This is a genomic window from Streptomyces sp. KR80 (genome assembly GCF_052245555.1).
GTDB lineage: Bacteria > Actinomycetota > Actinomycetes > Streptomycetales > Streptomycetaceae > Streptomyces.
In genome coordinates, this window is record NZ_JBQQCD010000016.1 from 1 (window position 1) to 57,671 (window position 57,671).

Consider the following 57,671-nt stretch of genomic DNA (forward strand, 5'->3'; position numbering starts at 1 on the left):
GCTGTCGGCCGGACTCGACCAGCACGCCGGTCCCGGCGGCACGGTGGTGATCTCGACGATCGGCGGCACCGGCGGTATCGGGAAGACCTACTTGGCCCTGCGCTGGGCCCACGAGAACCTGGAGCGCTTTCCCGACGGGCAGCTCTACGTCAACCTGCGCGGCTTCGACTCCTCCCGCGAGGCGGTGCCGCCTGCCGTGGCCATGCGGGGCTTCCTCGGCGCCCTAGGCGTGCAGCCCTTAGCCGTCCCGGTGGATCCCGACGCCCAGGCCGCGCTGTACCGCAGTCTGGTCGCCGACCAGCGGATGCTGATCGTGCTGGACAACGCCCGTGAGACCGCCCAGGTCACCCCGCTGCTGCCGGGCAGCGGAAGCTGCACCGTCCTGGTCACCAGCCGCCGCCAGCTAACTGGCCTGCGCACCACCCACGCAGCCTGGCCGCTGACCTTGGGCACGCTGCCCGAGACCGAGGCCCGCCCAGCTTCTCATCCGCCACCTCGGCCAGGCCCCCGGATCGCCGCCGAACCCGACGCCGTCGCCGCGATCCTTCAGCACTGCGCCGGACTTCCTCTTGCACTGAGCATCATCGCCGCACGCGCCGCCGCCCACCCCACCTTCCCCCTGGCCCACCTCACCGCGGAACTTACCCAGTCCGCAACCCGGCTCGACGCACTCGACGCCGGGGACCTCGCCGCCGACCTACGCGCCGTGTTCTCCACCTCCTACCAGGCCCTGGAACCCGAAGCAGCACGCGTCTTCGCCCTACTCGGCCTGGCCCCCGATCCGGACATCGCCCTGCCCGCCACGGCCAGCCTGACCAGCTGCACCCCCGCCCACACCCGCACCCTGCTGCGCACCCTGGAGACCGCCCACCTGCTGCGGCAGCACACCCCGGGCCGCTACCAACTGCACGACCTGGTCCGCCTCTACGCCGCCGAACGCGGCCAGCACGACCTGGACGAACCCGACCGCACCACCGCACTGCGCCGCGTACTCGCCTTCTACCTGCACACCACCCACCGAGCCGACCGCCTGGTCGAACCCCACCCCGCCATGCCGGTCGAACTGGACCCGCCCGCCCCTGACTGCCTCCCGAAGCACCTGGCCGACCACAAGGCGGCGCTGGCCTGGTTCACCGCCGAATCCCCCTGCCTGCTGGCCGCCCAGCAACTGGCCGCCGACCACCACTGGCACACCCCCGCCTGGCAACTGCCCTGCACCCTCGACACCTTCCAGCTCTACCACGGTCATCACCGCGACCGGATTCCGATGTGGCGGGCCGCCCTCGCCGCCACCGGGCACCTCACCGACCCCACCCGGCAAGCCCGGGCCCACGCCGGCCTGGGACGGGCCTACGGCAGGGACGGGCCTACGGCAGGGAGGGGCAACAGGCCAAGGGCCACGGCCATGGCCACCTCAGCCAAGCGCTCGCCGTGTTCGAGCAGACCGGCCACCTCCGCGGCCAGGCCCTGGCCCACTGGGGGCTGGTCTGCTCCCGGTTACAGCAGGGCGACGCCGAAAGGGCCCTGCCCCACGCCGAGCACTCCCTGCAGCTCTACCGCCGCCTCGGCGACCCCGCGCTAGAGGCCACGATGCTCAACAACGCGGGCTGGATCCACCCCCAACCCGGCCACTACACCCAGGCCCGCGCCCACTGCACCCAGTCCCGGGACCTGGCCCGGCGACTCAACGACGACCGCTGCGAGGCCGGCGCCCTGGACAGCCTGGGCTACATCGCCCACCACACCGGCCAGCACACCCAGGCCCTGGACCACTACCACCAAGCCCTCACCCTGTTCCGCAAGGCCAACACCCCCCATCACGAAGCCGCCAGCCTCGAAGACCTCGGCGAGACCCACCACGCCCTGGGCCAACCCACCCAGGCCCGCCACGCCTGGCAGCAGACCCTGAAGCTGCACCGCACCCAGCACCGCACCACAGACGCCACACGCATGAAAGAACACCTCGACGCCCCCGCACCAGCGAGGCCTTGACCGAGATCCAGCACGCCACCGACGCCACGACTAAACGACGGATACGCAGAACCAACACCAAGCCCACGGCCACCGCGCACTCCCCCACACCCTCGCAGCCCAACCTGCCCCCAGAACGGCCAAACACCAACCAACAGCCCAGCGACACCAGACACTCCCTTCACCACCGGGCCCCCTTACCCATCGCAACCAACACCCGGCTGATCCTTCCGCTCAGCCCGCTGACCCCGGCAAGGGCAGCCATGCAGCGCCCCGTCACACCAGCGCTGAACCAGCTGCACGCGCCCTGGCTCGCGGCACCGCCCACGTGAGTGGTTCAACCGACAGCGGCGAAAGCGTGCCGTGCCAGTGCGTGGGGAGAGGCATGGACGGTATCGACGAACACCTGTCGACGAGCCAGGCCTGATGGTCCTGGACATCAGCGCCGCCGATGAGGCGACCGCGCTCGCGCGCTCAACCGGTCCGGCGGAGCGACCGGGCGGCTGGGCGGGTCCGGGTGGCGCCACACCACGCAGGGCCGCGGGGTGGGGTGTACCCACGAAGTCACCACCCACGCAGGGACGTTCCGCGTAGACTTCCTGGTCAAGAAGCTCCCCAAGCGCGCCTGGCAGAAGCTGTCCGCCGGGACCGGCGCAAAGGGGCAACGCTTCTACGACTGGGCCCACATCGCACTGCACGACCCCAGGGCTGGCCACCGCTACCTGCTGGTCCGCCGCAGCCGCACCACCCGCGAACTCGCCTACTACCGCTGCTACTCGCCCCAGCCGGTGCCGCTGACGACGCTGGTGCGGGTCGCGGGATCAAGATCGCGCATCGAGGAGACGTTCCAGGCCGGCAAGGGCCTGGCCGGCCTCGACGAACACCAGGTCCGCCGCTACACCTCCTGGACCCGCTGGGTCACCCTGGCCATGCTCGCCCACGCCTTCCTGGCCGTCGTCCGCGCCGACGAACACACCCGCCGCCCCGCCCCGGACACGTTGATCCCATTCACCTGCAACGAGATCGCCCGCCTGTTCATCGCCCTCGTTGACCAACGCATCCACACACGGCCCACCGGCTCGGATGGTCCCACTGACGTCGCCGCCACCAAGCCCGATCCCGAGCCAGCCACCACGCCGTCAAGCCGCCTACTCTGCCTGAGCGCACGCGATCACGTGAGCATGAAGTCCCGGGGCGCGACCCCGCGTCACGGCAACGAGCGTGTGAGCCATACCACTTCACCGCTGTCGTCCGTGGAAACGTGATCCCGCTCGAACCCGAGCTTCTCAAGGACACGGAACGACGGTGTGTTCCATGTGCCGACGGTCGACCAGAGCCGTTTCCGCCCGGTCGCTATAGCGGCATCGAGCACCGCGCTGGCCGCCTCCGTGGCGTAGCCACGCCCATGCGCGCGCTGGAACAACTCATAGGCGATTTCAGGCTCCTCTACGGTGGAGCGGCCGATGATCAACCCGCAATAGCCGATGAAGTCGCCTTCGTCACGGCGCTGGATGGGCAGCAGGGCGATCCCCGTTGTCGCCGTTACAGTGAGCTGCTTCGCGATGAGCGTCCGGGTGTGCTCAACCGTGGGCGTCCCGTTGCCGCGTTGGGAGTGGAGGGCGCGGAGCTCAGCGGCGTCCGACTCGACCCACGGCCGCAGTATCAGCCGCTCGGTCTCAAGGTGGAACGACATCGTCTCGTACATAGACATGCCCCTACTCTGCCCCACGGATCATCACGAACTACAGCTGGAGTATTAGGCCAACGCGCTCTTGCTGCCGACTGTAGGCTGCGGCCTCATGGCTGGACGAGCTCTCGACGCCGGGTTGGCACATGCGAGTCACCTACTCGCCAAGTGTGAGTTCTTGCTCAGGCATTTTGACGGCGAGCGGGAGAATGCCGAGCTGCTGGCCGATGCACGGCGCTGCTGCGATGAGGCCGAGGAAGAGGCGGTTCGCGGCGACGTGGAGACCGCTGCCACAATTGCTATCCTGCGCTCGATGGCCGCGACGCTCTCCCTGCGGCATACCGTGTTGTTCAACGTGAATTGCGACTTCGATGACGACGACGGCACGTTGCTTAACGGGATGGAAGAGCATGACGAGGAATGTGTGAGCCGTCCGCCTGCGGAGCAGGCCGTCCAGGCGGCCCGAGCGGCTCTGAACGCCGACCCCGAAGACCCCCTCGTGCCGTTGTACCTGGGGCATGCGCTCACCTGGTCGGGTGATCGCGACGGTGCCGTCGCGGCATACGAGGAGGCGATGCGCAGGGATCCTCGGGACGGTTGTGCCCAGTCCAGTCTGCAGTACCTTGAGGCGGAGCCCAACAGCCGACCGACGCCGAACGAGATGAGTCGCGGACGTCATGGGTTCGCCCTGCTGCGTGGCTGTTTCTGGATTTCCAATAACGATTCGGACAGCGAGTCTCTGTTGTTTGGGTCTGTCGCTGATGCGCGGGCTCACGTCGACAGGAGGCTCAGCACGTATTTGACAGAGGACGACCTGGAGGATGAGGGTGCGGAGCTGGTCCTACAGGTCCATCGACCCGGGCGGCAGATCATCGAGTACGACCTGAACGCTCAAATGCAACAAGAGTCGGATGAGGAGCCATTGCGCATCGACTGGGCAGGCATTCCGGTACACGAGCCGCTGAAGTCGCCATATCCACCGGGACGCCCACTCCGGATCGGCGGCCATACCTGTTTCTACGGCGGCAGCGAGTAGCCGCGAGATGCAATCTTCCCATGCCGCGTCGGCGGTGTCCGCCGCGTTCGATGACGTGAATCTGTCTGCTTGCGCGTGCTCCCCCGAGGAGAGCGTACGTTCCGCCGATGTACTACTCCTGCTTGGCTTCGTCTGGAGTGTGTTGAGGGCGCTCAAGGCTGTCTCCCTGTCGCCGATGCGCGCAACGGCTCGGGCTTCGATGGCCGCAATCCGGATGCGGGAGTCACCGGCTGGGGCATAGTCCGTGGCTTCTTGTGTGTACGAACGGCCTATCGGGATGCCGGGCCGTGCAGCCGCCTCCAGTATCCGGCGAGGTCGCTCGCGGCGGTGGTGACCACGTCGAGGCTCATGGTGGTGCGGGAGTTCTGGTCGTACCGCTCCCACTTCGGCATGGGGCGGCGGTTGGGATCGCCGGTCCCGATGAAGGAGATCCAGGACGGGTGCATGGTCGCGGCGACCCCGTCGCGGACCCTGGGGTTGAGCCCGTTCAGGAAGGGCGCACCGGACCACTGGTCGAAGTTGTCGAAGACGAATGGCAGCTCCAGGCAGTGCGCGGCGGCGAGCCGGCCCTCGTGCGCAGGCGTCGGGAGGTCGAACTGATAGGCCCAGACCGGACGCCTTCGGGCCGCTCGTCTCTCGGCCAGCGTCAGACTGGGGATGCGGAAGAGCTCGTCGCCGATCAGGTCCATGAGAACGTCCACGGGGCGGGCGCCGGGCCGGGCCTCCTGGTAGGCGGTGTACGCCTCGCTGGCCCGGCCGCCGAAGGTGTCCCGCGCCCTGGCGAGCACCTGGTCCTTGGTCGCTGCGGCGTATTCCTCGCTGAGCCCGAAGGCGAAGTTGGCCTCTTCTCTGGTCCAGCCGATGAGGACCTCGATGTCCGCGCCGGGGCCGCGGAGCAGCAGGTCGGCGGGGTTGCGGTCGAGCGTCACCCCGTCGAGCACCGGCAGGAACGGGGTGGACCAGTATCCCCACCGTGACGTGCGCTCGAACATCTCCACGGTGGCACCAACGAGTTGCTGCCACGGCATGGTCCGCAGTTCCGTGACGTCCTCGGCCCCCAGGATGTCGAGGTACGTGGCCGTCCGCCGCAGAGATTCGGCGCGGGTGGGGACGGACAGTCCGAGCGGAGGGCTCTGCAGGATGGCGCGCCGGAAGAGCGGGCGGCCCTCGGAGGAACCTGCGCCGGCGAGTGCGGCCACCGACCAGGCACCGCCGGACTGACCTGCGACGGTGATGTTGTCCGGGTCTCCACCGAAGGCGGCGATATTGTCGCGCACCCAGCGCAGTGCGGTGAGCTGGTCGGTGAGCGCGAAGTTGCCCCCGGCGCCGTCCTCGTCGAAGTAGAGGTATCCCAGCGGCCCCAGACGGTAGTTGATGGTCACGACGACGAGGTCTCCGTTGCGCGCGAAGGTCTCGCCGGAGTAGTAGGGCAGCGAGCCGGACCCGGAGATGAAGCCGCCGCCGTGAATCCAGACCATCACCGACCGCTTGGACGTGTCGATGCGTGGTGTCCAGACGTTGAGCGTCAGGCAGTCCTCGTCGAACGGGGGTGAGCCGTGATGGCCGAGTACCTCGTCACCCTCCTCCCGGTAGAGCTGAGGCGCGCTCGAGCCGAAGGCGGTCGCATCCCGTGTTCCGGCCCACCCGGGATGCGGCTGCGCCGGCCGCCACCTCAGGGCGCCGACCGGTGGCACGGCGTACGGCACCGCCTTGAACACGGCAACACCGCCCTCCGCCACTCCGCGCAGCCGGCCCACCGCCGGCTCGGCGATGGGCGAGGAGGGGTCATCGCCTGGAGCAGCACTCGCCGCACCCGAGCTCGGGAGACCGGAGAGCAGTATGCCGCCCGCCAGCACTCCACCGGTCCTCAGGACATCCCGTCGTAGTGGATCTCGAGTCATGTCGCATCACTCCCTCGATGAGCACACACCGGCACCCGATATCGCGACTTCTTGACGACAGACAGAAGTACGGCATGCATGCATCCGAGAGTCAAGGGGTTGGTTACACCTGTAACTACTACATCGCGAACTATTGACGAGCGTCACGAAGGCGAGATAGGAACTGCCATCTCCCCTTCTCCCCAGGTCGGTCAGGAGCTCACATGAGACAGCGACTTCGCCCCGTCGGTCTGATTGCGGCAGGTGCGGGCCTACTACTGGCCACGGCATGTGGCGGGTCCAGCCTTCGCAGCGACAGTGACAGCAAGAACGACACATCGGCCAAGATCGGGCTCCTTGTCCCGCGGTCCGGCATCTACAAGGCGCTCGGCGACGACATCAAGAACGGCTTCGAGCTGTACGTCAAGGAGCGCGGCGGCAAGCTCGGGGGCCGCAACGTGGAGATCGTGGTCGCCGACGAGGGGGAGACGGCCGACTCCGGCAAGGCGGCCGCGGAGAAGCTGGTCAAGCAGGACCGGGTCCTGGCAGTGAGCGGCGTGGTGAGCTCAGCCACGATCAACGGAGCCAAGGACCTGTTCGAGACCAGCAAAGTCCCGTTGGTCGGCTCCAACGCCTCGCCGACGACGCTGACCAGGGCCCAGTACATCTGGCGCACCTCGTACGTCAACGATGAACCGGGCAAGGCGCTTGGCAAGCACATTGCGAAGAAGGTCGACGGCCCGGTCTTCCTGATAGCCGCCGGCTACCAGGCAGGCAAGGACGAGATCGAAGGGTTCAAGTCCACGTTCCTCCCTGCGGGCGGCAAGGTCGCAGGGGCGGAGGTCTACACGCCGTTCCCCCAGACCAAGAACTTCCAGCCGTACCTCGCGCAGATCGAGAAGTCCGGCGCGAGGGCGGTCTTCTGCTTCTATGCGGGCGGCGCGGCAGTCGACTTCGTCAAGCAGTACAAGGACTTCGGACTGGCCGGAAAGATTCCCCTCTACGCGCCCGGCTTCCTCACCGAAGGCGGCGTCCTGAAGGGACAGGGTGCCGCGGCCAACGGCATCCTCACCTCACTCAACTACAGCGCCGACCTGGACAACGCGGCCAACAAGGCGTTCGCGCCGGCCTATCGGTCGGCCTACGGATCCGCACCGACCACCTACGCGATGGCGTCGTGGGACGCGGCCCACGTGCTGGACAAGGCAATCAGCGCGGCCGGCGGCACCGTGACCCCGGCGACGGTCAACGCCGCCATCGGCAAGGTGGGCGTCATCGACAGCCCGCGAGGCTCCTGGCGGTTCAACAGCGACGGCACTCCCGTCCAGCCCTGGTATCTGCGTGAGGTGAAGCAGGGGGCCAACACCGTCACCGCGGATCTCGGCCGGCTCGGCGACTGAGATGACCGGATGGTTGTACGGCAACCTCGTCAGCGTCGTCGACGGGATTGCCTTCGGTCTGCTGATGTTCACGCTCGCCGTCGGTCTGTCCCTGGTCTTCGGCATGATGGACGTGCTCAACCTGGCGCACGGCACGCTCTACCTCGCGGGGGCCTACGTCGCCTACGCGCTGTCGGATGGAAGCCTCTGGGGGTTGGGGCTCGCGCTCCTGGCCGCCCTTCTGGTGGGAACGCTGGGCGGCGGGTTGCTGACACTGCTCACCCAGCCGCTGGCCGGGCGAGGCCACTTGGACCAGGCCATGCTGACACTCGGCGTCACGTTCGTCGTGGCCGATCTGCTCGCCGCCGCCTTCGGGAGCGAGGTCCTGCCCACGGACCCACCGGGCCTGCTCAGGGGGTCCGTTGACGTCCTGGGGCACACGTACCCGGTCTACCGGCTCACGTTCATCGGTATCGCCGGCATTCTCGCGATCATCGTGTACTTGATGTTCGAGCGCAGCTCCCTCGGAGCGCTGGTACGGGCCACGGTCGCCGACCGCGACATGGCCCGTGCACTGGGCGTCGACGCGCGCAAGGTGTTCTACGGAGTCTTCGCGTTCGGCGGTGCCCTGGCCACTCTCGGAGGTGTCCTCGGGGCCCCGATTCTCGGCCCGGGACCCGGCGTTGACGAGACCGTGCTCGTACTCTCACTCGTCGTCGTGGTCGTCGGCGGCCTGGGATCGGTGCGCGGCGTGCTCGCCGGGGCCCTTCTCATCGGCCAGGTCCAAACGCTCGGTGTGGCCCTGCTCCCCGAGTACGCCCCCTTCCTGCTGTTCGGCACGATGCTGGCCGTCCTCGTCGTACGGCCGCACGGCCTGGTCTCGTCGGAGGTGCGGACGTGACTCCCGCAGGACTGCCCGGATCCCTGGCCCGGCGGCTGCCCGCGGCAGCCGTTCTCACCGGGATCACGCTGGCCCCGTTCGTCCTCGGCCCCTACGTAGTCGGCACGCTGTCGCGGATTCTGGTACTCGCTCTGCTCGCCATGAGCGTGAACCTGCTCACCGGCCTGACCGGACTGCCGACGCTCGGGCAGTCCGCCTACTTCGGTGTCGGTGCCTATACGGCGGCGATCGTGGCGACGCGGCTCACCGACGTCGGGATCGTTCAGCTCGTCATCGCGGCGTGCCTGTCCGCACTGGTGGCCCTACCGACCGGCTGGCTGGCTGTCCGCGCCCGCGGAGTGGTGTTCCTGATGCTGACGCTGGCCATCGGGGAGATCGCGTACAGCGCCGCGGTCAACTGGAAGACGTTGACCAACGGCACCGACGGAATGTCCGGCATCCCGCCCGTCGTGCCGCTGCCCGGCATGCCCGCGCTGGAACTCGACGGACTGGTCCACTTCTATGTACTTGCAGTCTTCCTGGTGCTCTTTGCGATGGTCTCCCTCCTGATGGCGACACCGTTCGCTCTCGCGCTGCGCGGCATCCGCGACAACGAGAAGCGTATGCAGGCGATCGGTTACCCGACCCGCAAGTACACCCTGACCGTTTACTGCGGCGCCGGAGCGCTGGCCGGCGCCGCCGGGGCGCTGTGGACTTCCGTGCAGCGGTTCGTCTCGCCCGGGGACGCCGGATTCGAGCTCGCCGCGCTGGCGTTGCTGGCCGTCGTCATCGGCGGATCCGGTTCGATGTGGGGCGCCTATGCCGGTGCCGCGTTCGTCTGGCTCACTCGTGACTATCTCGGCAACCTCGACGTTCTCGCCGGCCGCGGACCCCTGCTGCTCGGGCTTCTCTTCGTGGTCGCCGTCTACACCCTGCCCGGGGGTTTGACCGGCACACGGCTGCCGAGGCCGACCAGAAGGAGGGCGGCATGACAGGTCGCGATCTGCTTGAACTGTGCTCGGTGTCACGGGACTTCGGATCATTCAGGGCGGTGGACGACGTCTCCTTCGCTGTCCGGACAGGCTCGAGGCACGCCGTCATCGGCCCGAACGGCGCCGGGAAATCGACCCTGTTCGGGCTGATCTCGGGAACCCTGGTGGCCACCACTGGAGCCGTACTCGTCGACGGACAGGACGTGACCCAGCTGCCGGTCCATCGCAGGGTCGGCCTCGATGTCACCACAACCTTCCAGCACTCCAGCCTGTTCCTGCGCGAGACCGTGCTGGAGAACGTACTGCTCGCCGCCCTGCGGCGAGGGAGGTCCGGGCTCGGCGGCCTGCGCCCCGTGCGCGCCCGGCGGGCCGTCATCGACCGGGCGCACGCCCTACTGGACCAGGTGGGTCTGCCCGCCCGGCACGACGTGCCGGCTGCTGCGCTCTCGCACGGCGAGCGGCGACAGCTCGAGGTCGCCGTCGCGCTGGCCACCGAACCGCGGCTGCTGCTGCTCGACGAGCCCGCCGCGGGTATGTCCCCGGCAGAGACGGCGCGCCTGACCGACCTGATCGCCGAGTTGCCCGGGGAGGTGACCGTGCTGCTCATCGAGCACGATCTCGACATGGTCTTCGAACTCGCGGACATGGTGACCGTCATGCACCTCGGCCGACATCTGACGACCGGCTCCCCGGACGAGATACGCGGCTCCGCCGCGGTTCAGACCGCCTATCTGGGCACCACGGAGGCGTCGTCGTGAAACCGTTCCTCAGCATTCGCGACCTGCGCTCCGGCTACGCCGGCGGTGTCGTCCTGGGCGGTGTCGATCTCGACCTCGACGCCGGCGGTGTCGTTGCCGTCCTCGGCCGCAACGGAGTCGGGAAGACGACCCTCGTCTCGACCGTCATGGGGTTCCTGCGGCCCTACGGAGGCAGCGTCGTGCTCGACGGCCGGGAGATCGCCGGAGCCCGGACCGACGTGATCGCCCGCGCCGGCGTCGGCATCGTTCCACAGGGGCGACGGGTGTTCGCACCGCTGACCGTGTCGGAACACCTGGTGGTCGCCTCCCGGCGCAAGGCGCGGGGACCCTGGACCCGCGCGCGTGTCCTCGACCTGTTGCCGCGGCTCGGGGAACGGCTCGGGCACCGCGGTGACCAGCTCTCGGGCGGGGAGCAGCAGATGCTCGCGATCGCCCGGGCCCTGCTCGGCAATCCGACACTCCTGCTCCTCGACGAGCCGTCCGACGGCCTTGCACCCGCCGTCGTCGCCCAAGTGGGTGAGGTGATCCGGCAGGTGAGCGCGGAGGGCATGTCGATCGTCGTCGTCGAGCAGAATCTGCAACTGGCCCTCTCCGTCGCCCGGGACGTCGCCGTCATGCAGAAGGGCCGCATCGTCCACAGGACGAGCTGCTCCGAGTTCCGGTCCCGCCCTCACGACCGGCGGCGGCTGCTGGGCATCGACTGAACCACCCGTCCCAGCGCCGCGCCCGGGACGCACCTCAGGCACGCTGTGCGGTTACACGTATCAACAGCCGTTCTGCGCAGTCTCTTCCTCGAGGCCGGTTACCTCCCGTACGTGCTGGAGGCTCGGCTCGGCGAGCACGGCATGCAGCCGCTGGAACACCTGGCGCGCCGCGACCGCGTTCCAGTCGTCGGGGAGCAGTTCCGCGGGAAGCCCCGGATCGAGATACGGAAGCCGACGCCACTGGGTGAGCATCGGCACGTAGTGGCGGAAGGCATCGGCGGCGATGTCCGCCTGCGCGTTGCGGTCCGCGATCGGGCGGTACGTGTCCGTGAACGCCGCGTACTGCGCCTGGATCGCCGGGAAGTCCCACCAGGAGCTGACGCAGGTGCGCAGATCACTGAATGCGGCGTAGTCCGAGGTGAACAGGTGCACGTACTCGCTCAGCCCGAGGCGGACCAGCGTGCTGCGGGCGTCGTCCAGGAGCCTGGCGGGCGCCAGCCATACGCCAGGGGCGATGTTGCCGAATCCCAACCAGGTCAAACGCGTTCGCAGCTGATAGCGGTGGGATCGCTCGGACTCGGGCACGGAGAACACGGCCATGACCCAGCCGTCGCTGAGGTCAGCCGGTTCCAGGCTGCCGAAGATGCGCCGGTCTCCCTCGTCGAAGACGGAGTGCATGGCCAGGCTGAGCCGGTATCCGGTGGCACCCCGGCGCTCGGGCTCCAGGACGCCCCGCTTCTTCAGCCGGGAGATCGCCGAGCGCACCGCCTGGCTCTCCACGTCCAGTTCGGACATCAGCACGATCAGGTCGGCGATGGAGATCCATCCGCCGAGGCGGCGCAGGAATGCTCCGTAGACCGTGTTGATCAGCGAGCTGGGTCTGATGGAGCTGTCCGACATGATCGCCTTCCGTTGGGTGCGGGTGGCGATCCTACCGACCCGGGCAACGCCGCCCTGGTGGGCAGGGCTGCGTTCTGGCGGTCAGCCGGCGGTTACCGCCCCTGTGCCACTGGAGTCTCGGCGTATGCACCGGACAGCAGGTGGCCCGCCCCGGGGGCTGTCGCGGGCAGGCCGAGGGCCCGCAGCATCTGGTGGGCGGTGCAGACCGCCGCGGAGACGACGGGCTTGGCGAGGACCTGTTCGGCCTCCTCGATGGCTCCCAGGGAAGGCATCTGGACACAGGCGGACAGCACGACGGCGTCGGCGTCGGCGTGGTCCAGGGCGCGGGCGAGTCCGGGCAGGCGGGCCGGGTCGTGCGCGGCGACGTCGAGGTTGTCGGAGATCTCCAGGGCTGCGTAGTCGAGCACGTCGATTCCTTCCTGGGTGAGGTACTCCACGACGGTCCTTGTGAGCGGGCGCATGTAGGGCGCGATCAGCGCGATCTTTCCAGCGCCGAGGGTGTGCAGTCCGTGGACCAGGGCTCCGGCGCTGGTGACGACCGGGGCGGGGGCGCCGTTCTCCGCCGTGCACGCGTGCAGGCGTTCCTCCGAGGTCCGGTGGTAGCCCGGGCCCATGCTCATGATGGCCACCAGGCACGCGTAGCCGAGCACATCGACGTGGGCGTCGGAGAGCTCGACGGCGCACCGGTCGGAGTCGGCGTCCATCGCCTTCAGCTGCTCGGGGGTGACATGCGTCATGCGCATCCGACTGGAGTGGAAGGTGAAGCGCTCCGGCGCGATGGCGTGCCGTGCGCGCAGGATGGCAGGTACTTCGGTTTCCATGGTGACGTTGGAACTCGGCACGATCTGGCCGATCCGGTAGGTGCGGTGGGACACGGGGCGCTCCTGATGGGGCTGCGACATGGGTGTTCGGCTCGCTGCCGGCCGACACTCGGGGTCAGCGGGCGTCGATGACGGGGTTGGTCAGAGTGCCGATGCCCTCGACGGTGGCTTCGACGGTGTCGCCGGGGGTGAGGAACTCCGGGGGGACCATGCCGGCGCCGACACCCGAGGGAGAGCCGGTGGCGATGACGTCGCCGGGCTCGAGGGTCACACCCGAAGTTATGTCCGCGATGAGGCGGGCGATGGGGAAGAGCATGTGCCGGGTGTTCGACTTCTGCTTGGTCACGCCGTTGACGCGCAGCGAGAGATCCAGGGCCATCGGGTTCGGCACATCGTCCGCTGTAACCACCGCCGGGCCGAAAGGGGCGTACGAGTCCTGGCCCTTGGAGAAGAACCACTGGCCGGAGCGGCGCTGGTCGCGGGCGCTGATGTCGTTGACGATGCTGTAGCCGAAGACGTGGTCGAAGGCTTCGTGCTCGCTGACGCGCCACGCGGTTCGGCCGATGACGACGGCGAGTTCGCACTCCCAGTCGAGCTGGGTCGTCAGATCAGCGTTGTGCAGGATCGGCTGTCCGGGCCCCGTCACCGCGGTCGCGGGCTTGCTGAAGAGCACCGGGCGCGGGGGAAGTTCCTTGTCGGTGTCCAGACTGCGGCTGGACTCCTCGACGTGTTCGACGTAGTTCAGGCCGACGCCGATGATCTTGCCCGGGCGCAGCGGGACGCGCAGCGAGACCTCGCCGGTCCGGTGGACGGCTTCCGCCGGCCATCCGGCGGGGCCGCCGGCCAGCAGGCGCCGTGCGGTGCCCAGGGCGGCGTCGCCCGCCTGGACAAAGGACAGGAGATCCTGCGGCAGTTCCACGTCGTGATGGTCGGCCAGGGCGGCCAGGTCGATGACGCGGTCGTCGAGCTGGGCGCCCAGGCGGGCGGAGGTGCCGTCGAGGGTGTAGGTCACCAGTCGCATCGGAGCTCCTTGCGGTACCGGACGAGGGCGGTCGGGACATGGAGGGGGCGGCGGTGAATCCCGGTTCACCGCCGGCCCTGCCGGGGACGGAGCGGCGCGGAGAGGCCCGTCCCCGATGGCGACGCCGGTCCACGTCCGGTGTCAGGGCCGGCGCGTGGCGACAGCGGCGCTGTCTACGCGGTGGGCTGGTGCCCGCCGTTGTCGGTGTAGGCCTCTTCCCGGTAGAAGCCGAGCGAGCGCATCACGGGGAAGTCGTTGAAGGAGAAGAGGCAGGCGTCCTCGGACTGATCGAGGTTGTGGTGCTCGTGCCACGCCCAGGACGGGACGCAGAAGATGTCGCCCTGCTGCCATGCGAAACGCTGTCCGGCGATCACCGAGACGCCGTGGCCCTTGGCTGCGGTGTAGATGACCGAGCCGGTGTGGCGGTGGGCCCGGGTGGCCTGTCCGGGGCGCAGGAGCTGCATGTGCGCGCCCATCGTGGGCATGACGGAGCCGCCGGTGACCGGGTTGGTGTATTCCGCGATCACGCCGTCGTACGGAGAGTCTTCCGCGGCCTTGGCCAGGCGGCGCAGGGACTCGTAGGTGGATGCCCAGGGGTAGGCGAGCAGCGGCGAGTAGGGCCTGGTCCACTTCTCCGCGCCGTACGGCAGCAGGTTCGCGCCGTAGGTGAGAACGGAGGAGTTGATGACCTCGCCCGGTGTCTGGTGCAGGTCGGGGTGAACCTCGTAGAACCCCGCATCGTGGGCGTTTACCAGGGGGATGTCCAGGCCGTCCTGCCAGATGACGGGGGCGTCCTCGGAGTCGTTGCCGTGTTCGTGCCAGGTGCCGTTGGGGGTGATGGCGAAGTCGCGGGGGCCGACCTCGAGTTTCTGTCCGTCGACGATGGTCCAGGCGCCGGTTCCCTCGTGGACGAAGCGCAGGGCGGCGGCCTGGTGACGGTGTGCGGTCATGGCTTCGCCGGGCCCCATGATCTGCAGGCCGGTGTAGAGGAGTCCGGCGGCGGCGCTGACGTCCTTGCGGCCGGGATTGACGAGCATGACCACGCGCCGTCCGGCATCGTCGGCCTTGACCAGGTCGAGCGCCTTGCGGACCAGCGGCCGCAGCTCGCTGTAGCGCCACAGGACCGGCACGGACGTCGGCTGCGGATACCAGGGTTCGATGTCATTGGCGACGGTCCACAGTGCACCGGCCTCGAGTTCGGCGAGTTCGCTGTAGTACGCGGCGAGTTCGGGGGTGTCGGACACCCGGGCCCGGCCCAGCATGGTGTCGTCGTACTCGGTCGTCATACGTCCTCCTTCGTGCTGCCGGTGCTGTCGGTCGAGAGGGGTGCAGTGGCGTGGGTCGGGGCGCCCGGCGCGGGGTCGGCCGTGAAGGTCACCGGGCTGAGCGGAGTGTTGTCGACATGGAGCCGGAAGACGTCGAAGCGGTTGTAGTGGCCGACGATGTCGTGCATCTGCTTGGGCTGGATGCACGCTGCCAGGTCGATCTCGGCGTAGACGATGCCCTCGTCGTCGACCAGCGGTTCGGTGAGGGGACGGCCGTCGGGTCCGAAGATCCCGGACAGTGCGCTGCGTGGGCGGGCGAGCATGCGGCGTACGTCCTCGTCGTCGCCGGCGACGGTGTCCACGATCTCCGGCGAGATCGTGGAACAGGCCACGACGGAGAAGACCTTTCCCTCGAAGCTGTGGGCGGCGGTGCGGACCGCGATGGCGTCCGCCATGTCGTAGTCCTCGGGGGCGACCGGCAGCGCGATGTAGCTGGAGGCATGGACGAGTTCGCCCTGTGCCAGCAGGGTGAAGCGGGCCAGGGTGTTGGTGTTCTCTCCGCAGGCCAGGGCGCCGAGCGGCCCGATCGGCGTGTGATGGACCTTCAGGGAACTGCCGTCGCCGCCGGTCCAGGTGAGCTTCTCGGCCCAGGTCGGCACCAGTTTGCGGTGGACTCCGAGGAGTTTCCCGTCCGGACCGATGGTGAGCAGGGTGTTGTAGAGGACGCCGAGGCTGTGCGGCGCGCGTTCGTTCACGCCGATGACGACGACGACGCCGTGTCGGCGGGCCGCGGCGCGCAGGGCGTCCACGTGCGGTCCGGGGATGTCGATGGACGACCGGTGCAGGCGCTCGAACCACGGCGAGCCCTGGACCGGGTTCATCGTCCAGTTCCAGTACGGGTATCCGGGGACGAACACCTCCGGAAGGACCACGAGTGACGCCCCGTTGCCGGCCGCCTCCTGGATGAGCGCGATGGCCTTCTCGACGGACGCCGCGGCGTCCAGGTAGACGGGTGCCGCTTGGACGGCGGCGGCGGTGAAACGCGGCAGATTCTCCATGAGGTTCCTCCTCGGGCCGGAGCAGGCAGGTCCTGTCAGCGGGCAGCCGTCACCGCGGGGACGGCCCCTTCGGTGGGCGGAAGCCAGCGCTGCTGCACGGGAGCGGGGGGCCGGCGCAGGAGGTGGAGGCGGGGCGGGACGCGGTCGGTGCGGGAGCCGGGCGGCCTGCCGCTGCCTGCCTTCCAAGAGGGAGGCCACGGCGCTCCGGGCCCGGTGTAGTTCTGCGCTGCCGCGGCGTGGAGGGTCCACAAGGGGTCGTGGAGCTGTGCTCGTCCGACGGCGCACAGATCGGCCCGGCCGGCCAGGATGATCGAGTTGACGTCGTCGTACGTAGAGATGGCGCCCACCGCGATGGTGGCAATGCCTGTGGCGTTGCGGACCAGGTCGGCATACGGGGTCTGGTAGCTGCGGCCGTGCCGGGGCCGCTCATGCGCGACGACCTCACCGGTGGAGACGTCGACAGCGTCGGCGCCGGCGTCCGCCAGTGTCCGGCAGATCTCGACGACATCGGCTTCGCTGGTGCCGCCCTCGGCCCAGTCGGCGGCCGAGATGCGAACGATGAGGGCCTTGCCGGCCGGCCAGACCTCCCGGACCGCCCGCAGCACTGCCAGCGGGAACCGCATCCGGTCCGCGAGGCTGCCGCCGTAGGAGTCGGTGCGCACATTGGTCAGCGGCGACAGGAAGCCGGACATCAAGTGGCCGTGGCCGTACTGCAGTTCCAGTGCGTCGAATCCGGCACGGTGGGCCCGGCAGGCTGCGGTGACGAAGTCCTTCGCGATGGCGTCCATGTCCTCCCGGGTGGCTTCCACCGGTGTCGCGCTCGCGGCGTCCCAGGCGAGGGCGGAGGCGGCGACCAGCGGCCATCCGCTCTCGCCGAGCGGGACGGATCGACCGTCCGCGCGCGGTGCGCTGGTGGCGGCGCGGCGCCCGGCGTGGGTGAGCTGGACGCCCAGGCAGGCGTCCGACTGCCGGTGCACGAAGTCGGTGATCCGCCGCCAGGCGGCCTCCTGCTCGTCGGTGTACAGGCCGGGGCACCCGGGAGTGGCGCGCGCATCGGGGCTGATGGCCGTCATACCGGTGAAGACCAGTCCGGAACCGCCGAGGGCCTGGGTGCTCAGGTGGACGAGTTCGAAGTCTCCGGGAACACCGTCGCATGCTGCGTACAGCGCGGTGGGCGGCACCACGACGCGGTTGCGCAGGTGCAGGCCGCCGAGCCGGAAGGGCCGGAACATCGGTGGTGCGGCGGCACCGCCGGGCCGGGCGGTGGACGTGTCCGCCGCGTGCCAGGCATCCACCGCGTCGGTGAACTCCTTGTCGCGCACCCGCAGGTTGTCGTACGTGACACGGCGGCTGCGGGTGAGCAGGTTGAACGCGAACTGGAGGGGTTCCTGTCCGGTGTAGCGCCCGACGTTCTCGAACCATTCAAGGCTGGCCTGGGCTGCCCGCTGGGTGGATTCGACGACCGGCTTGCGTTCGGCTTCGTACGCGGCGAGCGCGTCGGGGACGTCGGCGTGCTCGTGGAGGCACGCGGCCAGGGCGAGTGCGTCCTCCATGGCGAGCTTTGTGCCGGAGCCGATGGAGAAGTGGGCGGTATGGGCGGCGTCGCCGAGCAGCACCACGTTGTCGTGGCGCCAGGTCCGGTTGCGCACGGTGGTGAAACGGATCCATTTTGAGCTGTTGGGGATGAGGCGGTGGCCGTCGAGATGGTCGGCGAGTATCTCCTCGCACAGCCGGATGCTGTCCTCGTCGCTGGTCCCGGGCGGGTGGTCCCGGGCGGCGAACGCGTCGAAGCCCGCGCGCCGCCACGAACCCTCGTCGATCTCGACGATGAACGTGCTGCGCGTGTCGTCGAACGGGTAGGCGTGAACCTGGATTGTTCCGAAGTCCCGCTCGGCGACGATGAAGGTGAAGGCTTCGAAGACCTTGTCCGTGGCGAGCCACATGTAGCGGCTGTGCCGTTCGTCGAGGTCCGGCACGAACGTTTCGGCATACGCACTCCTGGTCACCGACCGCACCCCGTCGCCTGCCACCACCAGGTCATACTCGGAGGCGAGTTGCTCGACCGGCGGCGCTTGCGTGCGGTAGCGGACGTCCACGTCCAGCGCGGCGCAGCGCTCTTGCAGGATCTGCAGCAGACGCTTGCGCCCGAGGGCCGCGAAGCCGTGGCCGCCGGACGTGAGGACCTGGCCCTTGTAGCAGACGTCGATGTCGCTCCAGCGGGCGAACTCCGCCGACATGGCGCCGAAGATCTCCGGGTCGGCCTGGGCGATGCCGTCGAGCGTCTCGTCGGAGAACACCACGCCGAATCCGAAGGTGTCGTCGGCGGCGTTGCGCTCCCAGACGGTGACGTCCCATCGCGGGGAGAGCTGTTTGGCCAAGGCCGCGAAGTACAGCCCTCCAGGCCCTCCTCCGATGACTGCTACGCGCACGGCGTCCTCCTTCTCGGTTCCGACTCAGCTTATGCTGTATATCTAACGATCGTCAATGAAACGGCATACACATGCAGCGCGATCGCCGATGCGCGCGGTCAGGCGAAGAGTTCGGGTGACTGCGGGCCCGCCTTGGTCAGAACCTCCCGCACCTCGTCGGGCCAGGGCGTGGAGCCAATAGCCCGGGCTGCCGAGTGGGCGATCGTCATACGGCCGGTGGCCGCGGCCTCGTCACCCTGACCGCGGACGGTGAAGGCGTACTGGAGGGAGGAGGTCCCGACCCCGGTGACACACAGTTCGGTGCGGACGATCTCCCCGAACCACAGCCGCGCGCGATAGTCGGCCTCGAAGTGGACACGTGGGGTGCTCCCGAAGAGATGGGCCAGCCCCAGGCGCCGCAGCAGCACGGCCTCGGCCGCTTCGACCCAGCGCACCACTGTGGAGTGGTGGTAGTGCCCTGCGGCATCGGTGTCGGGCCACTCGACTCTCCGCTCGATGACGACACTGGGCAGGTTCGGTTCATAGAGCTCGGCGCGTCCGGCGGCGCAGCCGCCGTCCGTGGCGGCTGCCTGCTCCACCGCACTCCGGGCCAGTCTGCGCAGTTCGCTGCGCTGGAGCTTGCCGTTGGCGGTGCGCGGCAGTTCGGCGACGAACTCCACGGCGCGTGGGTACTTGTAGGGCGCGATGGTCTGCTTGACGTGGTCCTGGAGTTCCTTGACGGTCACCTCGTCGGCCGCGACGCCGGGGCGCAGCACGACATACGCCTTGACGAGCATCCCGCGCCCGGCGTCCGGTGCACCGACGACGCCGCACTCCTCGACGTAGGGGTGGGCGGCCAGCGCCTTCTCCACCTCGGGACCGGCGATGTTGTACCCGGATGAGACGATCATGTCGTCGCTCCGGGCCACATACCAGAAGTAGCCGTCCTGGTCGCGTATGTAGGTGTCGCCGGTGATGTTCCAGCCGTTCTTCACGTACGCCGTCTGGCGCGAATCCGCCAGATATCGGCAGCCTGTGGGGCCTGTGACGGCGAGCAGACCGGGCTCCCCGTCCGGTACGGGCTCGCCCGCCTCGTTCACGACGATCGCCCGGTAGCCGGGAACGGGCTTGCCCGTGGATCCGGGGCGTATGTCGTCGTCGGCGGCGGAGATGAACACATGGAGCATTTCCGTGGCGCCGATGCCGTCGATGATGCGCAGCCCGGTGGCGGCGTGGAACTCCTCCCACACGTTCGCGGGCAGCGCCTCACCGGCGGATACGCACCGCCGCAGGCCCGCCAGGCGGTCCACCACTCCCGCGGCCATGATCGCCCGGTAGGCGGTGGGGGCGGTGAACAGCACGGTGACGCCGTACTCCGCGACCAGATCGGCCAGTTGGTCCGGCCGGGCCTGCTCGATCAGCAGTGTCGAGGCCCCGGCGTGCAGGGGGAAGACCACCAGACCGCCGAGTCCGAACGTGAAGGCGAGCGGCGGCGTACCGGTGAACACATCGTCCCGGCGGGGCTTCAGGACGTGCCGGGAGAAGGTGTCGGCGTTGGCGAGCACGTCCCGGTGGAAGTGCATGGTCGCCTTCGGACGCCCCGTCGTACCGGATGTGAACGCGATCAGGGCGACATCGTCAGCGGCAGTGGCGACATTGGAGAACGTGCCGTCCTTTGACGCGCAGCGCCGCGTCAAGTCCTGTGCACCGGGGCCGCCGTAGGCGAGCACGGCAAGGCCGGGAGTCTCGGCGGCTGCGAGTTCGCCGAGATAGCGGTGGTCGCACACGGCGACGGCCGGGAGGCTGATGCCGTGAAGTTGCGTGAGTTCGGCGGCGCGCAGCAGCGGCATCGTGGTGACGGCCACACCTCCGGCCTTGAGCACCCCGAACCAGATGGCGACCAGCCAGGGGTTGTTGGGGCCCCGCAGGAGGACCCGGTTTCCGGGCTGGAGGCCGAAGTCCTCGGTGAGCACCTGAGCCACCTGATTGGCGCGGTGCAGCAGCTCGCCGTAGGACCACTGGTCGGTGGGGGTCAGCAGACAGGGGCGGTCCGGACCCCAGCGTTCGACGGCGTCGTCGAGCAGATGCTGGGCGCAGTTGAGCCAGTCCGGATAGTCCAACTCCGGTAGGTCGAAGTGGAGTTCGGGCCAGAGTGGGAAGGGCGGGAGCCCGTCACGGCAGAACGTGTCCACATGTGCGGACGGGGAGAGCTCCATGGGTGCACCTCAATCTCTTGGGCAGCGGGGAGAGCGAGGCAAGTATCTCGTTATAATGTCGGCCGTCAACATTCCGCCATAAAGACTTCTCTTGTGGGCGCCGCACGCAGGGACGACATGGAGACCGCTCAGACGGCGGGGATGCGGACCCTGACGGCCTTCCCCGGGTCGCACGGGAACGCGGTCAGCTCGCCACACAGCTCGGCAACCATCAGGCCGACGATCAGAAGCCCGCGACCGCTTTCCGCCTCCCGGTCGACCGCCGCACCGGCGCGGGGCAGGGAAGGATCACCGTCGGCGACCTCGAGCTGCAGCCACCCCCCACCGAGAGTGACAGTGGCGCGCAGCCGGCCGGTGACGGTGCCGGCATGCTGCACGGCATTGGCGACCAGTTCGGTGACGGCCAGCAGCAGCGCATCCATGAGGTCGGGAGCGACCCCCCAACCCCGCAGGACGGTGCGGACGCGCGCCCGGACCATCGGGACGGTGGCGAGAGTCGGCCTCAGCGCCCATTGAACAACGGAACGACCGCGAGCCGGGACGGACGGCGAGGACATCCGGGCGCGAGGGGAGGGAGCGGGCTGAACAGGGAAGCGGCTGGCGGTGAGCATGATGGGCTCCCGGCGGGGCAAGGCGACGACGCCGAGGCTCGCTCGTGTAACCAGTCAGGGAGACCAGCTGCGCGGGTGCCTGTTTCAGCGCAGATCGTGTCGCGCGATCGGTTGTTACACGTGTAACATCCTAGGCGCCTCCCCAGTCCAGCGCAAGGCATTTCGGACATACGTTGCGAGATTCCGGACCGCCCGGAGGCCGGGCCGGGCGCCCGTCAGTCGCCCTCCCCGCACCGCGGCCCATCACTGGATCCACGCCGAACTGAAAGAGGCGCACATGACGCAATCCCTTCCGACCGAACTCGACCTGGGGTGGCCTCCGCCGCCTTTCCTCGCTCCCCAGCCTCCTCTGGTCGGCGAGGACGGTGTGCGCCACTTCGAGGGGATCACGTACGCGACCACCCCCGGATACCGCCCTCGCCTGCTCGACGTCCACGTACCGGCCACCGATGAGCCGGTGCCGGCCGTCGTCTGGATCCATGGCGGGGGCTGGCTGGAAGGCGACCGGCGCTACCCGCCCCCGACCGTTCCCGTCGATCTGCTGCACGGCTCCGTCCTGCAGGCCGGACTCGCCCTGGTCTGCATCGACTACCGGCACAGCCTCGAGGCGCCGTTCCCCGCGCAGTTGCACGACGTGAAGGCTGCGCTCCGCTACCTGCGGCGCTTCGCCGACGGTCTCGGCATCGACGCCGACCGGATCGGCGTCTGGGGAGAGTCGGCCGGCGGCCATCTGGCCGCACTCGCGGGACTCGTCAGCCCCGACGGCCCGGATGGCACGGCTCTGGAGGGCGCCACGGGAGTACGCGACGAGGACAGCGCCGTCCGAGCGGTCGTCGACTGGTACGGGGTGTCCGAGCTGGTCTCACTGCTCTCACATCCTCTGCCCCCGTCCCCGGCCGACGTGGAGTACCCCAATCCGTTCACCGCCCTGCTGGGCGGCACCGCCGACCAGTTGCCGGAACTAGCCCGGGCCGCAAGCCCCGTCACCTACGCGGGCGCCGCTGCCCCGCCCTCCTTCCTGCTGGTTCACGGAACGGCGGACGAGCTGGTCCCGTACAGCCAGAGCGAGGTCCTCGCCGAGGCACTCGAGCGGGCCGGCGGCGACGTCACCTTGCAGCCCGTGGACGGGGCCGACCACATCTTCCTCGGCGCCGCGGACGTGACACCGATCGTGGCCGCGAGCGTAGCCTTCCTGGCGCGCCACCTGGGCGTCTGACCAGCGCTCCCGCTGATCCCCGGCACGGTGGCGCCGGTTCGCGGCGCCCCGTGCTCCCCACGGGACTCACGCGGCGAGTCCCCCCTGCTCATCACACCGGCCGGCAATACGCCACGGTCGGGAGAGGTCCTCATGACCGGCATTCCCGCTGCTGCCTCCGATACTCCGGCGTCTCCCCGGCACCGCCGTCCCACCTCCGCTCCCCCGCCACCGGGAACCCTCTCCCTCGGACTGGCCTTCATCCTGGTCACCGCTGCGCTGACCTTCGTCGTGCATGCCCGTCCCGAGCGCCCGCTCTTCCAGCAGCTGGACGAGCAGTGGCTGCGCTGGACGGGAGCCCCGCACGACGGACTCCAGGCAGCCGTGGCCGCCGCACTCGACTGGTTCGGCGGACCGCCGGGAGTGGTGGTCCCCATCACCCTGCTGATCTTCCTCATCGTGCGGAAGCGCTGGTGGTCACTGCTCTATCCTCACCGCCTACCTGATGGGGAGCATGCTCGTCGTCCAGACCCTCAAGCATCTGGTGGACCGGCCTCGCCCCGGCAATCCGCTGGTCCGGGTGGATCACGGCTCCTTCCCCTCCGGACACGTGGCCGGAACGGCGTTCCTGGTGGTCGTCGTCGGAGCTCTGATCGTTCCCGCGGTCGCCAGACGGGCGTGGTGGCTCGGCAGCACGCTGCTCACGCTGGCGATGATGTGGAGCCGTACCTGGCTCCATGCGCACTGGCTCAGCGACACCCTGGCCGGCGCCACGACCGGCGCCGGTGCCGCGCTCCTGCTGTGGTGGCTCTTCGCACCCCTGCTGGCCCGGGAAGGCATCCCGCCGGCGGCTCCGCTCGTCGAACCCACGCCGCCGGTGCGACACCAGGGGCACCCACAGGCAGTTGACCGGGCAGCCGCACGACACGCTCGGTTCCGGGAGAGTCGTCCCTCCCGGAACCGAGACACGTCCCGGCGACCGTGATCCGGCCCGGAACGACCGCTCAAGAGGACTGACGGTGGACGAGTACGGGTTCCATGCCGGGCACCGCGGGCGCTTCGCCGCGCTCGATCAACTCATGGAGGGTGTCGGCGATCCGCGCGGCCCCGGGCAGTTCCAGGCGGACCGTCGTGAGCGGGGGCCGCTGCAGCCCGGACAGCACGAGGTCGTCGGAGCCGACGATGGCCACGTCGTCCGGGACCGAAACACCCTCGTCCTGAAGCGCATGCAGCAGCAGCGCCGCGTATTCGTCGTTGTAGGCGAAGACCGCGTCCAGGCCCAGTTCCGGCCAGCGCCGGGCGAGGGCGACGGCGGACTCCCGGGTGTACGCCATCTCCACCTCGGTGACGGTCGCCATGCTGCGGGCCGCGACACCCTGTGCGCCGGCCAGGCGCGGCCGGGCGAAGGCATCGAGGCCACGCTCCTGCGGCATGACCACGCCGATGCGGCGGCGCCCACGGGAGACGAGGTGTTCTGTGGCGACCGCGCCGATACGCGAGTGGTCGAGTGCGATGGTGTGGACGCCCTCAACCGGACGGGCGGCGAAGGCGAGGATGCCGCGGACCCCCGCACGCCGCAGCACATCGCCCGCCGATGCGGTGAAGCGGTCACCGTCCAGGGCCAACACCGCCGCGGGCCGGAGCTCGGCCCAGGCCCGGGCGGCGGTGATGGAGTCGGGGAACCGGCCGGCGTGCAGCACGGTGGTGTATCCGTGGCGCTCGAGTTCGCTGTGCAGGTCGTCCAACCAGTCGCTGACCAGGCGGCCGATCGCCGAGACGGATGTGGGCATCAGCACCAGGTTGCTGCGGCCGGCGCGCAGGGACCGGGCGGCGGCGTGCGGGACGTACCCCAACTGCTTGGCCGCGGCCAGCACGCGCGCACGCGTGCTCTCACTGACCCGGTGCGCCTGGGTGTCGTTGAGCACGAAGGACACGGTCGCCCGGGAAACTCCTGCCAGGCGCGCCACGTCCGCGCTGGTGACCGACGCAGGGGCGGCTGATTCTTTGGCCATGGCGTACTTACTCGTTCCTCCGGTCGGGCGACTCCCTTCCCACGTTACACGCGTTACCGATGAGCAGCGCGAGTGATCCGTCCGCTCCGGGGCGGGAGACACCATCAGAAGGAGCACGATGCACCCGAGCAACCATGGCGACTCCGCGTCCGAGTGCCCCGCTTCCATGGGCCTGCCCCCGCTCCACGGTCACCGTGTCTCCACGGTCACCGTGTCTCCGCGTGCCCCACGACCGGACGCGGTGGCGCCGCCGAAGCCCTCAAGAGAGCACTGACCCGCAGACCGTTCCCTCAGCGGTGGGTGACCGATGTCAGTCGCAGGCCGTGACCGTAGGAGAAGAGGGCGTCGCCCGAGTCGTTGGGCACGTCCTCATGACCTGCGGCGATGCTCTCCATCGAGCGGGGCAGTTCGAAAGGCAGGCGCCCTTCGGCCTCCACCCGGCCGAAGAGCACGTCGAGCAGCGCGGTGTCGGAGGCACCGTAGTTGGCCACGAGGGCTGCCGCGTGCTCAGCGATCTCCGGTATCACCGCGGGACGGTCGAGGAAGATGTCCACCACGGTGGGGACGACCGCGGCGATCTCGAGCAGGGGGCGCAGTTCATCTTCGGTGAAGTCGAGCCTGCCGGCCCGGAAGAAGGTCTCGAAGCCCTCCGTCCGCTCGTCGTACGGCGTGGCGATGCGCACCACCGCGACGTCGGCCACCTCTGGAGAGGCCACCACCGTTGCGTACTGTGCGGCGACATCGGGATCGACGCCCTGGATGTAGATCCGGATGCCGGACGCGAGAGGCAGTACGGGTGCCGGCGCGCCGTGAGGGCGGTCCTTGAGAATGGTGATTGAGCGACTCTGGGCGGCGAGGCCGGCTGCGGTGAACTCGCGGTTGCCGCAGATCTGCGCCGCGGCAACCGGGTCCACGTAGGGGTTGTCGAACAGCCCGAGACGGAACTTCTCCCGCAGTAGGCGGGCGACCGAAGTGTCCAACCGCTCGGTCGTCACCCTGCCCGTGCGGACGAGTTCCACGATGAGCTCCGGGGCCGCCTCCCCGCCGAGCTGGTCGGCTCCCGCTGCGATGATGCATTCCACGCGGGTGAGCCGGTCCATATGCTCCACGCCCCAGGCGCGTGCGGGGAAGGGCGAGCCGAAGATCTGCGTGTCGGTGACCAGGCCCCAGTCGGTGCAGACGATGCCGTCGAAGCCGTACCTCTCCCGCAGCAGGCCGGTGACAATGCCCTTGTTGAATCCGAAGCCGACCTCTTCGTAGGGAGTGCCGACGGGGATGGCGTAGTAGGGCATGACTTGCGTTGTCCCCGCCGCGAAGGCGGCTTCGAAGGGGATCAGGTGGTAGTCGAAGTTGCCGCCGGGGTAGACCTGTTCGCGGCCGTAGGGGAAGTGGGCGTCCTCACCGTCCATCTGCGGGCCAGCGCCGGGAAAGTGCTTGGTCATCGTCGCGACGCTGTCGGCCCCGAGGGTCTCGCCCTGGAGACCGCGGACGTACGCGCCGACCATGCGGGCGGCCACCTCGGCGTCGGAGCCGAACGTGCCCAGCACGCGGGGCCAGCGGGGCTCGGTGGCCAGGTCGGCCATGGGATGAAGGGCCAGGCGGATACCGACGGCGAGGTACTCGCGGCGGACGATGTCGGCGTACCGGCGCACGAGTTCCTCCTCGCCGATGGCGGCCAGGCCCGGCGGTTCGGGCCAGAGCGAGAAGCCCTCGGTGTGGGCGCTCGCGGCCGGGTTGTCCACGAAGCCGTGACGGGGGTCGGTCGAGACGGTCACCGGAATGCCCAGGCGCGAGGTCGCGGCCAGGTCCTGCAGGCGGTTGTTCCACTCGGCCATGCGGCGCGGGGCCGCGACTCCGAAGAGGTTGAAGTGGTTCATGAGCTTACCCGTCACCATGGCGGAGGTGGAGGCCCGCATCGGGTCGTCGTCCGGGGCTCCCGGCTCCGGCTCCACCAGGGAACCGTCGGCGTTGATGGAGATCATGGTGTGGAAGAGCAGGCCGGCCTTCTCTTCCAGCGTCATGCGCCGCAGGAGATCGGCGACGCGCTCGTCCACCGGCAGGCGGGGGTTCTCGTAGGGCTCCATGACGCCGTTGCCGTTCAGGTCACGGAAGGCTGTGCCGTCGGGGGCGGTGAGCGTGCGCGGCCGGGCCGCCGGGGTCTGGGTCATGTGTTCGTTCCGTTTCGTGGCGCGGGCCGGCTCCCGCCAGCGGCGGGAGCCGGGAAGGTCCGTGTGACGGGCCGACCGTGAGGCCGGTCTACGGAGGGCCTGCTGCGTACCGGCCCCGGGCGCTGCGGCGTCCGGGACCGGCGCGACCGCTGCCCCCACAACAGCGGCCTCACCCCATAATTACACGTGTAACACTACCGAGGAGGGGCCGAATGGAGGAATCGCCGCGGGGCTATGCCTTCCGGGACACGCGGTGGTGCAGTCGGCGCGCGTGACCGGTGATGAACACGAACAGCCCGGACCTCCACCGCCCGTAGACACAGGGGCAGCCCGTCAGGGCGAGGGGGACGATCACCCCCAAGGGTCCTCCCAGTCTGTCGAGCACATGGGCCAGGCCGGTCACCGCGTCCTCGCGCGATCCGTCCATCCATCCCATCCAGCGGCGATCGAGCCCTGAAAGGACGGCTGTCCGCCACCTTGGATCGCGATGCCCATCGCCACGGCGGTCAGCAGGAGTAAGGATCCGGCAGCAAGCGCTCGCGCGGCGAAGCGGCCGGGACGGGGTGACGAGGGGGCGCGTAGGGCCGCGGCGGCAGGCCGGCGACGGGTCTTTCGTTGAACACGGTGGGCCTTTCAGTGAGTCCCGGAGCGGGAGGACTCAGAGAGCGAGGGCGAGAAAGGAGCGCCCGTCGAGGACCTGCGCATGCCGACACGGGCGCTGAGCTCCGGCGCTGCCCGGCCGCGCCGGCCGCAAGCCCGGGGCGCCGGTGTGGTCCCGCGGGGCGGCGTGCGGCGGGATGTGTCGCCGCAGGCGCAGCTTTCACGCCAAGCACGGCGCATTCTCAACCGTCGACACAAGAGCAACACACCCGGGGTCTGCAATTTGGTTACACGTGCCGCTAGCGGGCGCACCCGAGGCCATCCGGATCGACTCTCAGCATTCTTGCGTTCTCTCTAGCGCAGAGCCGCGATGGGTGCTACACAAGTGCCGCATCCGGCTTTAACACGTGTAACGAACTCAGCGGATGCACCTCTTGCCTCGCCGCATCGGGTCAATGCCGCGGCCCTTTCACCACCGCCCAGCCCGCTCCGTCCCGAGGAGTCGACATGCCCGTCCCCACCCACCGTCGTGCGGCCGGCGCGCACCACCACGGACTCCGGTGGTCGCCGTGACCACCGAGGAACTGACCGAGCCGAAGGTGCCTACGCCGGCGAACACACCCCGGCAGCGCGGACTCATGCTGCTGCTCCTGGTGGCCAACTCCTCCATGCTGGCCGTCTACATGGGTGTCGGCGCGGTTCTGCTGCCCACGCAGATCGCCTCGATCGACCCTGCGAACAAAGTCGCCGTTCTGGGCGTGGTGGGAGGCGTGAGCTCGGTCTTCGCTACCGCGTTCAATCCGATCGCCGGCGCCCTGTCGGACCGGACCGGGCGGCGTAACCCCTGGATCCTGGGCGGGGCACTCGCTTCATTCGCCGGGCTGGCGTTCCTCAGCAGCGTGCACACGGCACTGCTGGTCGGCATCGGATGGTGCCTGGTGCAGGCGACGATGAACGTCTACCAGGCGGCGGTCACCGCCGTCGTACCCGACCGGATCCCGGCGGCCCGCCGGGGTACGGCTTCCGCCCTGGTCGGGCTGGCGCTGCCCATCGGCGGCACGGCCGGAGTGGTGATCGCCTCGCAGACGGCGGGCCATCTGCGCACCGGCTACCTGGTGTTCGGAGCCATCGTGGCCTGTGCGGCCGTCCTCCTCACCACCTTCTTCCGCGATGCCCCCGGGCGCGAGCCCGCTCCGTCCGTGCCTCGGCGCGAGCGGCTCGCCGCTTTTCTGTCCGCCTTGGCCCACCACGATTTCCGGTGGGCTTTCATCGGCCGGGCCCTGATGGTGCTCGGTTACTTCGCCGTCGTGGGCTACCAGTTGTACATCCTGGGCGACCACATCGCACTGCCGGCCGGTCTGGCGCCGGCTGCGGCGATGGCGATCCTCACGCCGGTGCAGATGGCCACGATGGCCCTGTCGACCGTGGTCGGCGGCGTGCTCTCCGACCGCTGGAACCGGCGCAAGATCTTCGTCGGCCTCTCGGCTGCCCTCGCCGGCATCGTCATGGCGGTTCCCGTGGTCAGCCCGACCTGGGCCGGGATGCTCGTGTTCAGTGCGCTCAACGGCCTGGCCTTCGGCTGCTTCATGGCGGTCGACACCGCACTGGTCACCCTCGTCCTGCCCAAAGCGGAGGACGCCGCCCGCGACATGGGCGTACTCAACATCGCCAACGCCGGGCCGCAGATCATCGCCCCTTTTGTTGCCTCCGCCGTCGTGACCGCCCTCGGCGGCTACAGCCCACTGTTCCTCGTCGGCGGCGCCCTGTCGCTGCTGGGGGCGGTGGCGATCCTCCCGATCCGCAGCGTGCGCTGACCCAATTCCCGTGCCTGCGTCCTAGAGGCCGGGCCCGATCAGAGCTCCGGCGGGCGCGTGTCGAGGGTCATGTGCCCGCCGGTTCCTTCCCTTCCTCCCTCCTCACTCGAAGGAGCACATCGTGAGACGCACGCGAGTCCTGCCCTTGGCCGCCCTGCTGCTGTGCACTCCGGCCCTTGCCGGGGCGGTACCCGCAACCGCCTCTCCACAGGCCAGGCCCGCCGGCCCACTACGGATACTGCTGACCAACGACGACGGATACGACGCTCCCGGCATCCGCACCATGTTCCAGCGCCTGACCGCCGCCGGACACGACGTCACCATCGTCGCCCCGCTGACCAACCAGAGCGGCACGGGAACGAAGATGATGAGCGCCACCACGGTGACGGTCAAGCACCCCGAGCCCTTGGTATGGGCCGTTGGCGGCACTCCAGGCGACTCGGTGCTCTTCGGCCTCTCCGAGGTGTTCGCCGACAAGGCGCCCGACCTGGTGATCTCCGGCACCAACTTCGGACCGAACGCCGCCGTTCTGGCGACCCACTCCGGGACGGTCGGCGGCGCCGTGGCCGCGCTGGAGCAGGGCGTGCCTGCGATCGCGGTCAGTACGGGCGGACTCTCTGCGCCGGTGCTCGAACCCACTCTCAACGCCATGCGCTCCACCAGCGACTTCATGGTCAAGCTCATCGAACGACTGGAGTCCCGCGCGAAGTCCGGGCGGCTGCTGCCCGAGGGCGTCGGCCTGAATGTCAACCACCCGGTGGTCGGTACGGACGGTACCGGCACCCCCCGCGGCTCCTCGGTCACGACCCAGGACCCACAGCCAATCCTCCAGGCCGACTTCACCGATTCGGGCGACGGCACCTGGAAGGTGAACGTGAACGTCGCCTTGCAGCCCGCCGAGAAGGGCGGGGACGTGGAAGCGCTGAGCGCCGACAACGTCTCCATCACCCCGATCGCTCCCAACTGGAACGCCGGCCAAGCCGACTTCAGCAGGACCGCCGCCCTTCTCACCGGCCTGCGGCCCTAGCGGATCCGACACAGCTGCTGCCCGTCCTCGCAGCTCTGGCAGCGAGTTCGGAAGGCCCGAGGCCATCTGTCCTGCATATGGCAATGGACACCATCCGCGGGAGGAGAAGTGAAGAGAGTGCGCTTGGTACGGCCGTCAACAGGACTCACCCTCATGCTCTGTCTGGCAGCACTGTTCGCACAGATACTGCCTGCCACGGCGGCACCCGCCGCCTCCAGCTCCCCGCGCCCGATCGTCGCCATCGACGACGGCCGGCTGGCAGGAAGAATCCACGACGGGGCCGAGAGGTTCCTGGGCATTCCCTACGCAGCCCCGCCCGTGGGAAACCTGCGATTCCGCCCACCGCAACGGCCTCAACGGTGGAGCGGCGTGCGGGACGCGACCGAGCAAGCCCCTGCTTGCCTGCAGTTCTCGCCCCACGGTCTGCGTGATCCGGAGGCCGTCAGTGAAGACTGCCTTTACCTCGACGTCTACCGCCCGCGGAAAGCCCGGCCCGGCGACCGCCTGCCCGTGCTCTTCTGGATGCACGGTGGCGCCTACAGCCAAGGCACAGGAACCCAGTTCGGCGGCCGGACCATGGCCGACCTCACACATACCGTGGTAGTCAGCATCAACTACCGGCTCGGGCAGTTCGGATACCTCGCCCTGCCCGAGCTCACGCGGGAGAACGCTCTCGGTTCCGGTTCGTACGGGCTCATGGACCAGATCGCAGCACTGAAGTGGACCCGCGAGAACATCGCGGCGTTCGGCGGCAACCCCGGCAACATCACCATCTCGGGACAGTCGGCCGGAGCCGGCTCGGTCTGCGCGATGCTCGCCTCGCCGCAGGCAGCCGGACTCTTCACCCGCGCGATCCTGCAGAGCGGACCGTGCACCCTGATCGAGGCTCCCGGCCCCGATCGGGCCGCCGACCAAAGCCGGGCCTACGCGACCGCTGCCGGCTGCCCCGGCCCCGCGACGAGCGCCGCCTGTCTGCGCGCGGCTTCGGCAGCCGATCTCATTGCCGCCGCCCGGGCCCACCCGACTTCCGGACCCGCGTTCGGTGACCGGCTGGTGCCCGAACAGCCGTCGGAGGCCATCGCCGCCGGCACGTGGAACAAGGTGCCGGTCCTGATCGGCAGTACCCGTGCCGAGAGCCGGTTCTTCGTCGCGCTGACTCAGCCGTATCTGACTGCGCAGGAGTACACGGACCAGATCAGCGTGACGTACGGACCGGCGGCGCCCCAGGTGCTGGCCCGCTATCGCCTGTCCGACTACGCCTCCCCGTACCTCGCGATGTCCGCGGTCCTCACCGACTCCACCTTCGCCTGCCACACGTACGAGTCCGCGCAGTCCTTCGCCGCACAGGTGCCCACGTACGTGTACGAGTTCGACGATCCGAACTCACCGACTCTGTACGGAGCCCAGGTCCCGGGGCTCGACATGGCCAACGGCCACAGCGCCGAACTCGCCTACCTGCACGACTTCACCATGGGCGACCGGCCGCTCACCAGTGTCCAGGTGGCACTCGCGGACAGCATGAAACGCCACTGGGCGGCATTCGCCCGCGCCGGGGACCCGAATGTCTCCGACCAGGCCCACTGGCCCCCGGCCGGGCCCCGGCACACCGTCCTCACCCTCAACCCTCAGGAGAGCCATGCGTCGACACGGTTCGCAGCAGACCATCAGTGCACTTTCTGGTCCGGTCTGACCTACCGAGTCCCTTGGCCGAGTCGCCCACCGCGCGGGAGAGCTGCTGGGTGAGGGTTCCGGAGGCACCGAGTTCCCCCACCTCTTCACCCGGCTGATCCAGGGCTGCGCGGCTCTCGTGCTCTTCCTCGATGAGCGCCAGATTGTCCGCCCCAATGAAGGCACCACCCTGGACGAACTGCAGCGTCTGGCCAACACGCGCAAATACACCTTCGCCCACATCGACCTGTCCACCCAGTTCCGGTGCAGCGGCTCCAGGGCCTACCTGAACTGGGTTGACGCCCTGCTCACCGAAGACGCCGACGCGCCCATCTGGCAAGGCACCGACTACGACCTGGCCGTCGCCGACAACCCAGCCGAACTCGAAGACTGGATCACCACCCACAGCCGCCTGGGTAGAAGCGCACGAATCACAGCGGCTTCTGCTGGCCGTGGGAATCCCCCACCCCGCCCCTACTGCCGGAGGTCTCCATCACCTGGACGGACGCCGCAGGAAGCCATCTGTGGGAGCGGCCATGGAACTCCGGAGCCAACGGAGTCCTCGCGGGGGAGGACACGCCTGGACGCGCCTTCTGGGCCACCGACCACGGCGGCCATCAACAAGTCGGCTGCGTCTACACCGCCCAGGGCATGGAATACGACTACAGCGCCGCACTCAGGAGCACCTGCGAGCACTCCTGGTCAGGACTCCGCCCAACAGCAGCCCGACACCGACCACGCGTGCCCGCCGGGGAGCCACTGAAGCCCGGGACCCTGCTCTTCTGCGGCACCCCCAGCGGCGGCAAAAGTGGATCAAGATCGCCCTGTGGTCAGCCACCCGGAAGGGATAGAAATGGGTTATGTGCGGACTTTCGGGTCAGGCCTGGCGTAAGTTGCTCCACTCGTCCGGGAGCATCCGCGTGCGCAGCCTCGCCGGCGAGGTGTTCCTCCTGCAGCTGGCAGTCGTAGTGCTGCTCGTGGCCGCCGCGCTGGTGGCTCTCGTGGTGCAGGCTCGGCGCGACAGCACCGCCGATGCCCAGCACCGCACGCTTGCCGCGGCCCAGACATTCGCAAACGCTCCCGGTGTTCTGACGGCGCTAGACAGGCCCGACCCGACCGCGGTGCTGCAGCCACGCGCAGAGGCGGCCCGGAAGGCCTCCGGCGTCGACGCCATCATCGTGTACCGGCTGGACGGGGTCACCCTCACGCACAGCGACCCGAGTCAGATCGGGAAGCACGTCATCGGTCCCTTCGCGGAGGCAGCGGGCGGGAAGGCGTTCACCAGGACCTTTGAAGGAGCCCTGGGTCTCTCCGTGATCTCGGTGGTCCCCGTCAAGGATGCCGACGGCTCGGTCGTCGCCATCGTCTCCTCCCCTGTCAGGGTTGCGAAGGTGCAGGACGTGGTCGACCAGCAGATGCCGGTTCTGTTCGGGAGCGCGGCCGGTGCTCTCGCCCTTGCCGCAGGTGGCGCGGGCCTGGTGAGCCGTCGGTTGCGGCGGCAGACCCACGGCCTGGGCCCGGCCGAGATGACCCGGATGTACGAGCACCACGACGCGGTCCTGCATGCAGTGCGGGAGGGAGTGCTGATCATCGGGGGTGACGGCCGAGTGCTGCTGGCCAATGACGAGGCCCGGCGGCTGCTGGACCTGCCGGCAGACGCGAACCGGCGCCATGTCACCGGTCTGGGGCTGAAGGCGGACGTTGCTGAGCTGCTGACCTCCGATCGCACGGCCACCGACGAGGTGCACCTGGCGGCAGACCGGCTGCTGGCGGTGAACAAGCGGCCTACCGCCCCGTACGGGCCGACCAGCAGCGTGGTCACGCTGCGTGACACAACGGAGCTGCGGGCGCTCTCCAGCAGGGCTGAGACGGCCCGCGAGCGGCTGCAGCTGATCTACGACGCCGGGGTGCGGATCGGGACCACCCTTGATGTCACACGCACAACGGAGGAACTGGCCGAGGCGGCGGTTCCCCGGTTCGCCGATGTCGTCACCGTCGAGCTCCTAGACCCGGTCCTGCGCGGCGAGGAGCCGCCGGAGGCGAGCACCGAGATGCGCCGCACCGCCGCCGTCGGCCGGGAGGGGGACGCCTCCCTCTACCCGGTCGGGCAGCTCATCCGGTTCGTCCCCACCCACCCCAACGCCGTGGGCGTGGCCAGCGGCCGATCAGTCCTCGAAACCGCCCTGGCAGCCTCCGACGGCTGGCGGGCCCAGGATCCCGAACGTGCCCGGCGAGTCCTGGACCGCGGGATCCACTCCCTGATCGCAGTCCCGCTGCAGGCCCGGGGAGTGGTGCTGGGGGTGGCGAACTTCTGGCGGGCGAATGCTTCCCCACCGTTCGAAGAGGACGATGTGTCCTTTGCCGAGGAGCTGGCCGCCCGGGCGGCGGTGTGCATCGACAACGCCCGCCGCTACACCCGCGAACACACGCTGGCCGTAACCCTCCAGCGCAGCCTGCTGCCCCGCGAGCTGCCTGAGCAGACCGCCCTTGAGGTGGCTTACCGCTACCTGCCAGCCCGGGCCGGGGTGAGCGGTGACTGGTTCGACGTCATCCCGCTGTCCGGCACCCGGGTGGCCCTGGTGGTCGGCGACGTCGTCGGCCACGGCCTGCACGCCGCGGCCACCATGGGCCGGCTGCGCACCGCCGTACACAACTTCTCTGCCCTGGATCTGCCGCCCGACGAGTTGCTGGACCGTCTGGATGAGCTCGTGGCGCACATCGACGCCGGTGAGGCAGCGGCCGCGGAAGACGGGGTGGGGATCACCGGGGCCACCTGCCTGTACGCCATCTACGATCCCTCATCCGGGCAGCTGGCCGCCGCGACCGCCGGCCACCTGGGGCCGACGGTGGTCCGCCCCGATGGGACCGTGGCCTTCCCCCAGGTGCCGATCTCCCCGCCTCTGGGTCTGAACGTTGGCCTGCCCTTCGAGAGCGCCGAGCTGACCCTGCCCGAGGGCTCCCGGCTGGTGCTCTACACTAACGGGCTGGTCGAGGACCGCGACCGCGACATCGACGACGGCCTCGCGCTGCTCCGGGACGCCCTCGCCGGACCTGACCGCACCCCGGAGACGACCTGCGCCGCGGTGATCGAGGCCATGCTGCCCACCCGCCCCACCGATGACATCGCGCTGCTGGTGGCCCGCACACGCCGGCTCGACCCCGCGCACATCGCCGAGTGGGACGTGCCCCATGACCCGGCGGCGGTGGCCTCGGTCCGCACTGCCTGCGTACGTCGACTGGCGGACTGGGGACTGGAGCAGATCGCCTTCAGCACCGAGCTCATCCTCAGTGAGCTGATCACGAACGCCATCCGCTACGGCGCCGAGCCCATCACCGTCCGGCTGCTGCGCGACCACACCCTGATCTGCGAAGTCTGCGACGGCAGCAGCACATCGCCCCGTCTGCGCCGGGCCAAGGCCACGGACGAGGGCGGGCGCGGGCTGTTCCTGGTCGCCCAGTTCGCCGAGCGCTGGGGCACCCGCTACACCCCCACCGGCAAGGTCATCTGGGCCGAACAGGCGCTCCACGACGGCGCCACCCCGGCGGCGGAAGGACTCGACGAGATCCTCTCAGGCCAATGAGTACGCTGGCCTCGATGACCACGGCATCGACACGGCAGACCAAGGACTCACACCTCTTCCTGGAGCCCTCGTGAGCGCACCGTGTGTCCGGGCAGCCGCCGTCTCCGGCTGCCTGGCCCTCATGGCAATGGCCCTGGGCGCCTGCGGCGACACCCCGACCGCCACCCTCAAGAAGCCGCCGGTGGCCACCTCCGCCGAGGAGGTGGGCGGCATGGACGCACTGACCGCCGCGGCGAAGGACGAGGGCGCCCTGAACGCGATCGCGCTTCCGCGTGACTGGGCCAGCTACGGCGCCCTGATCGACGGGTTCGAGAAGAAGTACGGGATCGAGGTCACCATCGCCATTCCGCAGGGCTCCAGTCAGGACGAGATCGACGCCGTGAAGAAGAACGGGGACCGGGCGAGCGCCCCCGACGTGCTCGACATGGGGGATACGTTCGCGCAGGCGGCAGTCCGGCAGAACCTACTCGCGCCGTACAAGGTCGCCGCGTACGACAAGATCCCGGGCAATCAGAAGGACCCCGGGGCCCGCTGGTACAACAACTACGGCGGCTACATCTCCATCGGTTGCAACGCCGGGCGCGTCAGCACCTGTCCCCGGACCTTCGCCGATCTGCTGAAGCCCGAGCACAAAGGCAAGGTCGCACTCAATGGCGACCCCACCCGGGCCGGTGCCGCCTTCGCCGGCGTGTACGCGGCCGCCTTGGCGAACAAGGGGTCGTTCGACGACATCCGGCCCGGCCTCGACTTCTTCGCCGAGCTCAGGAAGAAAGGCAACTTCATTCCCGTCGAGTCCACCCCGGCTTCGGTCGAGAACGGCCAGACGCCCATCAGCATCGACTGGGACTTCGTCAACCTCGGCTACGCCGACCAGTTCCGCGGCAAGGGCTTGAACTGGCAGGTCGCGATCCCCTTCGACGGCAGCTTCGCACAGTACTACGCGCTGTCGATCAACAAGAACGCCCCGCACCCGGCTGCCGCGCGCCTGTGGCAGGAATACCTCTTCAGCGCCGAGGGCCAGAACCTCCGGCTCGACGGCTACGCCCGCCCGGTGCTGATCGACGCCATGGAGGAGGACGGCACCCTCGACAAGGTCGCCGCCGCAAGGCTGCCGACGGTCGAGGGCACGCCGGAATTCCCGACGGAAGCGCAGACGGAGAAGGCGCAGGAAACGGTCGCCCGGGGCTGGGCCAAAGCGGTCTCGGGCTGACACGCCAGCTCGCCGAAGGGCACGATCGGCAGATCAAAGGTCGAAGCCGAGGATCGCGTTCACATCGGCCTGGTTGTTGCGGATATTCGACACGATCCGGTTCGACGTGCCCGGGTCGTTGAGGTACTTCTGGTCCTCGAAGAACTGGAGCTGGATCTCCCGGGTGGTCCACCGCTCGTGGTTCTGCTTGTTGCTGGGCTCGGTGAACAGGGTCACCGTCATGTTGCCCAGGCGCTTGGCCACACCCTCTCACGGCGTGACGCCGGGTTGCGTCCTGCTCGAGGCCCCGCTGTGGCTGCTGCTGAACCGGTCGGCCAGCCGCCCGAGGACGGGGCTGGCCATGCCCTGCGAGACCAGCATCGCGGCCGCCACCGTCCCGGCGTCGCCCAGCGACCCGGTGACCGACGAGACCAGTAGGATGCAACTGATGGGCCCATGCCGATCGGGAACCGGCCCGCCACCCCCCAGAACGCCAGCGTCGCGGCGCCAGGTGTCCGCAGCAGCCGAAGATAGGACCCGAACCCGCTCTTCGAGCCCGGTGTACTCCCGGACAAAGTCACCCCGTTGAACGGGCGTCAGACCACCGAGGTCGGCAGGCCACCTGACCGGAGCCGGGGTCTCCGGGGCGGTCAGTTGGCCTGCCGCCGTGTTGATTGCTGCGCCGAACCGGTCGGCGGTCGCGTCAGCCGCGCAGCCGGGCCAGCCAGGCCTCGACCTCGTCCGCCTGCCGCGGCAGGGCGGCCGAGAGGTTCTCGTTACCGTCCTCGGTGACCATGAAGTCGTCCTCGATCCGCACGCCGATGCCGCGGTACTCCTCGGGCACCGTCAGGTCGTCCTCCTGGAAGTAGATCCCCGGCTCGACGGTGAGCACCATGCCGGGCTTCAGCGTGCCGTCGACGTGGTCCTCGCGGCGGGACTGCGCGCAGTCGTGGACATCGATGCCCAGCATGTGGCCGGTGCCGGCCAGGGTGAAGCGGCGGTGCAGGCCGAGTTCGAAGACCTTGTCCGCCGACAGGTCGCCGAACAGGCCCCAGGCGGCCAGGTGCTCGGCCAACACCCGCTGGGCGGCGTTGTGGAAGTCACGGAACGCGGCGCCGGGCTTGACCGCGGCGATGCCGGCCTCCTGCGCGGCGTACACCGCGTCGTAGACCTTGCGCTGCAGAGGCGTGAAGCGGCCGTCGACGGGCACCGTGCGGGTGATGTCGGCGGTGTAGAGGTTGTTGGTCTCCACACCGGCGTCGAGCAGCAGCAACTCACCGGGACGGGCGTGGCCGTCGTTGCGGACCCAGTGCATGATCGTGGCGTGCGGCCCGGCGGCGCAGATCGTGCTGTAGCCGACGGCATTGCCCTCGACCCGCGCGCGCACGAAGAACGTGCCCTCGATGATGCGCTCGGGAGTGGCGTCGTCCTTGCCGAGGACGTGCATGACGTCCTCGAAGCCGCGGGCGGTGGCCTCGCAGGCGAAGCGCAGCTCGGCGATCTCGAAATCGTCCTTGACCAGGCGCATCCCGGAGAGGAAGGTGCGGAACTCCTCGTCGCGCTCGGCGGTCACCTTGTCGCGCAGGGCGGCCTGGATGCCGGCGTCGTGGCCACGCAGCAGGCGAACCGGGCCGGTGGCCTCGCTGAGCTCGTCGGCCACCATGCCGACGTCCCGGCAGGGCAGGCCGAGGAGCCGCTCGTTCTCGGTGAGGCTGTTGCGGCGGCCATCCCACAGCTCGCCGTGGCCGTCCAGCCAGAACTCGCCGTTCTCGCGGTTGGACCGGGACCGCAGGTAGATCGTGGCCTCGTGACCGCTGTCCTCGGTGGGCTCCAGGACCAGCACGCCGTCCTCGGACTGGTCGCCGGTGAGGTAGGCGTAGTCGGATGAGGGGCGGAAGGGGTAGTCCGTGTCGTTGGCGCGGCCCTTCGGGTTGCCGGCGGGGATGACGAGGCGCTCTCCGGGGAAGCGAGCGGAGAGGTCGGCCCGGCGGCGGGCGGTGTGCGCGGCCTGCGGGATCGGCTCGAGGTCGCGCCGCTCGGTGTCGGCCCAGCCCTGCCTCATATTCTCGGCGAGCTCGTCGCTCACAACCCGGGTCAGGCCGTTCTTCCGCTGCTTGATGGCGTCGGCCGGGTCGGTCACTACCGCCTCCTGGGTGATCGGTTGTGGTCGAGGCTGCTGAGGGTGGGCAGCCGAAATGCGGGTGGAGTGGTGTGGGGATGCCGAGACAGATTGTTTGCGCTGAGGGCGCAGGTCACAGCCGCCAGGATCGAGGCTCGCAGCAGGCCCATCGTCAACGACTGGGCACCGACGCGTTTGTGGCTACGCTGGGCTGGCCACAGCCTGTTCCTCCGCGCTCAGCTGCGCGGCCGTCACGGGAGCCTGCGTCGAACGGGAGGTGCTCGAACCACGACTGGTCGGCGTACACCCGGTGAGGCAGAGTTTCGGCCTGCTCGCGGGGAAGGCGGGTCGCGGCGTAGAGGGCTGGATCAGTAGGTCAGATGTTCTTCGCAATACGGAATCCCCGTTTGAAGGCGTCAGGGGCGGGTCGAGGGCCCGCCAACGCGCGTGTGACGTGTGACGTTGCACTGCTGATCAGCGTCCTGGATCAGGGGCGTCGTCGGCAGCTCTCACTTGGCCATAACCCGGCGTTATGCCGCCAGGGGGACGCGCGGACACGCCTCCACACGGGCACGCCACACCTACCGGAGTCAGCGGCCGCGCTCAGCCTCCTCCGGGGGCGCTGCTCCTCCTGGCCCCCCAATGCCACTTAACCCGGGCGACCCCGAAGGCGCCGCCCCTCGCGGTGAGGGGCGGCGCCTCCCCCCGTTTCTCCCCGAGCCGGCGACGCGGTCCACGACCGAGGAGGGTCGCGTGCAGGGGTGTCACAGCCCGAGTTCGAACCAGACGACCTTGCCCACCCGCGAGTCACGGCTGCCCCATGCTCGGGCGAGCTCCTGGACCAGCAGCAGGCCGCGGCCGCTCTCGTCCTCCTCCCGGGCTCCGCGCACGACCGGCGGATCAGGGCTGGTGTCCTCGACCTCGCAGTGCAGTGTGTCGCCTCGGAAGGACAGGGACAGCCGGACCGGGCCGGCCGCGTAACGCAGCGCGTTGGTGACCAGCTCGCTGACGAGGAGCTGGGCGGTGCCCTCGTGGTCGGTCAGCCCCAGGGAGGCGAGCCGGGAGCGGGTGAGGGCCCTTGCCTGCCGCACCGACGATGCGGCAGGCGGCAGGATCGTGCCCACGGGGGTGGTGTCCGTGAGGGGGCACGCGAGGATGGCCTGGTACATGGGATGTCCCGCGTCGAATGGGCAATGACAGGTTCACCATGCGCGGGGGCGGCACCCGGGGCGATGGGGGAAATACGTATGCGGGTACGTATTTGCGCGAGCGCCTAGGCTGAGGGGTGAGCAGCCCGGCAGGCCGTGTTCCGCGCAGTAAACTGCCATCGACTTGTCGGCACTCTGTTGTGGATCAGCAGTCTGTCGCGGATGCAGGAATGTGAAAGCCGCAACCAGCGCCCCGGACGACGTCGGCGCTCTGCCGCCCGACGTCACCAGCTTCGTCGGCCGTCGACGCGAGATCGCCGAGGCGAAAAGGCTGCTGTCCGGCTCCCGCCTGCTGACGCTCACCGGTCCCGGCGGGGTCGGCAAGACCCGTCTGGCCATCCGAATCGCCGACACCGTGCGCCGGGCCTTCCACGACGGAGTGCGATTCATCGAATTCGCGGAGTTGCGGGACCCCGCCCTGCTTGCGGAGACGGCCGAGGAGAACCTCGGACTGCGCCAGTCCCCGCGCCCGGCGCTCGACACGGTCGTCGACTACCTGCGGCCGCGCGAGCTGCTCCTCGTGCTCGACAACTGTGAGCATCTCATCGAGGACTGTGCGCTGTTCGTCGCTGCTCTCATCCGGTCCTGTCCCCGGCTGCGCATCCTGGTGACGAGCCGGCAGTCGCTCGGCGTCTACGGCGAGACGGTCCTCGTCGTCCCCCCGCTCCCGGTACCCGACCCCGAACAGGTGCTTTCGCCCGACGCGCTGATGCAGTACGACTCGGTGCGGATGTTCGTTGACCGCGCGAGCGCCGTCCTGCCGAAATTCGACCTGCACAGCCAGAACTGCGCGACGCTGGCACGCCTCTGCCACCGCCTCGATGGCATCCCGCTGGCGATCGAGCTGGCCGCGGTGTGGCTGCGTGCGCTGTCGCTTGACCAGATCGATCAGCGGCTGTCCCGGCGTTACCGGCTGCTCACGGGCGGCCCGCGGTGCGCGCCCTCACGGCAGCGAACCCTGCGCGCGCTGATCGACTGGAGCCACGATCTGTGCTCGGAGCCCGAGCAGCGGTTCTGGTCCCGCCTGTCGGTGTTCTCCGGCAGCTTCGATCTGGCAGCGGTCGAGCACGTGGGCGGCGATGACGAGGTGGTCCCCGAGGAGATCTCCGACGTCGTCCGCTCCCTCGTGGACAAGTCCATCCTGCTCCGGGAAGAGCACGACGGGAACGTGCGCTACCGGATGCTGGAGACGATGCGGGAGTACGGCCAGGAGCGGCTGGTGGCGTCCGGCGAGTACACGGCGGTCCGGCGCCGCCACCGCGACTGGTGCGCGGCGATGGTCGAGCGGTTCGAGGTGGAGTGGTTCGGGCCGGACCAGGAGGCGTGGATCGGCCGGCTCCGGCGCGAGCACTCCAATCTGCGGGTCGCGCTGGACTTCTGCGTCACGCAGCCGGGCGAGGCGGTCGAGGGCTTGCGCATGGCGACCCGGCTGGACGACTACTGGGGCATCCGTGGCTTCCACACCGAGGTGCGTCACTGGCTGGCCCAGATGCTCATGGCGGCACCCGAGCCCACCCGCGAGCGCGCCTCCGCACTGCGCATGAGCGGCTGGTTCGCTCTGCTGCAGGGCGATATCGACGCCGGGGTGGCGCTGCTGGCCGAGGCCACCGGGCTGGCGGAGCGGCTCGGCGACCCGGCGGAGATCGCCTACGTGACGCTCATCCAGGGCATGGCGACGCTCTTCTCCGGCGACACGGAGACGGCGGCGCTGCTGTTCGACGGCGCGCTGTCCCTGTTCCAGACTGTCCACGACCCTCGCTGTGAGACGTGGGCGGCGTTCATCTTCGGCCTCACCCTGGGGCTGAAAGGCGAACGCGAGCGGGGCCTGGCCCTGCTCGACGCATGCCTCGACTGGACAGCGCGGCGGGGTGAGGTCTTCTGGCGCTCCTACGCGCTGTGGGGTGTCTGCCACATCGAGGTGCTCCACGGCTCACTGGAACGCGCCGAGGAGACAGGGAAACAAGCGCTGGGCATCAACGGCCGGATAGGGAGCAAACTGGGGATGGCCTTCGTCATCGACACCCTCGCCTGGGTGGCCGAACGGCAGGGAGACCACACCCGGGCGGCCACGCTCTTCGGCGCCGCCGCATCCGTATGGCACGAGATCGGTGCGTCCCCAGACAACTACGCCACCTTCGCAGCGCCGCACCACGAGCACATCGCCCACGCCCGGGCCGCGCTCGGCGACGACCGTTACGAGGCGGCGTTCCGGCGTGGCCGCCTGCTCTCGGGGGAACGGGCGACCGACTACGCACTCGGCACCTCGCCGCCGGTGCGGGCGAAGCCCCGGGAGGAGGGCGGGGAGACTCGGCTGACCAAGCGGGAAGAGGAGATCGCGGGCCTGGTGGCCGAGGGAATGGCCAACAAGGAGATCGCGGCGAGGCTGGTCATCGCCCCGCGTACCGCCGAGGCACATGTCCAGCACATTCTGGCGAAGCTCGGCTTCACCTCCCGTGCGCAGGTCGCCGCCTGGGTCGCCGCACGGAAGTCGGCCCCCGGCGGCGACAGCACATGACCGGGGTGTTCTTCACATGTGGAGTCCGCGGTTTCATGAGCACTCGCGAGCCTCCGACCGCGGCATAGGCGGCGGTGAGCCGCACGGACAACGGAGCCCGTCGGCCGATCATGAGCATTCCGGCTCGGTGGTGGGCGCAGACTTCGCGGTCGGTTGTCCCGCAGAAGCCGCAGGTCGCGAGATCCACGCTCACCGAACCGCAGATGTGCCAATTCGCTGCTAACGAACTGCCTCAGTTGCCGGTAGGTCTCCGTTACGTCTGCACGAGGTCGCCGTTGCTCCAGGCGTAGACCTGGTCGCCCTTGACCACCACCCGGAACTGGTACTGCTCGGAGCAGTCCGGTCGCCCGGCACCGTCCCCCACGTCCTCCGGCCACCAGCCCGCAATGAGCGTCGGCCCGTCGTAAAAGGCGCCCTCAGAGCAGCCTGCCTCACCGCTCAGCTTCAGTGCAGTGTCGCCGAGGGTGAAACGTATGAGCTTGGCATTGCCGGTGGTCTGCGCCTTGACCTTCACATCCGTGGCGTCCTGGGGCACCCAGTCGGGGAGGACGAAGATCCCTTCACCATCGCCGGGCTCCGGGGCGTCGCTCGCGGTCGGGAAGGTCTTGATTCGTTCGTGAAGGACGTGGTCGTTGAATGCGTCCGGGAAGTTGTCATTGTGCCTTTTCAACACCGGCGTCACGACCGAACCGACAGCCCAAAGGCCGACACAGACGGCGATGATGATCAGGATCTTCCTCTTCATGGGCGCAATTCCAAGCTAGGTGGGGCTCGACTACCAGGCCTCGCTGGGAGAGACCCGGAAGGATCAGCTTATGGCTTGTCTATAAGTCCGATGTGCAGCACTTCCCGTACCGACCGGACGGTCCTTGCTGCCCCTTGGGGATGGACGCGGAGAGTAGGCGGTTCCCGGCCCTAGGTGCCCGCATCAGTCCGCTCTCAGGGCCAGTGTTCAAAGGCACTCACTCAGCCGCCGTGAAGCCGAATCGGCGATGGACGCCCTGACCCGCAGCGGCATCGGGATCCGGTGCACGACAGGTTCTAGCTGGTCCGTGACGAGTAGTTCGACTTGGGGAGGCTGTCATCGGGTACGGGTGGGTATGGCCTGCGGGAAGCGGAAGAGCCGCTTGGGATCGTAGGCCGTCTTGATGTCTGTCAAGCGGCCGAGGTTGGCGCCGTAATAGGCCTCTTTCCAGTTGGTCAGCCGGGGGTCGATGTAGTTCTGATATGCCTGACCGCTGGCGTGAGGCCGCATGGCCCGGTGCAGGTTGTCCAGCCAGGTACGGCTACGTGCCACCCCCCTCGGGGAGGCGCTGGTGGGCCAGTTGGCGATGTACTGGGCGAGGAAGAGCGCGTTGCGGTGGACGAACGCGGTGTCCTGGGGCTTGATCCGGTTGGGTGCCCCGCCCAGGGCGTCGAAGGCGATGCTGCCACTGCCGCCGGGTGGAGCGCTACGGGCGTAGCGTTCGACGTGGGTCAGGAGTGCTGTGATGCCGCTGGCGGACAGCGGCCGCGTGTAGAAGTCGGAGCGGGCGGCGTAGGACGCGCGGGCGGTACGGCCGTCCGGATGTTGGCCGGGGAGGCTGCCCGGCAGGTGGCACTGGGCCGGTGTCCAGCCGCCGGCGCCGGCCATCACCAGCATCGTGTCGACGTGCGAGCGGGTCCGCACCACGGAGGAGGTGGGCTGGGAGCCCACCGCGTCGACCAGGCGGTCCAGGTGATTGCGCAGACCGGACTGTGTGCCGAGGTAGTTGGCACCGATGCCCACCCGCGGGGTGCCTGCGGTTCCGGTCAGATGCAGATTGGCCCACAGCGGGTCGGGCGCCGTCGGCGCCCACTTCTGCCAGGCTCGTATGACAGCTCCGGCCTTCGACCACGGCCAGGACAGGAACGCGTAGCTGCAGTCCGGCGTGGCATGAGTGCGGAAGTGCAACTGGGTGACGATGCCGAGATTCCCCCCGCCGCCGCCCCGCAGCGCCCAGAACAGGTCGGGGTGATGGCGCGCGTCGACCTCCAGGATCCGCCCGTCGGCGGTCACGATCTCCGCGCCGGTGAGGCTGTCGCAGGTCAGGCCATAGGCGCGGCTGGTCACCCCGACACCGCCGCCCAGCGCGAGACCGGCCACACCGACGGTGGGGCAGGATCCGGCCGGGATCGTTCGCCCGCGCCGGTTCAGCGTGGCGTACACATCGATCAACCGCGCGCCGGCGCCGATCGCAGCGTCGGAGCCTGTGGTCACCTTCTTCAGGGAGCTGACGTCCACCACCAGGCCCGTGCCCGATGACCAGCCGGCGTAATTGTGGCCGCCGCCGCGGACCGCGACGGGGATACCGAACCGCCTGGCGAAGGCCAGACAGGTCCGCACATCCTGCCGGTGCGCCGGATAGGCGACGCCCGCCGGTTTGATGCCGTCGAACTGGGGCTGGAACAGACGGCGTGCCGAGGCGTACCGGCGCTCGCCCGGGCGGACCAGCAGACCGTCCAGATCGCGGGCGAAAGCGGCCCAGTCCGGCGCGCCCGGAGCGGCAGTGGCGGACTGGGACGAACTCGTCGCAAGCCAGCCCGCGGCTGCCACGCCCAGCCCGGCGCGCAGTACGTTCCGGCGCCCGACGTCCGAGCGGGTTCCGGGAGTGCCGGTGCCGGGCGGAGTGTGCGCCGGGAGCGCGGGAAAGTGCGGCAGATCGGTGCGGTTTGCGCTGACAGACACGCGAGGTCCCCCCTCGGTGAGGATCGGTTCGGGTCCGCCACATGGCCCGACGGACGGGACGTGGCGGAGCGGCCGGGGCCGCACCCGGGGGGATGGCACATCACGCGTAATGGTTGCCTTCACCAGGGACCTCCCCCGAACCTGAACACCTCCCCGTGGGGCCGGGGACTCCTCTGGTCAGAGGAGTCCCCGGCCCCGTCGGGTCGGCCGTGCAGTAGGCCCTCGCAGCTGTAGTGCGCCGACCCCGTCTGTCCGTCGGGCGCGACGTCCACTCTCCCGAAGGAGCAGTTCATGTCGGCCAGGTTGTTGCTGCCCGCCATGGACCATCCCCGGGTGAGGTGATCACCAGCTCGGTCTTGCCGTCGGCGCTCGCGTCGCGAAGGCGCGCGCTCCAGCCGAAGCAAGACACGGGCCCGGGTAGTGCGACGAGACCGGCCCGCATGGTGCGCAGGCCACGTCGGCGTGGGCCGGGGGTTGTTCCCCGGCCCACGCATCAGCCTTGGTGAGCGCCCGGGCTTGTGGCTACGGTCGGCCGACCAGCCGCAGGAGGCAGTCCTGGACGCCCCAGAACCAAGGAGCTGGTAGAGAGCATTACCGGAAGACATCCACCCGGTCCGCCGGGATGTACACCCCGGTTGAACTGGCGTTCTTGGTGGCGGTAACGCGCACCTTCAGCGTGTGGTCGCCAGCGCTGAGGACCGGACTGCTCCACACCAGGACGTTGTCCCTGCGGGTCGGGGCGTAGAAGTCGACATTGGTCTCCTTGCCGCCGTCGATCGAGACGGCCGCGATGCCGTGGTTGGGTGCCTTGGCGCCATACAGGTCGAGCTTCGTGCCGTTGAACCGCACCTTGTAGTACTCCACGTCGGTGGCCCCAGACCAGTGGTTGTCGGCCCCGTAGGCGTCCTGCCGGGCGCCGTAGCTCCAGGAGCCGTCGTACTCGAACTGGTTGGCGCCGGTGCCGACGGCGCTGTCGTTGACCTTGGTGCCGCCCGGCTGGGTGACGTCGACACGGTCGGCCGGGATGTACACCCCGCCCGACTGTGCGTTCTTGGTGCCTTTGACCCGAACCTTGAGGGTGTGGTCACCGGGTGTGAGGGTCGGGCTGCTGTACACGCGCACGTTGTCGCGTCGTGGGGATGAATAGAAGTCGACATCGGTCTCCGGGCCGCCGTCGATCGAGACGGCCGCGATGCCATGGTTGGGTGCCTTGGCGCCGTACAGGTCGGCCTTCGTGCCATTGAACCGCACCTGGTAGGAGGCGTCGGTGGTGCCGGACCAGCTGTCGTCGCCGAGGTAGGCGCCGGCCTGGCCGATGGTGCTCCAGGCTCCGGAGTACTCGAACTGGTTCCGCCCGGTTCCGGTGCTCCGGTCGTTGATGCTGGTCAGGTCCGGCTTCGCCGTTGCCGACGACATCACGTAGGTAGTGATCGACTTCGGCTTGAGGGTGGCGGAGAGTTGGTTGTTGCTGACCGTGGCGTCGGGCAGTTTCGTGAGGGACTCGGTGTCGGAAGTCCGGTAGGGGGTGGCCTTGGTGATGCCGTCGAACTTGCCCAGGTTGTAGGTGAGCGACCGTGATGTCGTCTGGTCGTTGTAGGCGACCAGGACGAGAGTGTCGTCCTGCGGGTTGTAGGCGGCCAGGGTCTGGTCGTCGCCTGACTCGATGATCCGGTAGCCGGGGCGGATGAACTTGGTGAAGTTCTTGTAGCCGTAGTACTGCTTGGCGACCTTGTAGGTCTCGGTGGAATCCTTGTAGTTGGCCCAGATCAGGCCCCAGCTGACTTTCTCAAGCTTGTTCTGTTCCCAGCTCTCCAGGCCGTCCCACTGGATCCATGCCTTGGGGCGCAGGTAGGTCATGTCACCGACGATCCGCGCGGCGAGGTTGAGCGCCGGCTGGGCCTTGTCCGGGTCGGCGACGTTGCCGGTCGGCACCGGCTGTCCGAGGCCGACCTCGCCGGCGCCGAACTCGCTCATCCAGACCTTCTTGTTCTTCTCGGCAGCGATGTTGCGCAGCACCACCTGGTCGGTTTCCGACGTCCAGTAGGTGTGGGCGGTGAGGGTGGAGATGTAGTCCTTCGCCGACTCCGAGTAGTTGTTGAAGTTGGAGATGCCGCCCTGCACCGACTGGCTGTCCGAGGCCGCGACCTTGGTCCCGGTCAGCCCCTTGTCGACCAGGCTTTTCCCGACCTCGTTGATGATCTTGTCCTGACTGTCCCAGGTGAAGTAGGCGCCCTCCTGTATGCCGTTCTTCGCCCAGCCGTATTCGGGCTCGTTGAGCGGGTTGAGGAGGTCGAAGGTGATGCCCTCGGAGTCGCGGAAGTGCTTGGTCACCTCGGTGAGATAGTCGGCGAAGGCCGCGTGCTGGTCGCTGTTGAGGTTCTCTATGCCATTTTCCCCGCCATTGCTGCAGCCATTGGCCGTCATCCACCACGGCGGGGAGGAGGCGTAGGCGAGCCAGCGGTTGACGCCGCGGGCCTTGGCGGCCTGGGCGAACCAGCGCTGGTTGGCGTCAGCGGTCCAGTCCCATGTCCCGTCTTTCTTCTGATACGCGGGTAGCGGGGAGCCGGGGCGGTGGTCTCCGCAGCCGATCTGCTTCCCGTCGGCGTCCGTGCCGGGTGGGTCGTTCGGGTCCTGTCCGGCGCCGATGTGGTAGCGGAAGACGTTGAGCCCGAGGCCCTTGGTCTCATCGAAGAGCAGGTCGGCTATGGCCTTGCGCTTGGTCTCGGACCAGCCGCCGACGACGTTGCCGCCCCAGGCGGGAGCCGTTCCCCAGCCTTCGAAGCTGTCGACGTAGACGTTGTCCGGGTCGACCATGCCCGCTGGGTCCGAAGAGGCGTGGGCGGACGACGCTGGGAGGAAGGAGAGCAGGAGGGCCAGGAGGCAGAGGAAGGGGCCTGATCTTTGGAGTGGACGTTTCATGGAGCGTCCCCTTTCGGGCGGGGTGTGATAGTGACGTGAACGTTGGCGGCGCTCGGTGGTTTTCAGGCGCGGCGCAGCACCGCCACGCGGCGCGGGGCGAGGGTGACCGTGTCGGCGAACGCGCCGCCTGCGGTCAGCTCGTCGGTCATCGGGACCGGCAGGTCCAGCTCGACCGAGTCAGAGGTGTGGTTGAGCAGGATGAGGAACTCCCTGCCGTCCGGTGCCCGGCGCACCACGGCCTGCACGCCGTCCGGGCGGCCGGGCAGCACCGGCTCGACGCCGGAGGCGACGAGGACCTGGTGGACCAGCGCGCGCATGGTGGAGGGGTCGGGCCGGGTCCCCAGGTACCAAGCGACACCGTCACCGAAGCGGTGCCGCGTGATGGCAGGTTCACCGGCCAGGTCGCCCGAGGTGAACTCGCCGACCCTCTGCGCGCTCTCCAGGATGATCTTCTCTGACCACATGCTGCCCGCTCCGGCTCGGTCACCGAGGCGGATGCCGACCTCGCCCGCCTCCGGCAGCGGCCAGAACTCCTCGACATGCAGGCCGAGCAGTTCGCGAAATGGGGCGGGGTATCCGCCGAGGTGGACCCGGTCGCACTCGTCGACGATGCCGGAGAAGAAGGACATCAGCAGATGGCCGCCGGCGCGCACGTACTCGACGAGGTTGCGGGCCGCGGCTTCGTCGGCCATGTACAAGTTGGGGACGACGACGAGGCGGTACCCCGACAGGTCCGCCGTCGGGTGTACGACGTCGGTGGTGACACCGGCCCCGAACAGCGGTGCGTAGTGTGCGAGATTGGCGTCCATCTGCCGTAGGCCGGAAGACGGGTGCGAGTCCAGCTCCAGCCCCCACCAGCTGGACCAGTCCATGACAACCGCTACCTCGGCGGTGACCCGGGTGCCCGCGAGGGAGGGCACGCGTGCGAGCTCACTGCCGAGGTCGCGGATCTCTTGGAAGGTCCGGGTGTGCTCGCCGCCGTGCGGGACCATCCCGGAGTGGTACTTCTCCGCCCCACCGCGGGACTGGCGCCACTGGAAGAACAGGACCGAGTCCGCCCCCTGGGCGATCGCCTGCCAGCTCCACAGGCGCATCACGCCCGGCGGCTTGGGACTGTTGCGCTGGCGCCAGTTCACCGCGCTCGGGGCTTGCTCCATCACCAGCCAAGGCTGTCCCTGGCGCAGCGAGCGCATCAGGTCGTAGCCGAACGCGGCCTCGATGTGGCTGTTCGGGTCGGCGGGGTCGGGATAGGAGTCGTGGCTGACGATGTCGAGTTCCGATGCCCAGGAGAAGAAGTCCACCGGCTTCCACACGCCGAGCAGGTTCGTGGTGGCCGGAACGTGCGGGGCGATCTCCCGCAGCGTGTCGCGTTCCATGCGGTAGCAGGCGAGCAGCTCGTCGGAGCTGAAGCGCAGGAAGTCGATCTGCTGGGCGGGGTTGGGGAAGGTGGGTGCGATGCGCGGGGGCAGGATCTGCTGCCAGTCGCCGTAGCGCTGGGACCAGAAGGTGGTCGACCATGCGTCGTTGAGGGCGTCCAGGGTGCCGTAACGGTGCTGCAGCCAGCTGCGGAACGCCTCGGTGGAAGTGTCGCAGTAGCAGGTGGAGACGTGTACGCCGTACTCGTTGCCGATGTGCCACAGCGCCAGCGCCGGGTGGTCGCGGTAACGGCGGCCGATCTGCTCCACCAGGCGCGCGGCGTAGCGGCGGTAGACGGGGCTGCTGGGGCAGTACTGCTGCCGCCCTCCGGGCCACAGCCGTGTGCCGTCGGCGCGCATGGGCAGGGTCTCGGGGTGCAGTTCGGCCATCCACGGCGGTGGGGAGGCGGTCATCGTGGCCAGGCACGCGCTGACCCCGGCCGCCGCGAGGCCGTCCATGACCTCGTCGAACCAGCCGAAGTCGAACCGGCCGGGTTCGGGCTCGACCATCGCCCACGAGAAGATGCCGACGCTGACGAGGTTGACACCGGCTTCCTTCATCAGCCGGTGGTCGTCGGACCAGACCTCTCGCGGCCACTGCTCGGGGTTGTAGTCGCCGCCGAAGGCGAGCCCGGGCACTCTTGTGCGGAACAGGTCGATACGGTCGGTCATCCCTTGACACTTCCTTGAGTCAGTCCGCTACGCCAGAAGCGCTGGAGTACGACCATCGCCGCCATGAGCGGGATGACGGAGACGAAGGCGCCGCCGACGGTGAGCTGGTACAGGTCCGGCTGACGGTCGGCGAAGGACTGCCAGGAGGTCAGCCCGAGGGTGACGGGGTACAGCTTGGGGTCGGAGAGCATCACCAGCGGCAGGAAGTAGTTGTTCCAGATGCCGACGAACTGGAACAGGAAGATGGTCACCAGCGCCGGGGTCATGATCCGCAGACCGATGACGCGGAAGGTCCGGAACTCGCCCGCACCGTCGATGCGGGCCGCCTCCAGCAGCTCGTCAGGGATGGAGGCGGCGGCGTAGATGCGGCACAGGTACACCCCGAAAGGGCTGACGAAGCTGGGCAGCAGCACGGCCCAGTAGGTGTTGGCCAGGTCCACCCGGCTGAACAGCAGGTACGTCGGCAGGGCGAGTGCGGTGGCGGGAATCAGCACGCCGCCGAGGACCAGGTTGAAGATCGCTTCCCGGCCACGGAACTGGTACTTGGCCAGCGCGTACCCGGCCAGTGCGGACAGGAAGGTGGCGACCGCGGCGCCGAGACCGGCGTACAGCAGGCTGTTGGCCGCCCAGCGCAGGTAGATCCCGTCCTCGTGGGTCGCCACATGGCGCAGGTTGTCGAGCAGCTGGGGCCGGGAGAACCACAGGCCGAAGCTGCCGAACAGGTCGCCAGTGGACTTGGTGGAGGCCACCAGCAGCCAGTAGACCGGCAGAAGGAAGTACCCGGCCGCGGCGACCAGAACTCCGGTGACGACGACTCGGCTTCTGGCGGTCACGCCGCTGATGCTGGTTCGTGGTGCGGCCTCACGAGCGTGGGCCGGGCGACGCCGCAGATCCGGGCGGGTCGGGGTGTCCACGCTCATGTGTCCTTGTCTCCTCGGTTGATCAGCCGCAGGAAGCCGAAGGACAACAGGCAGGTGGCGAGCGCGAGCAGCACCGCCTCAGCGGCGGCGAGGTTGTAGTTGTCTTTGGTGAAGGCTTCGTTGTAGGCGCTCAGGTTGGGGGTGTAGGCACTGTCGATGCTGGTCGAGACGGGCTTGAGGACCAGCGGCTCGGCGAACAGCTGCAGCGTGCCGATGATGCTGAACACCGTGGTCAGCACCAGCGCCGGGCGCAGCAGGGGCAGCTTGACGTGGCAGACCGTCTGCCATGCGCTCGCGCCGTCGATGCGAGCGGCCTCGTACAGCTCGCCGGGGACGGTACGCAGCTGTGCGACGATCACCAGCATGTTGTAGCCGGCGAACTCCCAGGTGACGACGTTGGCGATGGACCACAGCACGGTGCTGCCGCCAAGGAAGTCCGCCCGGACGCCGAGGCCGCCGAGCACCTCCACCACGGGGCTGACCCCGGGCACGTACAGGAAGCCCCAGAGGATGGAGGCGATGACACCAGGCACGCCGTAGGGCAGGAAGTAGGCAGTGCGGAACAAGCGCACACCGCGGGCAGAGGCGCTGTCCAGCAGCAGGGCGAGAGCGGTGGCCAGGACGATCATCACGGGGATCTGCACGGCCGCGAAGACCAGGACCCGCCCGATGCTGTGCACGAAGGCGCTGTCGGACAGGGCCTCGGTGTAGTTGCCGAATCCGACGAAGACGTCCTCGGTACCACCGAGCCCGAGCGGTCCGCTGCGCTGGACGCCCATGACGCTCTGGTAGACGGCATAGCCGATCGGGACGACGAAGAACAGCAGGAACAGGCTCAGGAACGGTGCCACGAACGCTATCGGCGCCGTGTTGCGCCGTCTGCGTACCCGGGTGGGCATGGGGTTCTCCCTTGAGTCCGGGTGCGGGGAGACCGGTCTGGGCCGCTCCCCGCACCGGGGCGGTCACTGACCGGTGGCGACCTTCAGACCCTTGCTCTTCAGGTCCTCGACGGTCTGCTTCTGGGCCTGCCTGACCGCGTCGACGAATGTGCCCTTGCCGGACGCCGCGGCCTGGAAGCCGTCGTTGAGATGCTGGTAGGTGGCACCGATCGTGGGGATCCACTTCCAGCTCTTGTCGATGTGCTTGTCCGACTCTGCGAACAATTCGTTGTACTTCTGGCCGCCGAAGAACGCCGACGGCTTGTCCAGCGCGGATCCCCGGAACGCGCCCTTGGCGGCGGGCCAGCCGTAGCCTCCCTGGATGAGCAGGTCGACGCTCTTGGGGTCGGTGTTCAGCCACACGGCGAACTGCATGGCCTCGGGGACATGCTTGGCGCCCTTGAGGACCGCGGTGGACGAGCCGCCCCAGTTCGCGGAGTCGTTGCGTCCAGCGGACCACTGCGGCATCGGGGCCGCCCGCCACTTGCCCGCAGTCTTCGGCGCGTTACCACTGATGATCGCATCCCCCCACTGGGCGCTGACCCAGGAGACGACGCCGCCTTTCTGCAGGTCCTTGTACCAGCCGTTGGCGAAATCCGGTTCGGTCTTGATCAGCTTCTGCTGGCGCAGCCGGTCCCAGTAGGCGGCGACCTTGCGGGTCTGCGGGGTGTCGATGTTGACCACCCAGGTGTCGCCCTTGACGTCGAACCACTTGGCCCCGGCCTGCCAGGCCAGCGCGGTGAACCAGGCGGAGTTGCCCGGAGGGAAGGTGGAAATGTACGCCTTGGGGTCGGCGGCGCGAACCTTCTTCGCGGCCTGCTCGAACTCCTGCCAGGTCTTGGGCGGGGTGATGCCCCACTTCTTGTACAGGTCGGCGCGGTAGAACATCCCCATCGGGCCGGATGCCTGCGGGACCGCGTAGACGCCGTCGCCAAACACGCCCTGCTGCCACTGCCAGCCGACGAACTGGTCGCGGTGCTTGTTCACGCCGTACTTGCCCAGGTCCACCAGGCCCTCTTCGAGGAGGAACGACGGGATCTCCTGGTACTCCACCTGCGCCAGCTCCGGGGCCTTTCCGGCCTTGAGGGCGGCGCGCATCTTGGCGTACCCGCCGGTGCTTCCCGCCGGGATCTTCTCCAGCTTGACCTGGATGTCCGGGTGTTCGGCGTTCCACACGGCGACCGCCTTGTCCACCCCCGGCACCCAGGACCAGAAGGTCAGGTTCACCTTCTGGCCAGGCTTGTGGGCGCTCTGGGAGGCGTCATCCTGCGATGTCGCGGCCGAGCCCGAACACGCGGTGGCCAGAACCGACACCGCCGTAAGCACGGATGCCAAGGCTCCCCGGTGTCTGCGGCGGCGGGTGATGACGCTCATGAGAGGGGGTCCTTCCTCGAGGCCGGACGGCGCGCCCGGTGTATCGGGCTTCGGCCGCCTGTTCGTTGGCCAAGAGATTGAGCCGCCGAGATCCCCCTGTCAAGAAGTAGTAATAAAAAATGAGTTCATGTACGGTGGCGGCGCGGTCACGGCTGCGTCGCCATGACACCCAGCCACGCCGCCTCGCTTCACGTAAGGAGCAACCGTGCACATCTGGGCGCATAGTCGCTTTTCTGGCAGGACGGTGGTGGTCACCGGCGCCGCCTCGGGAATCGGTGCCGCCACCGCGCGCCGCTTCGCAGACGAAGGCGCAACCGTGCTGCTCGCCGACATCGACGAGGCGCGCGGCGCCGCATTGGCCGACGAACTCGGGGCGAAGGCGCAGTTCGTGCCCTGCGACGTGTCGCAGGAGAAGGACTGGGCCGCGCTGCGCGCGGCGGCCGATGCCGTGGGAGGGGCGGATGTCCTGGTCAGCAACGCTGCGGTGCAACAGGCCGCCCCCGCCCACCGGATGCCGGTGGCGGTGTGGGAGCGGCAGCTGGCCGTCGGGCTCACCGCCTCGTTCCTCGGGGTACGCGCGTTCATGGACGACTTTGAGGCGCGGGGCGCGGCCGTGGTGCTGGTCTCGTCGGTGCATGCGCTGGTCGGTCTGCCCGGCCACCCCGCCTATGCGGCGGCCAAGGGCGGCCTGACCGCCCTCACGCGCCAGCTCGCCGTCGAGTACGGACCGCGGGTGCGAGTCAACTGCGTCCTGCCGGGACCGATCCTGACCCCGGCCTGGGACGCGATCCCGGAAGAGGCCCGCCAGCGCAGCATCGCCCAGACCGCAGCGGGCCGGTTCGGACTGCCCTCCGAAGTCGCCTCGGCGATCGCCTTCCTCGCCTGTGCCGACGCCAGCTTCATCACCGGAGCCAGCCTCGTCGTCGACGGCGGCTGGAGCATCATCAAGGACTCAGCCTGACGCGAGCCAGAGGCCGCAACCAACCACCTTCAGGGAGGACACGTGGGGGGCTACACCAGGCGGGGCCTGCACGGACAGATCGTGCACGAACTTGCCACAAGGATCATATCCGGGCAGATCGCACCCGGTGAGGTACTGGACATACCCGCGCTCGAAGCCGAACTCGACATCAGCCGGACCGTCCTGCGCGAGGCCTTCAAGGTGCTGACCGCCAAGGGCCTGGTGGATGCCCGGCAAAAGCGCGGCACCTTCGTGCGACCGCGTGAGGACTGGCACCTGCTCGACGCCGACATGCTGCGCTGGCGCTTCACCCAGCAGAAGAACAAGATCTTCCTCGACGAACTGGCCGAGGTGCGCGGCATCGTTGAGCCTGCCACCGCCCGGCTGGCCGCCGAACGCCGCACCGAGACGGACTTGGAACGCCTGCAGGAAGCCCTCGCCGCCATGAGCGCGGCGGCGGACGGAGACGGCGATGCCGTCGAGGCCGACCTGGCGTTCCACCGCGCCCTGCTGGCCGCCGCCCACAACGAGCTGCTCCGGCAGATGGAGATGATCCTCGCCGTCGGCCTCGCGGAACGCGACCGGCTCGTCCACGCCGGCTCCCATGCCACGAACCCCGTGCCCAGCCACCAGGCCGTCCTGGACGCCGTCCGCTCCGGCCACCCCGACGCCGCCGAAGCCGCCATGCGCACCTTGCTGGACCAGGCGCGCCACGACCTCGACTGCCTGGAACGCAGCTGCGAGGACGGCCAAGCCGAAGGTGCCGAAGACGATCAGGGGGACGAAGCGTGAAAATCACCAAGGTCGAGACGTTTCCCGTCCCACCACGCTGGCTCTTCTGCAAGATATCCACCGACGAAGGCATCGACGGCTGGGGCGAACCGCTGATCGAAGGGCGCTCCGACACCGTCCGCGCCGCCGTCCACGAACTGGCCGACCTCCTCATCGGGCGGGACCCGCTACCCATCGAGGCCCACTGGCAAATCCTCACCAAGGGCGGCTTCTACCGAGGCGGGCCGATCCTGGCCAGCGCCGTCGCAGGCTTGGACCAAGCCCTATGGGACATCGCCGGAAAGGCCCGCGGGGCGCCCGTGCACGAGCTGCTGGGCGGCCCGGTGCGGGACCGGGTCCGGGTCTACTCGTGGGTGGGCGGAGATGAGCCCCGCGAGATCGCCGATGCGATCGCCGCCCAGGTCGGCAACGGCTTCACCGCCGTGAAAATGAACGCCTGCGGCCGCATGGGTCCCATCGCCACCCCAGCCGAGACCCATGAGGTCCTCGCGCGCGTGGAGGTGGCCCGCTCCATCCTCGGCGACCACCGCGACCTGGCCCTCGACTTCCACGGCCGCGTCTCGGTCACCAACGCCGCCCGCCTGCTGCCTCTCCTCGAGCCCTACCACCTGCTCTTCGCCGAAGAACCGGTCCTTCCCGAACACCTTCCGGCGCTGCGCCGCCTGGTTCCCCGCACATCCGTCCCGCTGGCAACCGGCGAACGCCTGTACTCGCGCGCGGAGTACCTGCCGCCGCTGCTGGACGGGATCGCCGTCGTCCAGCCCGACCTCTCCCACGCCGGCGGCATCTCCGAAGTCCGCCGCATCGCGGCCCTCGCGGAGACATTCGACGTCCCCCTGGCCCCGCACTGCCCCCTCGGGCCGATCGCGCTCGCCGCCAGCCTGCAGACCGCCTTCAGCGCTCCCAACTTCCTGATCCAGGAGCAGAGCCTGGGCATCCACTACAACATCGGCAACGATCTCCTCGACTACCTCGTCGACCCTTCGATATTCGCCTTCGCCGACGGCCATGTAGCCCGACCCCAGGGCTCGGGCCTGGGTGTCAGCATCGACGAGGCCGCCGTCCGGCGAGCCGCCGAGACCGGACACCGGTGGCGCTCGCCGGTGTGGACACACCCCGACGGATCCTTCGCGGAGTGGTGACCCATGACAACCAGCCTCACCTCCCGCGACCTGACCGACATTCTTCGGCTCCACCGCCTCTTGGCCATCGTCCGCGGCAACGATCCCGCGGCCGTCGTCCGCACCGCGGTGACACTCGTGGAATGCGGCATCCGCCTCGTCGAGATCTCGCTCACCGGCCACGACGCCCTCAAGGCCCTCGACCGAACCGCCCACGAGGTCGGCAACGCGGGAATCATCGGTGCAGGAACCGTCCTGACTGCACAGGACGCTCGTCGCGCCCGCGACAGCGGAGCCTGCTTCGTCGTCACCCCCGGCCTGGGCCCGGGAGTGACGCAATCGTTCGCCCTGGACCTGCCGGTCCTGGTCGGCGCACTGACCCCCACCGAGGTCTCCGCTGCCACCACCGCGGCGGGCTGCGCCGCAGTCAAGCTCTTCCCCGCCTCCCTGGGCGGTGCCGACTACCTGCGGGCGCTGCGCCAGCCATTCCCCCACACCCCGTTCGTCCCCGTCGGCGGCATCGGCGCCGCCGAAGCACGCCAGCTGCTCCACGCGGGAGCCATCGCCGTCGGCGTCGGCTCACCGCTCATCGGAGACGCCGCGGACGGCGGTTGCCTCACCCAGCTCAAGGACCGCGCCTCAGCTCTTCTGGACGCCATCGGAGCACCCACGTGACTGACCTGCTCACCATCGGGGAAGCCCTGCTCTCCCTGCGCCACGAAGACCCTGGCCCACTGCGACTGGGCGGGCAGCTGCGCGCCTCGGTCGCCGGCGCCGAAGCCACCGTCGCCATCGGCGCCGCACGGCTCGGCCACGCCGCCGCATGGTGCGGCCGCATCGGCAACGACGACACCGGCGACCTCATCCTCAGCACGCTGCGCGGAGCCGGCGTCGACACCAGCGCCGCCGTCACCGACCCCGAGGCAGCCACCGGCCTGCTGATCCGCGTCGCCCGCACCGCCGCCCTGACCCGTGTCACCTACCACCGCTCAGGCTCGGCCGGCTCCCGACTCACCCCTGCCGATGTCACACCCGCGCTCGCGAACCGACCACGGGTCGTCCACACCTCCGGCATCACCCTCGCTCTTGGCGACTCCCCCCGGCAGGCATGCCGACAGGCCCTGCGGCAAGCCAAGATGCAGCAGGCGACCATCAGTTACGACGTCAAC

Annotated in this window: 45 protein-coding genes and 3 pseudogenes (1 of these 48 running past the window's edge); 24 read left to right on the plus strand and 24 right to left on the minus strand. The window is 69.1% G+C overall.

The annotated features are described in order from the left end of the window. The 4 genes and pseudogenes from ACTWQI_RS21410 to ACTWQI_RS21425 all read left to right on the plus strand — a co-directional run. Nucleotides 1-1,582: ATP-binding protein (locus ACTWQI_RS21410; protein WP_443272775.1), on the plus strand; the 1,582-nt coding region annotated here is incomplete at its 5' end. Further along, nucleotides 1,546-1,992 carry a tetratricopeptide repeat protein gene (locus ACTWQI_RS21415; protein WP_443273013.1) on the plus strand — a complete coding sequence of 149 codons (447 nt, stop codon included), beginning with the start codon at nt 1,546-1,548 and terminating at the stop codon, nt 1,990-1,992. The genes ACTWQI_RS21410 and ACTWQI_RS21415, both read left to right, overlap by 37 nt. Nucleotides 1,993-2,397: 405 nt before the next feature. Beyond that, a complete protein-coding gene (locus ACTWQI_RS21420; RefSeq protein WP_443272776.1) occupies nt 2,398-2,565 on the plus strand; it encodes a hypothetical protein in 168 nt (55 codons plus the stop codon). Beyond that, nucleotides 2,517-3,064: pseudogene (locus ACTWQI_RS21425) on the plus strand (IS701 family transposase); the annotation flags it as partial. The gene ACTWQI_RS21420 and the pseudogene ACTWQI_RS21425, both read left to right, overlap by 49 nt. Before the next feature lie 114 nt (nt 3,065-3,178). On the opposite strand, the gene ACTWQI_RS21430 reads toward ACTWQI_RS21425, so the two are convergent. Beyond that, entirely contained in the window at nt 3,179-3,682 is a 504-nt protein-coding gene (locus ACTWQI_RS21430) for a GNAT family N-acetyltransferase (protein WP_443272778.1), read from the minus strand. 88 nt (nt 3,683-3,770) lie between these two features. Between ACTWQI_RS21430 and ACTWQI_RS21435 the strand changes: the two genes are divergently transcribed. Then, the gene (locus tag ACTWQI_RS21435; RefSeq protein ID WP_443272779.1) at nt 3,771-4,694 is read left to right on the plus strand and encodes a tetratricopeptide repeat protein; all 924 of its coding nucleotides are present in this window, start codon (nt 3,771-3,773) and stop codon (nt 4,692-4,694) included. A 269-nt stretch (nt 4,695-4,963) separates the two neighbouring features. On the opposite strand, the gene ACTWQI_RS21440 is transcribed toward ACTWQI_RS21435, so the two are convergent. Next, a complete protein-coding gene (locus tag ACTWQI_RS21440; RefSeq protein ID WP_443272781.1) occupies nt 4,964-6,595 on the minus strand; it encodes a carboxylesterase/lipase family protein in 1,632 nt (543 codons plus the stop codon). Between the two features lie 203 nt (nt 6,596-6,798). Between ACTWQI_RS21440 and ACTWQI_RS21445 the strand changes: the two genes are divergently transcribed. From ACTWQI_RS21445 to ACTWQI_RS21465, 5 genes are read left to right on the plus strand one after another with little or no spacing between them, the layout of a single operon-like run. Further along, complete coding sequence (locus ACTWQI_RS21445; RefSeq protein WP_443272783.1) at nt 6,799-7,974, plus strand: ABC transporter substrate-binding protein; 1,176 nt, start codon at nt 6,799-6,801, stop codon at nt 7,972-7,974. A 1-nt stretch (nt 7,975) separates the two neighbouring features. Beyond that, complete coding sequence (locus tag ACTWQI_RS21450) at nt 7,976-8,854, plus strand: branched-chain amino acid ABC transporter permease (protein ID WP_443272784.1); 879 nt, start codon at nt 7,976-7,978, stop codon at nt 8,852-8,854. Continuing rightward, nucleotides 8,851-9,825, plus strand: a complete 975-nt coding sequence (locus ACTWQI_RS21455) for a branched-chain amino acid ABC transporter permease (RefSeq protein ID WP_443272786.1) — start codon at nt 8,851-8,853, stop codon at nt 9,823-9,825. Before ACTWQI_RS21450 ends, ACTWQI_RS21455 begins: the two co-directional genes overlap by 4 nt. Further along, nucleotides 9,822-10,583, plus strand: a complete 762-nt coding sequence (locus tag ACTWQI_RS21460; protein ID WP_443272788.1) for an ABC transporter ATP-binding protein — start codon at nt 9,822-9,824, stop codon at nt 10,581-10,583. The genes ACTWQI_RS21455 and ACTWQI_RS21460 overlap by 4 nt, the downstream gene beginning before the upstream one ends. Then, the gene (locus ACTWQI_RS21465) at nt 10,580-11,287 is read left to right on the plus strand and encodes an ABC transporter ATP-binding protein (RefSeq protein ID WP_443272790.1); all 708 of its coding nucleotides are present in this window, start codon (nt 10,580-10,582) and stop codon (nt 11,285-11,287) included. The genes ACTWQI_RS21460 and ACTWQI_RS21465 overlap by 4 nt, the downstream gene beginning before the upstream one ends. Before the next feature lie 60 nt (nt 11,288-11,347). Here the strand turns inward: ACTWQI_RS21465 and ACTWQI_RS21470 are convergent, their stop codons facing one another. From ACTWQI_RS21470 to ACTWQI_RS21510, 9 genes and pseudogenes are all read right to left on the minus strand, one after another. Beyond that, on the minus strand, nt 11,348-12,187 hold the full coding sequence (locus tag ACTWQI_RS21470; RefSeq protein WP_443272792.1) for a PaaX family transcriptional regulator: 840 nt from the start codon (nt 12,185-12,187) through the stop codon (nt 11,348-11,350). A 92-nt stretch (nt 12,188-12,279) separates the two neighbouring features. Next, nucleotides 12,280-13,089 carry a maleate cis-trans isomerase family protein gene (locus ACTWQI_RS21475; RefSeq protein ID WP_443272794.1) on the minus strand — a complete coding sequence of 270 codons (810 nt, stop codon included), beginning with the start codon at nt 13,087-13,089 and terminating at the stop codon, nt 12,280-12,282. Nucleotides 13,090-13,123: 34 nt separating this feature from the next. Beyond that, nucleotides 13,124-14,029, minus strand: coding sequence for a fumarylacetoacetate hydrolase family protein (locus tag ACTWQI_RS21480; protein WP_443272796.1), 906 nt, complete (start codon nt 14,027-14,029; stop codon nt 13,124-13,126). A gap of 173 nt (nt 14,030-14,202) precedes the next feature. Beyond that, nucleotides 14,203-15,315 carry a cupin domain-containing protein gene (locus ACTWQI_RS21485; protein WP_443272798.1) on the minus strand — a complete coding sequence of 371 codons (1,113 nt, stop codon included), beginning with the start codon at nt 15,313-15,315 and terminating at the stop codon, nt 14,203-14,205. After that, nucleotides 15,312-16,352, minus strand: a complete 1,041-nt coding sequence (locus ACTWQI_RS21490; RefSeq protein WP_443272800.1) for a carbon-nitrogen hydrolase family protein — start codon at nt 16,350-16,352, stop codon at nt 15,312-15,314. The genes ACTWQI_RS21485 and ACTWQI_RS21490 overlap by 4 nt, the downstream gene beginning before the upstream one ends. A 35-nt stretch (nt 16,353-16,387) precedes the next feature. Next, a complete protein-coding gene (locus ACTWQI_RS21495) occupies nt 16,388-18,781 on the minus strand; it encodes a bifunctional salicylyl-CoA 5-hydroxylase/oxidoreductase (protein ID WP_443272801.1) in 2,394 nt (797 codons plus the stop codon). Between the two features lie 98 nt (nt 18,782-18,879). After that, nucleotides 18,880-19,359, minus strand: coding sequence for an acyl-CoA thioesterase (locus ACTWQI_RS21500; RefSeq protein ID WP_443273015.1), 480 nt, complete (start codon nt 19,357-19,359; stop codon nt 18,880-18,882). Between the two features lie 12 nt (nt 19,360-19,371). Continuing rightward, nucleotides 19,372-20,976, minus strand: a pseudogene (locus ACTWQI_RS21505) (AMP-binding protein); the annotation flags it as partial. A gap of 128 nt (nt 20,977-21,104) precedes the next feature. Next, on the minus strand, nt 21,105-21,587 hold the full coding sequence (locus ACTWQI_RS21510) for an ATP-binding protein (RefSeq protein WP_443272803.1): 483 nt from the start codon (nt 21,585-21,587) through the stop codon (nt 21,105-21,107). Nucleotides 21,588-21,864: 277 nt separating this feature from the next. On the opposite strand from ACTWQI_RS21510, the gene ACTWQI_RS21515 reads away from it, so the two are divergent. Next, nucleotides 21,865-22,803, plus strand: coding sequence for an alpha/beta hydrolase fold domain-containing protein (locus tag ACTWQI_RS21515; RefSeq protein WP_443272805.1), 939 nt, complete (start codon nt 21,865-21,867; stop codon nt 22,801-22,803). A gap of 484 nt (nt 22,804-23,287) precedes the next feature. Then, nucleotides 23,288-23,767 carry a phosphatase PAP2 family protein gene (locus tag ACTWQI_RS21520; protein ID WP_443272807.1) on the plus strand — a complete coding sequence of 160 codons (480 nt, stop codon included), beginning with the start codon at nt 23,288-23,290 and terminating at the stop codon, nt 23,765-23,767. A gap of 19 nt (nt 23,768-23,786) precedes the next feature. On the opposite strand, the gene ACTWQI_RS21525 is transcribed toward ACTWQI_RS21520, so the two are convergent. The 3 genes from ACTWQI_RS21525 to ACTWQI_RS21535 form a co-directional block, all read right to left on the minus strand. Then, complete coding sequence (locus ACTWQI_RS21525) at nt 23,787-24,794, minus strand: LacI family DNA-binding transcriptional regulator (protein ID WP_443272809.1); 1,008 nt, start codon at nt 24,792-24,794, stop codon at nt 23,787-23,789. Between the two features lie 290 nt (nt 24,795-25,084). Next, nucleotides 25,085-26,962, minus strand: coding sequence for a glycoside hydrolase family 3 protein (locus ACTWQI_RS21530; RefSeq protein ID WP_443272810.1), 1,878 nt, complete (start codon nt 26,960-26,962; stop codon nt 25,085-25,087). Between the two features lie 232 nt (nt 26,963-27,194). After that, a complete protein-coding gene (locus ACTWQI_RS21535; protein ID WP_443272812.1) occupies nt 27,195-27,389 on the minus strand; it encodes a hypothetical protein in 195 nt (64 codons plus the stop codon). 742 nt (nt 27,390-28,131) lie between these two features. Here ACTWQI_RS21535 and ACTWQI_RS21540 point away from each other — a divergent pair. The 6 genes and pseudogenes from ACTWQI_RS21540 to ACTWQI_RS21565 all read left to right on the plus strand — a co-directional run bounded on the left by ACTWQI_RS21540 (nt 28,132) and on the right by ACTWQI_RS21565 (nt 36,862). Beyond that, complete coding sequence (locus ACTWQI_RS21540; RefSeq protein ID WP_443272814.1) at nt 28,132-29,376, plus strand: MFS transporter; 1,245 nt, start codon at nt 28,132-28,134, stop codon at nt 29,374-29,376. 121 nt (nt 29,377-29,497) lie between these two features. Then, nucleotides 29,498-30,403 (plus strand): 5'/3'-nucleotidase SurE, encoded by a 906-nt coding sequence (surE, locus tag ACTWQI_RS21545; RefSeq protein ID WP_443272817.1) that lies wholly within the window; start codon nt 29,498-29,500, stop codon nt 30,401-30,403. Between the two features lie 153 nt (nt 30,404-30,556). Beyond that, nucleotides 30,557-32,146 (plus strand): carboxylesterase/lipase family protein, encoded by a 1,590-nt coding sequence (locus ACTWQI_RS21550; protein ID WP_443272819.1) that lies wholly within the window; start codon nt 30,557-30,559, stop codon nt 32,144-32,146. Beyond that, a pseudogene (locus ACTWQI_RS21555) lies at nt 32,139-33,040 on the plus strand (DNA/RNA helicase domain-containing protein). The gene ACTWQI_RS21550 and the pseudogene ACTWQI_RS21555 overlap by 8 nt, the downstream one beginning before the upstream one ends. Continuing rightward, nucleotides 32,992-35,652, plus strand: coding sequence for a SpoIIE family protein phosphatase (locus ACTWQI_RS21560; RefSeq protein WP_443272821.1), 2,661 nt, complete (start codon nt 32,992-32,994; stop codon nt 35,650-35,652). The pseudogene ACTWQI_RS21555 and the gene ACTWQI_RS21560 overlap by 49 nt, the downstream one beginning before the upstream one ends. A 121-nt stretch (nt 35,653-35,773) precedes the next feature. Continuing rightward, nucleotides 35,774-36,862: an ABC transporter substrate-binding protein gene (locus tag ACTWQI_RS21565; protein ID WP_443273017.1), complete on the plus strand. Its 1,089-nt coding sequence runs from the start codon at nt 35,774-35,776 to the stop codon at nt 36,860-36,862. Between the two features lie 33 nt (nt 36,863-36,895). Here ACTWQI_RS21565 and ACTWQI_RS21570 read toward each other — a convergent pair whose 3' ends face one another. From ACTWQI_RS21570 to ACTWQI_RS21580, 3 genes are all read right to left on the minus strand, one after another. After that, nucleotides 36,896-37,105: a hypothetical protein gene (locus ACTWQI_RS21570; RefSeq protein WP_443272823.1), complete on the minus strand. Its 210-nt coding sequence runs from the start codon at nt 37,103-37,105 to the stop codon at nt 36,896-36,898. A 439-nt stretch (nt 37,106-37,544) separates the two neighbouring features. Continuing rightward, on the minus strand, nt 37,545-38,981 hold the full coding sequence (locus ACTWQI_RS21575; protein ID WP_443272825.1) for an aminopeptidase P family protein: 1,437 nt from the start codon (nt 38,979-38,981) through the stop codon (nt 37,545-37,547). Nucleotides 38,982-39,724: 743 nt separating this feature from the next. Then, nucleotides 39,725-40,129: an ATP-binding protein gene (locus ACTWQI_RS21580; protein WP_443272827.1), complete on the minus strand. Its 405-nt coding sequence runs from the start codon at nt 40,127-40,129 to the stop codon at nt 39,725-39,727. Between the two features lie 211 nt (nt 40,130-40,340). Here ACTWQI_RS21580 and ACTWQI_RS21585 point away from each other — a divergent pair, with 211 nt between their 5' ends. Next, nucleotides 40,341-42,683 carry an ATP-binding protein gene (locus ACTWQI_RS21585; RefSeq protein ID WP_443272829.1) on the plus strand — a complete coding sequence of 781 codons (2,343 nt, stop codon included), beginning with the start codon at nt 40,341-40,343 and terminating at the stop codon, nt 42,681-42,683. Nucleotides 42,684-42,936: 253 nt separating this feature from the next. Here the strand turns inward: ACTWQI_RS21585 and ACTWQI_RS21590 are convergent, their stop codons facing one another. The 7 genes from ACTWQI_RS21590 to ACTWQI_RS21620 all read right to left on the minus strand — a co-directional run bounded on the left by ACTWQI_RS21590 (nt 42,937) and on the right by ACTWQI_RS21620 (nt 53,628). After that, entirely contained in the window at nt 42,937-43,428 is a 492-nt protein-coding gene (locus ACTWQI_RS21590; RefSeq protein ID WP_443272831.1) for a hypothetical protein, read from the minus strand. Nucleotides 43,429-43,764: 336 nt separating this feature from the next. Continuing rightward, nucleotides 43,765-45,390, minus strand: coding sequence for an FAD-binding oxidoreductase (locus ACTWQI_RS21595; RefSeq protein ID WP_443272833.1), 1,626 nt, complete (start codon nt 45,388-45,390; stop codon nt 43,765-43,767). Nucleotides 45,391-45,981: 591 nt separating this feature from the next. Beyond that, nucleotides 45,982-48,309, minus strand: a complete 2,328-nt coding sequence (locus ACTWQI_RS21600; RefSeq protein WP_443272835.1) for a glycoside hydrolase family 30 protein — start codon at nt 48,307-48,309, stop codon at nt 45,982-45,984. A gap of 62 nt (nt 48,310-48,371) precedes the next feature. After that, nucleotides 48,372-50,396: a beta-galactosidase gene (locus ACTWQI_RS21605; RefSeq protein WP_443272837.1), complete on the minus strand. Its 2,025-nt coding sequence runs from the start codon at nt 50,394-50,396 to the stop codon at nt 48,372-48,374. After that, entirely contained in the window at nt 50,393-51,316 is a 924-nt protein-coding gene (locus ACTWQI_RS21610; protein WP_443272838.1) for a carbohydrate ABC transporter permease, read from the minus strand. Before ACTWQI_RS21610 ends, ACTWQI_RS21605 begins: the two co-directional genes overlap by 4 nt. Further along, a complete protein-coding gene (locus ACTWQI_RS21615) occupies nt 51,313-52,215 on the minus strand; it encodes a carbohydrate ABC transporter permease (RefSeq protein WP_443272839.1) in 903 nt (300 codons plus the stop codon). Before ACTWQI_RS21615 ends, ACTWQI_RS21610 begins: the two co-directional genes overlap by 4 nt. Nucleotides 52,216-52,278: 63 nt before the next feature. Further along, the gene (locus ACTWQI_RS21620; protein ID WP_443272841.1) at nt 52,279-53,628 is read right to left on the minus strand and encodes an ABC transporter substrate-binding protein; all 1,350 of its coding nucleotides are present in this window, start codon (nt 53,626-53,628) and stop codon (nt 52,279-52,281) included. Between the two features lie 205 nt (nt 53,629-53,833). Between ACTWQI_RS21620 and ACTWQI_RS21625 the strand changes: the two genes are divergently transcribed. The 5 genes in view from ACTWQI_RS21625 to ACTWQI_RS21645 are tightly spaced (at most 42 nt apart) and all read left to right on the plus strand, a layout consistent with a single transcriptional unit that may run on beyond the window. After that, entirely contained in the window at nt 53,834-54,589 is a 756-nt protein-coding gene (locus ACTWQI_RS21625; protein ID WP_443272843.1) for an SDR family NAD(P)-dependent oxidoreductase, read from the plus strand. A 42-nt stretch (nt 54,590-54,631) separates the two neighbouring features. Then, on the plus strand, nt 54,632-55,381 hold the full coding sequence (locus ACTWQI_RS21630; RefSeq protein ID WP_443272845.1) for a FadR/GntR family transcriptional regulator: 750 nt from the start codon (nt 54,632-54,634) through the stop codon (nt 55,379-55,381). After that, nucleotides 55,378-56,523, plus strand: coding sequence for a galactonate dehydratase (dgoD, locus tag ACTWQI_RS21635; RefSeq protein ID WP_443272847.1), 1,146 nt, complete (start codon nt 55,378-55,380; stop codon nt 56,521-56,523). The genes ACTWQI_RS21630 and dgoD overlap by 4 nt, the downstream gene beginning before the upstream one ends. 3 nt (nt 56,524-56,526) lie before the next feature. Next, the gene (locus ACTWQI_RS21640; protein WP_443272849.1) at nt 56,527-57,177 is read left to right on the plus strand and encodes a bifunctional 4-hydroxy-2-oxoglutarate aldolase/2-dehydro-3-deoxy-phosphogluconate aldolase; all 651 of its coding nucleotides are present in this window, start codon (nt 56,527-56,529) and stop codon (nt 57,175-57,177) included. Further along, on the plus strand, nt 57,174-57,671 hold the 5' portion of the coding sequence (locus ACTWQI_RS21645) for a sugar kinase (protein WP_443272851.1). The gene runs 453 nt beyond the window's last position; the window shows 498 of its 951 coding nt (coding positions 1-498); the start codon lies at nt 57,174-57,176; the stop codon falls past the right edge of the window. The genes ACTWQI_RS21640 and ACTWQI_RS21645 overlap by 4 nt, the downstream gene beginning before the upstream one ends.

What these genes read in the sequence shown, in the direction of transcription:
- ACTWQI_RS21420 (WP_443272776.1), top strand. Translation starts at nt 2,398, where the DNA reads ATGGTCCTGGACATCAGCGCCGCCGATGAGGCGACCGCGCTCGCGCGC.
- ACTWQI_RS21430 (WP_443272778.1), bottom strand. Translation starts at nt 3,682, where the DNA reads ATGTCTATGTACGAGACGATGTCGTTCCACCTTGAGACCGAGCGGCTG.
- ACTWQI_RS21435 (WP_443272779.1), top strand. Translation starts at nt 3,771, where the DNA reads ATGGCTGGACGAGCTCTCGACGCCGGGTTGGCACATGCGAGTCACCTA.
- ACTWQI_RS21440 (WP_443272781.1), bottom strand. Translation starts at nt 6,595, where the DNA reads ATGACTCGAGATCCACTACGACGGGATGTCCTGAGGACCGGTGGAGTG.
- ACTWQI_RS21445 (WP_443272783.1), top strand. Translation starts at nt 6,799, where the DNA reads ATGAGACAGCGACTTCGCCCCGTCGGTCTGATTGCGGCAGGTGCGGGC.
- ACTWQI_RS21450 (WP_443272784.1), top strand. Translation starts at nt 7,976, where the DNA reads ATGACCGGATGGTTGTACGGCAACCTCGTCAGCGTCGTCGACGGGATT.
- ACTWQI_RS21460 (WP_443272788.1), top strand. Translation starts at nt 9,822, where the DNA reads ATGACAGGTCGCGATCTGCTTGAACTGTGCTCGGTGTCACGGGACTTC.
- ACTWQI_RS21470 (WP_443272792.1), bottom strand. Translation starts at nt 12,187, where the DNA reads ATGTCGGACAGCTCCATCAGACCCAGCTCGCTGATCAACACGGTCTAC.
- ACTWQI_RS21475 (WP_443272794.1), bottom strand. Translation starts at nt 13,089, where the DNA reads ATGTCGCAGCCCCATCAGGAGCGCCCCGTGTCCCACCGCACCTACCGG.
- ACTWQI_RS21480 (WP_443272796.1), bottom strand. Translation starts at nt 14,029, where the DNA reads ATGCGACTGGTGACCTACACCCTCGACGGCACCTCCGCCCGCCTGGGC.
- ACTWQI_RS21485 (WP_443272798.1), bottom strand. Translation starts at nt 15,315, where the DNA reads ATGACGACCGAGTACGACGACACCATGCTGGGCCGGGCCCGGGTGTCC.
- ACTWQI_RS21490 (WP_443272800.1), bottom strand. Translation starts at nt 16,352, where the DNA reads ATGGAGAATCTGCCGCGTTTCACCGCCGCCGCCGTCCAAGCGGCACCC.
- ACTWQI_RS21510 (WP_443272803.1), bottom strand. Translation starts at nt 21,587, where the DNA reads ATGCTCACCGCCAGCCGCTTCCCTGTTCAGCCCGCTCCCTCCCCTCGC.
- ACTWQI_RS21515 (WP_443272805.1), top strand. Translation starts at nt 21,865, where the DNA reads ATGACGCAATCCCTTCCGACCGAACTCGACCTGGGGTGGCCTCCGCCG.
- ACTWQI_RS21520 (WP_443272807.1), top strand. Translation starts at nt 23,288, where the DNA reads ATGGGGAGCATGCTCGTCGTCCAGACCCTCAAGCATCTGGTGGACCGG.
- ACTWQI_RS21525 (WP_443272809.1), bottom strand. Translation starts at nt 24,794, where the DNA reads ATGGCCAAAGAATCAGCCGCCCCTGCGTCGGTCACCAGCGCGGACGTG.
- ACTWQI_RS21530 (WP_443272810.1), bottom strand. Translation starts at nt 26,962, where the DNA reads ATGACCCAGACCCCGGCGGCCCGGCCGCGCACGCTCACCGCCCCCGAC.
- ACTWQI_RS21535 (WP_443272812.1), bottom strand. Translation starts at nt 27,389, where the DNA reads ATGGACGGATCGCGCGAGGACGCGGTGACCGGCCTGGCCCATGTGCTC.
- ACTWQI_RS21550 (WP_443272819.1), top strand. Translation starts at nt 30,557, where the DNA reads ATGCTCTGTCTGGCAGCACTGTTCGCACAGATACTGCCTGCCACGGCG.
- ACTWQI_RS21565 (WP_443273017.1), top strand. Translation starts at nt 35,774, where the DNA reads ATGGCAATGGCCCTGGGCGCCTGCGGCGACACCCCGACCGCCACCCTC.
- ACTWQI_RS21580 (WP_443272827.1), bottom strand. Translation starts at nt 40,129, where the DNA reads ATGTACCAGGCCATCCTCGCGTGCCCCCTCACGGACACCACCCCCGTG.
- ACTWQI_RS21590 (WP_443272831.1), bottom strand. Translation starts at nt 43,428, where the DNA reads ATGAAGAGGAAGATCCTGATCATCATCGCCGTCTGTGTCGGCCTTTGG.
- ACTWQI_RS21600 (WP_443272835.1), bottom strand. Translation starts at nt 48,309, where the DNA reads ATGAAACGTCCACTCCAAAGATCAGGCCCCTTCCTCTGCCTCCTGGCC.
- ACTWQI_RS21605 (WP_443272837.1), bottom strand. Translation starts at nt 50,396, where the DNA reads ATGACCGACCGTATCGACCTGTTCCGCACAAGAGTGCCCGGGCTCGCC.
- ACTWQI_RS21610 (WP_443272838.1), bottom strand. Translation starts at nt 51,316, where the DNA reads ATGAGCGTGGACACCCCGACCCGCCCGGATCTGCGGCGTCGCCCGGCC.
- ACTWQI_RS21615 (WP_443272839.1), bottom strand. Translation starts at nt 52,215, where the DNA reads ATGCCCACCCGGGTACGCAGACGGCGCAACACGGCGCCGATAGCGTTC.
- ACTWQI_RS21620 (WP_443272841.1), bottom strand. Translation starts at nt 53,628, where the DNA reads ATGAGCGTCATCACCCGCCGCCGCAGACACCGGGGAGCCTTGGCATCC.
- ACTWQI_RS21640 (WP_443272849.1), top strand. Translation starts at nt 56,527, where the DNA reads ATGACAACCAGCCTCACCTCCCGCGACCTGACCGACATTCTTCGGCTC.